The organism is Hungatella sp. L36, from assembly GCF_014288035.1.
Window position 1 is genome coordinate 922,363 of the sequence record NZ_JACOPC010000001.1, and the last position, 57,671, is coordinate 980,033.

At 51.1% G+C, this 57,671-nt stretch carries 51 protein-coding genes, 1 other RNA gene and 1 pseudogene (2 of these 53 only partly in view); 43 read left to right on the forward strand and 10 right to left on the reverse strand.

From position 1 onward, the window contains the following. Positions 1-515 carry the start of a GntR family transcriptional regulator gene (locus H8S80_RS03990; protein ID WP_243010325.1) on the reverse strand. It extends 1,000 nt beyond the left edge of the window, so the window shows 515 of its 1,515 coding nt (coding positions 1-515); it begins with the start codon at positions 513-515; the stop codon falls past the left edge of the window. Between the two features lie 178 nt (positions 516-693). Here H8S80_RS03990 and H8S80_RS03995 point away from each other — a divergent pair, with 178 nt between their 5' ends. Together H8S80_RS03995 and H8S80_RS04000 are read left to right on the forward strand one after the other, a co-directional pair. Next, complete coding sequence (locus H8S80_RS03995; RefSeq protein WP_187049036.1) at positions 694-3,132, forward strand: hybrid sensor histidine kinase/response regulator; 2,439 nt, start codon at positions 694-696, stop codon at positions 3,130-3,132. Between the two features lie 97 nt (positions 3,133-3,229). Continuing rightward, entirely contained in the window at positions 3,230-4,918 is a 1,689-nt protein-coding gene (locus H8S80_RS04000; RefSeq protein WP_117630306.1) for a two-component system response regulator, read from the forward strand. Here H8S80_RS04000 and H8S80_RS04005 read toward each other — a convergent pair. Then, positions 4,882-5,364 (reverse strand): GNAT family N-acetyltransferase, encoded by a 483-nt coding sequence (locus tag H8S80_RS04005; RefSeq protein ID WP_117630307.1) that lies wholly within the window; start codon positions 5,362-5,364, stop codon positions 4,882-4,884. The two genes, H8S80_RS04000 and H8S80_RS04005, sit on opposite strands and share 37 nt — an antisense overlap. A gap of 146 nt (positions 5,365-5,510) precedes the next feature. Between H8S80_RS04005 and H8S80_RS04010 the strand changes: the two genes are divergently transcribed. From H8S80_RS04010 to H8S80_RS04065, 12 genes are all read left to right on the forward strand, one after another. Next, positions 5,511-6,455 carry a LysR family transcriptional regulator gene (locus H8S80_RS04010; RefSeq protein WP_117630308.1) on the forward strand — a complete coding sequence of 315 codons (945 nt, stop codon included), beginning with the start codon at positions 5,511-5,513 and terminating at the stop codon, positions 6,453-6,455. Between the two features lie 44 nt (positions 6,456-6,499). Further along, positions 6,500-6,778: a type II toxin-antitoxin system HicB family antitoxin gene (locus H8S80_RS04015; protein ID WP_029466087.1), complete on the forward strand. Its 279-nt coding sequence runs from the start codon at positions 6,500-6,502 to the stop codon at positions 6,776-6,778. A gap of 197 nt (positions 6,779-6,975) precedes the next feature. Continuing rightward, positions 6,976-8,184 carry a COG1470 family protein gene (locus H8S80_RS04020; RefSeq protein ID WP_025529359.1) on the forward strand — a complete coding sequence of 403 codons (1,209 nt, stop codon included), beginning with the start codon at positions 6,976-6,978 and terminating at the stop codon, positions 8,182-8,184. 36 nt (positions 8,185-8,220) lie between these two features. Continuing rightward, entirely contained in the window at positions 8,221-9,258 is a 1,038-nt protein-coding gene (locus tag H8S80_RS04025; protein WP_025529360.1) for an ABC transporter ATP-binding protein, read from the forward strand. Further along, entirely contained in the window at positions 9,185-10,225 is a 1,041-nt protein-coding gene (locus H8S80_RS04030) for an ABC transporter permease (protein WP_038256639.1), read from the forward strand. Before H8S80_RS04025 ends, H8S80_RS04030 begins: the two co-directional genes overlap by 74 nt. A gap of 116 nt (positions 10,226-10,341) precedes the next feature. After that, positions 10,342-11,031, forward strand: a complete 690-nt coding sequence (locus H8S80_RS04035) for a response regulator transcription factor (protein ID WP_025529362.1) — start codon at positions 10,342-10,344, stop codon at positions 11,029-11,031. Continuing rightward, a complete protein-coding gene (locus H8S80_RS04040; protein ID WP_117630309.1) occupies positions 11,028-12,245 on the forward strand; it encodes a sensor histidine kinase in 1,218 nt (405 codons plus the stop codon). Before H8S80_RS04035 ends, H8S80_RS04040 begins: the two co-directional genes overlap by 4 nt. A gap of 273 nt (positions 12,246-12,518) precedes the next feature. Further along, positions 12,519-14,168, forward strand: a complete 1,650-nt coding sequence (locus tag H8S80_RS04045; RefSeq protein WP_243006262.1) for an ABC transporter substrate-binding protein — start codon at positions 12,519-12,521, stop codon at positions 14,166-14,168. 6 nt (positions 14,169-14,174) lie between these two features. Then, the gene (locus tag H8S80_RS04050) at positions 14,175-15,140 is read left to right on the forward strand and encodes an ABC transporter permease (protein WP_117630310.1); all 966 of its coding nucleotides are present in this window, start codon (positions 14,175-14,177) and stop codon (positions 15,138-15,140) included. Further along, positions 15,137-15,940 carry an ABC transporter permease gene (locus H8S80_RS04055; RefSeq protein WP_117630311.1) on the forward strand — a complete coding sequence of 268 codons (804 nt, stop codon included), beginning with the start codon at positions 15,137-15,139 and terminating at the stop codon, positions 15,938-15,940. Before H8S80_RS04050 ends, H8S80_RS04055 begins: the two co-directional genes overlap by 4 nt. A gap of 63 nt (positions 15,941-16,003) precedes the next feature. Further along, positions 16,004-17,659, forward strand: coding sequence for an ABC transporter ATP-binding protein (locus H8S80_RS04060; RefSeq protein ID WP_117630312.1), 1,656 nt, complete (start codon positions 16,004-16,006; stop codon positions 17,657-17,659). Next, complete coding sequence (locus tag H8S80_RS04065) at positions 17,660-18,199, forward strand: FmdE family protein (protein ID WP_002600187.1); 540 nt, start codon at positions 17,660-17,662, stop codon at positions 18,197-18,199. A 68-nt stretch (positions 18,200-18,267) separates the two neighbouring features. On the opposite strand, the gene H8S80_RS04070 is transcribed toward H8S80_RS04065, so the two are convergent. The 3 genes from H8S80_RS04070 to H8S80_RS04080 form a co-directional block, all read right to left on the reverse strand. Further along, a complete protein-coding gene (locus tag H8S80_RS04070) occupies positions 18,268-18,804 on the reverse strand; it encodes an ECF transporter S component (protein ID WP_002600186.1) in 537 nt (178 codons plus the stop codon). Between the two features lie 86 nt (positions 18,805-18,890). Beyond that, positions 18,891-19,481: a class I SAM-dependent methyltransferase gene (locus tag H8S80_RS04075; protein ID WP_117630313.1), complete on the reverse strand. Its 591-nt coding sequence runs from the start codon at positions 19,479-19,481 to the stop codon at positions 18,891-18,893. 231 nt (positions 19,482-19,712) lie between these two features. Further along, positions 19,713-20,555, reverse strand: a complete 843-nt coding sequence (locus H8S80_RS04080) for a DegV family protein (RefSeq protein ID WP_025529366.1) — start codon at positions 20,553-20,555, stop codon at positions 19,713-19,715. Between the two features lie 332 nt (positions 20,556-20,887). Between H8S80_RS04080 and H8S80_RS04085 the strand changes: the two genes are divergently transcribed. Beyond that, complete coding sequence (locus tag H8S80_RS04085) at positions 20,888-22,537, forward strand: zinc ribbon domain-containing protein (RefSeq protein ID WP_117630314.1); 1,650 nt, start codon at positions 20,888-20,890, stop codon at positions 22,535-22,537. Positions 22,538-22,572: 35 nt separating this feature from the next. Here the strand turns inward: H8S80_RS04085 and H8S80_RS04090 are convergent, their stop codons facing one another. Then, positions 22,573-23,370, reverse strand: a complete 798-nt coding sequence (locus H8S80_RS04090) for an AraC family transcriptional regulator (protein WP_002600182.1) — start codon at positions 23,368-23,370, stop codon at positions 22,573-22,575. Positions 23,371-23,562: 192 nt separating this feature from the next. On the opposite strand from H8S80_RS04090, the gene arfA reads away from it, so the two are divergent. The 7 genes from arfA to H8S80_RS04125 all read left to right on the forward strand — a co-directional run bounded on the left by arfA (position 23,563) and on the right by H8S80_RS04125 (position 34,842). Further along, positions 23,563-25,080, forward strand: a complete 1,518-nt coding sequence (arfA, locus tag H8S80_RS04095) for an arabinosylfuranosidase ArfA (protein ID WP_002600181.1) — start codon at positions 23,563-23,565, stop codon at positions 25,078-25,080. A 274-nt stretch (positions 25,081-25,354) separates the two neighbouring features. Continuing rightward, entirely contained in the window at positions 25,355-26,383 is a 1,029-nt protein-coding gene (locus tag H8S80_RS04100) for a LacI family DNA-binding transcriptional regulator (protein ID WP_025529369.1), read from the forward strand. A 214-nt stretch (positions 26,384-26,597) separates the two neighbouring features. Continuing rightward, entirely contained in the window at positions 26,598-28,112 is a 1,515-nt protein-coding gene (locus tag H8S80_RS04105; protein WP_117630315.1) for a sulfatase, read from the forward strand. After that, positions 28,109-29,596, forward strand: coding sequence for a sulfatase family protein (locus tag H8S80_RS04110; RefSeq protein ID WP_117630316.1), 1,488 nt, complete (start codon positions 28,109-28,111; stop codon positions 29,594-29,596). The genes H8S80_RS04105 and H8S80_RS04110 overlap by 4 nt, the downstream gene beginning before the upstream one ends. 14 nt (positions 29,597-29,610) lie before the next feature. Beyond that, positions 29,611-30,963 (forward strand): MFS transporter, encoded by a 1,353-nt coding sequence (locus tag H8S80_RS04115; protein WP_002600177.1) that lies wholly within the window; start codon positions 29,611-29,613, stop codon positions 30,961-30,963. 5 nt (positions 30,964-30,968) lie between these two features. Further along, positions 30,969-33,320 (forward strand): glycoside hydrolase family 3 C-terminal domain-containing protein, encoded by a 2,352-nt coding sequence (locus H8S80_RS04120; RefSeq protein ID WP_117630317.1) that lies wholly within the window; start codon positions 30,969-30,971, stop codon positions 33,318-33,320. A gap of 412 nt (positions 33,321-33,732) precedes the next feature. Beyond that, positions 33,733-34,842, forward strand: coding sequence for an anaerobic sulfatase maturase (locus tag H8S80_RS04125; protein WP_002600175.1), 1,110 nt, complete (start codon positions 33,733-33,735; stop codon positions 34,840-34,842). 258 nt (positions 34,843-35,100) lie between these two features. Here the strand turns inward: H8S80_RS04125 and H8S80_RS04130 are convergent, their stop codons facing one another. Then, positions 35,101-35,895: a YdcF family protein gene (locus H8S80_RS04130; protein WP_117630318.1), complete on the reverse strand. Its 795-nt coding sequence runs from the start codon at positions 35,893-35,895 to the stop codon at positions 35,101-35,103. 208 nt (positions 35,896-36,103) lie between these two features. On the opposite strand from H8S80_RS04130, the gene H8S80_RS04135 reads away from it, so the two are divergent. The 14 genes from H8S80_RS04135 (at position 36,104) to H8S80_RS04200 (ending at position 49,267) form a co-directional block, all read left to right on the forward strand. Beyond that, the gene (locus tag H8S80_RS04135; protein WP_117630319.1) at positions 36,104-36,937 is read left to right on the forward strand and encodes a sialate O-acetylesterase; all 834 of its coding nucleotides are present in this window, start codon (positions 36,104-36,106) and stop codon (positions 36,935-36,937) included. 148 nt (positions 36,938-37,085) lie between these two features. Further along, positions 37,086-38,195, forward strand: coding sequence for an FG-GAP repeat domain-containing protein (locus tag H8S80_RS04140; RefSeq protein ID WP_117630320.1), 1,110 nt, complete (start codon positions 37,086-37,088; stop codon positions 38,193-38,195). Further along, positions 38,192-38,863, forward strand: coding sequence for a response regulator transcription factor (locus tag H8S80_RS04145; protein WP_002600171.1), 672 nt, complete (start codon positions 38,192-38,194; stop codon positions 38,861-38,863). The genes H8S80_RS04140 and H8S80_RS04145 overlap by 4 nt, the downstream gene beginning before the upstream one ends. Beyond that, positions 38,860-40,308: a sensor histidine kinase gene (locus H8S80_RS04150; protein ID WP_025529371.1), complete on the forward strand. Its 1,449-nt coding sequence runs from the start codon at positions 38,860-38,862 to the stop codon at positions 40,306-40,308. Before H8S80_RS04145 ends, H8S80_RS04150 begins: the two co-directional genes overlap by 4 nt. Further along, positions 40,305-41,135: a hypothetical protein gene (locus H8S80_RS04155; RefSeq protein ID WP_117630321.1), complete on the forward strand. Its 831-nt coding sequence runs from the start codon at positions 40,305-40,307 to the stop codon at positions 41,133-41,135. The genes H8S80_RS04150 and H8S80_RS04155 overlap by 4 nt, the downstream gene beginning before the upstream one ends. Before the next feature lie 235 nt (positions 41,136-41,370). Further along, on the forward strand, positions 41,371-42,861 hold the full coding sequence (locus H8S80_RS04160; RefSeq protein WP_117630506.1) for an N-acetylmuramoyl-L-alanine amidase: 1,491 nt from the start codon (positions 41,371-41,373) through the stop codon (positions 42,859-42,861). A gap of 198 nt (positions 42,862-43,059) precedes the next feature. Beyond that, the gene (locus tag H8S80_RS04165) at positions 43,060-44,418 is read left to right on the forward strand and encodes an MATE family efflux transporter (RefSeq protein WP_002600167.1); all 1,359 of its coding nucleotides are present in this window, start codon (positions 43,060-43,062) and stop codon (positions 44,416-44,418) included. A gap of 43 nt (positions 44,419-44,461) precedes the next feature. After that, entirely contained in the window at positions 44,462-45,403 is a 942-nt protein-coding gene (locus H8S80_RS04170; RefSeq protein WP_117630507.1) for a tRNA dihydrouridine synthase, read from the forward strand. 61 nt (positions 45,404-45,464) lie between these two features. Beyond that, positions 45,465-46,856, forward strand: coding sequence for an esterase/lipase family protein (locus H8S80_RS04175; RefSeq protein ID WP_117630322.1), 1,392 nt, complete (start codon positions 45,465-45,467; stop codon positions 46,854-46,856). A gap of 96 nt (positions 46,857-46,952) precedes the next feature. Then, positions 46,953-47,295, forward strand: a transfer-messenger RNA (tmRNA) gene (gene ssrA / locus H8S80_RS04180). Between the two features lie 319 nt (positions 47,296-47,614). Next, a complete protein-coding gene (locus H8S80_RS04185) occupies positions 47,615-48,004 on the forward strand; it encodes a hypothetical protein (RefSeq protein WP_117630323.1) in 390 nt (129 codons plus the stop codon). Beyond that, positions 47,991-48,209 carry a YdbC family protein gene (locus H8S80_RS04190; RefSeq protein ID WP_002600163.1) on the forward strand — a complete coding sequence of 73 codons (219 nt, stop codon included), beginning with the start codon at positions 47,991-47,993 and terminating at the stop codon, positions 48,207-48,209. The genes H8S80_RS04185 and H8S80_RS04190 overlap by 14 nt, the downstream gene beginning before the upstream one ends. 89 nt (positions 48,210-48,298) lie before the next feature. After that, the gene (locus H8S80_RS04195) at positions 48,299-48,706 is read left to right on the forward strand and encodes an ACT domain-containing protein (protein WP_002600162.1); all 408 of its coding nucleotides are present in this window, start codon (positions 48,299-48,301) and stop codon (positions 48,704-48,706) included. A gap of 18 nt (positions 48,707-48,724) precedes the next feature. Next, positions 48,725-49,267 (forward strand): GNAT family N-acetyltransferase, encoded by a 543-nt coding sequence (locus H8S80_RS04200; RefSeq protein WP_117630324.1) that lies wholly within the window; start codon positions 48,725-48,727, stop codon positions 49,265-49,267. A gap of 111 nt (positions 49,268-49,378) precedes the next feature. Here the strand turns inward: H8S80_RS04200 and H8S80_RS04205 are convergent, their stop codons facing one another. Beyond that, positions 49,379-50,167 (reverse strand): SDR family NAD(P)-dependent oxidoreductase, encoded by a 789-nt coding sequence (locus H8S80_RS04205; RefSeq protein ID WP_117630325.1) that lies wholly within the window; start codon positions 50,165-50,167, stop codon positions 49,379-49,381. A gap of 68 nt (positions 50,168-50,235) precedes the next feature. Then, positions 50,236-50,820: a TetR/AcrR family transcriptional regulator gene (locus H8S80_RS04210; protein WP_243007807.1), complete on the reverse strand. Its 585-nt coding sequence runs from the start codon at positions 50,818-50,820 to the stop codon at positions 50,236-50,238. 199 nt (positions 50,821-51,019) lie between these two features. Between H8S80_RS04210 and codB the strand changes: the two genes are divergently transcribed. Together codB and codA are read left to right on the forward strand one after the other, a co-directional pair. Continuing rightward, positions 51,020-52,273, forward strand: a complete 1,254-nt coding sequence (gene codB, locus H8S80_RS04215) for a cytosine permease (protein WP_117630327.1) — start codon at positions 51,020-51,022, stop codon at positions 52,271-52,273. A gap of 15 nt (positions 52,274-52,288) precedes the next feature. Next, the gene (gene codA, locus H8S80_RS04220) at positions 52,289-53,524 is read left to right on the forward strand and encodes a cytosine deaminase (RefSeq protein ID WP_029466101.1); all 1,236 of its coding nucleotides are present in this window, start codon (positions 52,289-52,291) and stop codon (positions 53,522-53,524) included. A gap of 65 nt (positions 53,525-53,589) precedes the next feature. Here the strand turns inward: codA and H8S80_RS04225 are convergent, their stop codons facing one another. After that, complete coding sequence (locus tag H8S80_RS04225) at positions 53,590-53,736, reverse strand: DUF6019 family protein (protein ID WP_002600156.1); 147 nt, start codon at positions 53,734-53,736, stop codon at positions 53,590-53,592. Positions 53,737-54,121: 385 nt separating this feature from the next. Here H8S80_RS04225 and H8S80_RS04230 point away from each other — a divergent pair, with 385 nt between their 5' ends. The 5 genes and pseudogenes from H8S80_RS04230 to H8S80_RS04250 form a co-directional block, all read left to right on the forward strand. Further along, positions 54,122-54,343, forward strand: a complete 222-nt coding sequence (locus H8S80_RS04230; protein WP_002600155.1) for a hypothetical protein — start codon at positions 54,122-54,124, stop codon at positions 54,341-54,343. A 130-nt stretch (positions 54,344-54,473) separates the two neighbouring features. Next, positions 54,474-54,620, forward strand: a complete 147-nt coding sequence (locus tag H8S80_RS04235) for a hypothetical protein (RefSeq protein ID WP_002600154.1) — start codon at positions 54,474-54,476, stop codon at positions 54,618-54,620. Positions 54,621-54,837: 217 nt separating this feature from the next. Further along, positions 54,838-55,341: a MarR family winged helix-turn-helix transcriptional regulator gene (locus H8S80_RS04240; protein ID WP_002600153.1), complete on the forward strand. Its 504-nt coding sequence runs from the start codon at positions 54,838-54,840 to the stop codon at positions 55,339-55,341. 1 nt (position 55,342) lies between these two features. Next, positions 55,343-57,082, forward strand: a pseudogene (locus H8S80_RS04245) (ABC transporter ATP-binding protein). After that, positions 57,082-57,671: the beginning of an ABC transporter ATP-binding protein gene (locus tag H8S80_RS04250; RefSeq protein ID WP_117630328.1), read on the forward strand. The gene runs 1,285 nt beyond the window's last position; the window shows 590 of its 1,875 coding nt (coding positions 1-590); the start codon lies at positions 57,082-57,084; its stop codon lies beyond the right edge, outside the window. The pseudogene H8S80_RS04245 and the gene H8S80_RS04250 overlap by 1 nt, the downstream one beginning before the upstream one ends.

Genomic DNA, 57,671 nt, shown 5'->3' on the forward strand with positions numbered 1-57,671 from the left:
GGTTCCAGCCTGGCAAAGGGGAACCCCTGATACAGGTTCGTTTCCCAATAGAGGTTTAAAGCCAGCGGATTCTCTATTTTCTGGAGGACACAGCAGTAGAAATGGACCAGGTCGTCGGCCTCCGCCCTATCTTCCAGATGGGAAAGCAGAGCCAGATCTTCCTCGTCCATCCGTTTCAGCCCCTCCACCAGCATGGGGATAAACACCAGCTCAGCAGAGGAGTAGAGATCGTAAAAATCTGCCCACCGCTCGGAAAAATAGTTCAGGATGAAGTCCACAGCCCCCTGCCTTGTCTGCTGAAAGATGACGGTGGTAACCGTGCCGTTATGCATGGAGATATAGCCTTCTGCGCGCAGACGCCGCAGGGCGGCCTTCACGGTCTGGGCAGAGACATTGAATTCACGGCAGAGGATATCGATAGAAGGGAGTGTATTCCCGTATTTGTAATAGAGAGAGTGAAAACGTACAAGAAAGTATTCGTATATCAGGTTCGAGTATTGATTATCATTGACCAACTGTTTTTTACCTCCCATAGTGCAGTGTGTTTTCTGTTATTTTATCATTCCGCGGCCGATAATACCAGATGTCCGTTGAGTTTTAGGACATTTTATGCTAAGATGAAAGGAACTAATATGAACAAGGCTGCCGGCGATTGCTTATGAATTACGAAGACGGCCAGGGAGGAATCTGGTAATGACAGAACAGGAAAAAGAGAGCGCTGCCGGGAGCAGCAGCCAGGATATACTGGCCGCCGGCTATGAATACAACACGCTGATGCATCTGCTGAAGGTCAGCGTGAGCAAGCACCTGCTGGATGAACATTTTACACTGATCTGGGCCAACGAGTTCTATTATGATCTGATCGGATGGCCCAAGGAGGAATATGAAAAAGCATATCATAACAGGCCCGACCTGTATTATCAGAGTGATCCGTCGCTGTGGACAGAGCTTACGGAGACGGTACTGGCCGCATTAAACGCTGGGGAAGGCGGGTATCAGCTGGTCACCCGGATGCGCAGGAGGAACGGTGATTTCGTCTGGGTACAGTTATCGACTCAGTTTGCCAGGGAGTACATAAACGGCTATCAGGTGGCATATTCGGTCATGACCAATATTGACAATCTGGTAAAGATACAGAAAGAGCAGTCCGTGACATACGAGAGCCTGCCGGGATTTGTAGCAAAATACCGCATTGACCCTGACATGAACTTAACACTCCTTTCCGCCAATGCACGCTTCATGGAGTATTTCGGTGAAGAGGGGGAGAGCAGTCCCCTGTACCAGCGCAATATCGACGTCAATATGGAGATCATTTTAAAGTATGGGGAGGAGATTCGGAAAGGCGCTCCTGTACATTTTGTCATATCCGTTAAAGCCCGGTCCGGTCAGAATATGTATCTTCAGGTCAATGCCACCTGCGTCGACTGGCAGAATGGCAGCCCGGTCTATCTTGCTATCTTTATCGATATCACCGACGTGACGGAGCTGCGGGAGATGCAGAAGAAGCTGACGGAGCAGGCGGAAGCCTTAAAGGATGCCCTGGCGGTGGCGGAACATGCGAATCAGGCGAAGACGGATTTCCTTTCCCGGATGAGCCATGAGATCCGCACGCCCATGAACGCCATCCTCGGGATGACCACCATTGCGGCGGCTTACATCGACGACCAGAAGCGGGTGGAGGACTGCCTCGAAAAGATCGGCTATTCCTCCAAGCATCTGATGGCACTGATTAACGACGTCCTGGATATGTCCAAAATCTCCGAGGGAAAGGTCAGGATTGCCCAGGAGACCTTTAATCTGGAAAATGTGGTAGAGTCCATCTCCTCCATTATATATCCGCAGGCGGATGCCAAAGGACTGATATTTACCGTACCATTGATTGACTTATCAGAGACAGTCATGATTGGTGATTCCCTGAGACTGAATCAGATTTTGCTGAATCTGCTGTCCAATGCCCTGAAATTCACGCCTGCAGGCGGAACGATCCGCCTTGAGATCCGTCAGCTCCAGAGGACGGAGGACAGGATGCGCCTTCGTTTTACCGTCAGTGATACGGGAACGGGCATGAGCGGAAAGTTTCTGGACCGCCTGTTTGTTCCCTTCGAGCAGGAGAATTTAGGCGCCGGCCAGACACTCGGAGGCACCGGACTGGGAATGCCGATTACAAAGAACCTGGTCACTCTGATGGGCGGTACCATCACCGTGAAGAGTGAGGTGGGAAAAGGAACCGTGTTTACCGTTGAACTGGATTTTCAAACGCCGCCGGATAAAGACAGGGTGATCCCGCAGAAACAGCACGAACTGGAATCGCTTAAGGTGCTGATCGCGGATGACGACAGGGACAGCTGCATTCATGCGTCGCTGATGCTGAAGAAGATGGGTATTCTGTCTGACTGGGTACTGACCGGACAGGAGTGTGTGAACCGGATTCGTGAATCCCACCAAAGCGGTACGGACTACGACGTGTGCCTCGCAGATTTGAAAATGCCGGATATCGACGGCGTTGAGGTGGCCCGCAGGGTGAGGGCGGAGGTAGGGCCGGAAACAACCATCATTATTATAACGGCCTACGACTGGACGAATGTGGAAGTGCGCGCGCGGGAAGCGGGTGTGGATATGTTCCTGACCAAGCCGGTCTTTGCCTCCACACTTTATAATGCCCTTCTGTCCGTAACCGGAATTGACAGAGCGGTCCGCGTTCCCGCCGAGAAGAACCACCGCCCCGAACTGGCGGGCCATCACGTGCTGCTGGCGGAGGATAATGATTTAAACCGTGAGATAGCGGTGGAGCTGCTGCAGATGATCGGAATCACGGTGGACTGGGCGGAAAACGGCAGGGCAGCCCTGGACAAATTCCTGGCAGACGGGGACACCTACGATCTGATCCTGATGGACGTGCAGATGCCGGTGATGGACGGATACCAGGCAACGGCTGCGATCCGCAGCTCCGGGCATGAGAGAGCCGGGACGATACCGATTATCGCCATGACGGCGGACGCCTTTCATGAAGATATTGTAAAGGCGGAGACGGCGGGGATGAACGGACATCTGGCAAAGCCGATTGATCCGGAGCTGCTGTATGAGACCGTGGCAGAATATTTGACATGTGTTGCAGAAGATCACTTGTGCTGAGCAGTCTCTTTTGGTATAATAAACTGGACCGGTCATGGACAGAGCAGCCGGTGTACCTTTCTGTCCATGGCAGCCCGAAGAAAAGAGGAAATAATACATGCCCGCAAATAAGACTATTCTGGTCGTGGAAGATAATGAAATCAATCGTTTGATGTTAAGTGAGCTGCTCTCTCTGGAATATACGGTTCTGGAAGCGGAAAACGGGCAGCAGGCCCTCGATGTTCTGGAGAAAAGAAAGGATGAGATTTCCCTGATTCTGCTGGACATCACCATGCCTGTGATGGATGGATATACGTTCCTGTCGATTGCGAAGGCCGATCCGGCCCTGGCCTCCATCCCTGTGATTGTCACGACGCAGAGCGACAGCGAGGCGGATGAGGTGGCGGCCCTGTCTCATGGGGCCACCGATTACGTGGCAAAACCATATAAGCCCCAGATTATCCGGCACCGGGTGGCGAGCATCATCCATCTACGGGAAACCGCTGCTATGATCAATCAGTTTCAGTACGACCGGCTTACCAGCCTCTACAGCAAGGAATTCTTCTATCAGCGCGTGAGGGAAACTCTCCGCCAGAATCCGGGGAGGAACTATTATATCATCTGCTCCGATATTGAGAATTTCAAGCTGATTAACGATGTATTCGGTGTGGCCGCCGGAGACCGGCTGTTGTGTGGGATTGCGGATATGTACCGGAGACAGGTGGGAGAACGCGGGATCTGCGGGCGCCTGAGCGCGGACCAGTTCGCGTGCCTGCTGGAATTTGACCAGGAGTTTACGGCGGAGATGTTTATCCGGTCCAGTGATGAGATCAATAAACTTCAGAATGCTAAAAATGTCGCGGTGAAATGGGGTATTTATTCCGTCGAGAGCCAGACGGTGACGGTGGATCAGATGTGCGACCGCGCCCTTCTGGCCGCGCGCAGTATCAAGGGCCAGTACGGAATCTATTTTGCCGCCTACGATGATAAGCTTCGGGATGAACTGCTGCGGCAGCAGGCCATCATAGACAGCATGGAGACGGCTCTGGAAGAAGGCCAGTTTTTAGTCTATCTGCAGCCGAAATACAGGATCTGTGATGAGACCATGGCCGGAGCCGAGGCGCTGGTGCGCTGGAAGCATCCGGAATGGGGATTCCAGTCGCCGGCGGAATTTATTCCATTGTTTGAAAAGAACGGATTTATCACAAAACTGGATCAGTATGTGTGGGATAAGACCTGCTGTTATCTGCGCAGATGGGACGATGAGGGCTACCCGCCCGTGCCTGTCTCCGTGAACGTATCCCGTGCGGATATCTATCACGCGGATATTGCGGATATCATGGTGCGCACCGTCAGTAAATACGGCCTGACGCCTTCCCGGCTCCATCTTGAGATTACGGAAAGCGCCTACACGGAGGACCCGGGACAGATCATCGAGACGGTCAGCCATCTGCGGGAACTGGGCTTTGTCATCGAAATGGACGATTTCGGAAGCGGCTATTCGTCCCTGAATATGCTGAATCAGATGCCGATCGATATCCTGAAGCTGGATATGACATTTATCCGGAGTGAGACGGCGAAACCTGCGGATCAGGGCGTGCTGCAGTTTATTATGGAGCTTGCCCGCCGGATGCACTTAAGCGTGGTGGCAGAGGGCGTGGAGACAAAGGAACAGCTGGATCGTCTCGGCGAGACCGGATGCGACTATGTGCAGGGCTATTATTTTGCCAGGCCTATGCCCGCGGGAGATTTTGAAAGGCTGATGAGGGATCAGATTTCCAGCCGGAAAAAATCACTGTCCTCATAAGGAAAGTCATAAACCACCGGTACGTCCGCTCTCTCTATTTTCGTAAACCCGGCCCTTTCATAAAATTTATGGGCACGGTCCGTATTTTTCGGCGTATCCAGAATCAGCTGCTTCACGCCGTGGGTTCTCGCATAATCCAGAAGAGTTCCGTAAAGCTGTCTGCCCAGGTGGCAGGGGGCGCCCCGGTAGGGCTCATAGACAAAGAATTTTTTCAAAACAGCGGTTCCATCGCCAAACTTCATCAGGCCGATGCTGCCCGCTGTTTTTCCGTTATCCTTTGCCACCCAGAAGTTACCGCCGCCGTCCATATACTTTTCCGGAATACGGCGCAGCTCCGGCTGATCGTCTACCGACACAGACGGGCGGGTTCCATCGTTCTGGCAGTGCAGGACAAGGCGTATCACCTCTTCCCTGTCTTTATCGGAATAGGTTCTGATTTCTATCATAATATCTTACCTCCCTAAAATGATCTGTAAATTCTTGACGTTCCACCTTCTCTATACTATAATAGCGGAAAAAGAAGCTTCGGTCTAATAGATAATAAGAAACTGATAATTCGATATTACTGAACTATTTTGGAAAGGCGCACCATATGGAGCTGAAATACTTAACCACCTTCAAAACCATTCTCGAGACCGGCAGTTTTCAAAAAGCGGCGGAGCGGCTGAATTACGCCCAGTCCACCATCACCCTGCAGATGCAGCTGCTGGAGCAGGAACTGTCTGTCAAGCTGTTTGAAAAAATCGGACGGAGGATGGAGCTGACTCAGGCCGGGGAAGGGCTGCTGCCTTATATCGACGCGGTTTTGGAGGCCGTCCGGCAGATGGAAAATTACGGAAAGTGCGGCCATCTGCTGGCTGGCACCCTGAGAATCGCCATGCCGGAGACGCTGCTGTCGTATCAGATGCACCAGGTCTTAAGTGCGTTTCGCAAACTGGCCCCAGATGTAAAGCTGTCTCTCCGGACGCCCAACTGCTACGAGATACGTGAGCAGATCATCAGCGGCATCGTGGATCTTGGGGTGCATTACGATATCGGCGGTTACGGTGCCTCCCTCGTTGTCGAGAAGCTGCGTGACTACCAGCTGGTTTTAGCAGGCAGCATGGAACTGAAGCAGGAAGCGTGTGATTTCATAACGAAGGGCCAGAGAAAGGATATCTGCCTGCTGACCATGGACAAAAACAGCTTATACCACAGACAGTTTGAGGAATACTTGAGAAAATCAGACATCACCCTGAACGGAGAGATGGAGCTTGTCAGTACGGAAGCCATAAAACGAAGTGTCGCCGGGAATCTGGGCGTCGCCTACCTGCCGCGTTTTACGGTGGAGGAGGAGCTGCGGTGCGGGCTGATCCGGGAGCTTCCCGTTTCCATAGAGAATAACAGGATCACCACGGTATGCACCTATCATAAAAATAAGTGGGTTACGCCGGCAATCGATCTGTTTATCAACCTGCTGAGAGAACAGGCGGCAGCCGGCGGCGTGTACAGTGACGAAGAAGCTTCTGATAAAAATCTGTACAATGGGGCAGAATAAGTATATAATAATACTGTTTATCATATATGCTGGAGGAATTGATTATGACATTTACTTACCCTGCTGTTTTTACGCCCCATAGGGACGATAAGGGATATCATGTGGAATTTCCGGACTTAAAGTGCTGTGAGGCGGACGGACCGGATCTGGAAGATGCTGTGGAGAATGCGAGAGAGGCGGCTTATAACTGGCTCTATCTGGAGGTGGAAGAGGGAACCTACGAGTTTCCAAACCAGACGCATCCGACAGACATAAAGCTGGAAGAGGGAGCCTTCCTGAAATACATTATGGTCACCATAAAGCTCCTGCCCGATAACGATTAATGCGGTCCGACAGCCCGGGAACCTGGCCGGGAGGCTTATAAAAGAGACGGCGGCAGAACGTTGCATGAAAAACGTTCTGCCGCCGTCTCTTTGTTTCACAGTATTTTCAAACTTATTAAAGGTTCATTAAAGGTTTCTTCGATATGATCTTCTTAAGAAAAATACGGATGCCGAAGACGCATCAAAAGGAGGATATTATGGAGGAAGCAATTGTAAGCAAACGAAACGAAAAAAGAAGGGTATGGGCTTTTCTGGCTGTTTTTCTGGCGGCGGCGCTTTTCCTGTTCCTGAATGTACATACGGCGTATGCGGCCGAGGGCCTGAAGCTGAGCACCGATTATCCCGGAATATCCGTTAAGCCCGGGGATAACTTAAATATCCCGGTCACACTGGATAATTACACCGGCTCCGGTCTGGATGCAGATGTTAAAGTGTCCGCCATGCCCGACGGCTGGGAGGGATACCTCCAGGGCGGTAATTACCAGGTAAGCCGCATCCATGTAAAGAACGGCGAGGCCGGAGCAGAAATGACGCTTCATGTAACCGTACCAAAGGAACTAACAGAGGGAACCTACGTAGTCGAGGTAGGCGCCTCCTCGGCAAGCGGCCTCTCCGACACACTGTCCATCTCCTTCCTTGTCAATGAGATGAAGGCGGGAAAGGGAAGCTTTACCTCGGAGTATCCGCAGCAGGAAGGAACCACCGGAACCAACTTCAGCTTCAGCACCACGCTGATTAACAACGGACTGAAGAGCCAGTCCTACAGCCTCTCTTCCAACGCGCCGGCAGGCTGGAACGTGAGCTTCACCCCAACGGGAGAGACCACAAAGGTGGCGGCGATCGAGGTGGAATCCAGCACCAGCAAGGGCATGACCGTGTCCGTCACACCGCCGGAGGGAATCGCCGCCGGGGAATACGATATTTCATGCAGCGCGGTTTCCGCGGAGGAGACTCTCAGCACGGATTTAAAGGTGGTGATCACCGGCAGCTACGGCCTGAAGGTGGGAACGCCGGATGGGCGGCTGAGCTTTGACGCCTATGCGGGAAAAGAATCGGACGTAACCTTGAATGTGACGAATACAGGCAATGTGGATTTACAGGACGTATCCTTAAATTCCTCCCTGCCATCCGGATGGACCGTAACCTATAACCTGGAAAACAACGTGATCCCGTCCATTCCCGCCGGTTCCACGACGGAAGTCATCGCCCACGTAAAACCGGGCTCTGAGGCCATCACCGGAGACTATGTGAATACCTTTACGGCAAAATGTGAGCAGGCGGAATCCAGCGCGGATTTCCGTGTGTCCGTGAAGACCAGCACTATCTGGGGCATCGTGGCGGTCGTAATCATCCTGTGTACCGCAGGCGGACTGGGCTACGTGTTCCGTAAATACGGCAGAAGATAGCCGAAAGGGCTGTCACGCCGGAAAGGGGTCATTGTTATGGACATTGCTGCAAATTATGAAGATGAAATGATGATAAAAACGGACCATTTAACCAAGGCTTACGGGGAAAAGAAGGCGGTCAGCGACCTGTCGCTGTCCATTCGCAGGGGAGAGGTATTCGGGCTTCTGGGGCCCAATGGGGCCGGAAAGACGACCACGACCCTGATGCTCTTAGGTCTGACGGAGCCGACGGCCGGGAGCGCCTCGATCGATGGTAAGGACTGCACCAGACAGGCCATCGAGGTGAAACGGATGGTAGGATATTTACCGGATAACGTGGGCTTCTATTCCGATATGACCGGCCGGGAGAACCTCAGGTTTACGGGGCAGTTAAACGGGCTGCCGAAGAAGGTGATCGAAGACCGGATCGGAGATCTGCTGGAGAAAGTCGGCATGACCGGGGCTGCGGACCAGAAGACGGGAACGTATTCCCGGGGCATGAAGCAGCGTCTGGGGATCGCGGATGTACTGATGAAGGACCCCAAGGTGGTGATCATGGATGAACCGACGCTGGGAATCGATCCGGAGGGGATGAGAGAACTCATGTTTTTAATCCGGAGCCTGGCGGAGGAGGATGGCCGGACCATTCTGATCTCGTCGCATCAGCTCTACCAGATTCAGCAGGTGTGCGACCGCGTGGGCCTGTTTGTAGAGGGGCAGCTGATCGCCTGCGGAAGGATCGACGATCTGGCCGGGCAGATGCGCCGGGAGGGACATTATGTGCTGGAGGCCGCGGCTATCCCGGACGACAGGGGCTTTAAAGAGCTTCTGGAGCACTTGGGAAATGTGGAGGAAATAGAGCGAAGCGGGGATTTCTATGTGATCTATTCCAGCTCGGACTTAAGCCGTGAACTGAACCGAAAGGCGCTGGAGGGCGGCTACAGCCTGTGCCATTTGAGGCAGAGGGGAAATGATCTGGATGAGATCTACCGCACGTATTTTGAGAAAGGAGAGAAGGGAAATGGCAGTCTCAATCAAAGGAAAAGTAAAGGCTTCCTTTCTTTCGGCAGGGAACAGCGCCAGGGAGAGGAGTGACGGTGCGGGCGGAGGCGTCCGTTCGGGAATGAGCGGCATGGGCGCCTTATACCGCAAGGAGATGTCGGACCATATTCACAGCAAACGGTTCCTGATCGTGCTGCTCTTAATCCTTTTAACCAGCTGTGCCAGCATTTACGGAGCGCTTTCCAGCCTCTCCTCGGAGACGGCGTCTGACTCCGGCTACATCTTTTTAAAACTGTTTACATTGAGCGGGAATTCCATTCCTTCGTTCACCTCGTTTATTGCGCTTTTAGGCCCCTTTGTCGGGCTGGCGCTTGGCTTTGACGCCATCAACAGCGAGCGCTCGGAAGGAACCTTAAACCGCCTTGTGGCCCAGCCGATTTACCGGGATGCGGTCATTAACGGCAAGTTTCTGGCCGGAGCCACCATCATCTTTCTGATGGTATTCTCCATGGGACTGATCGCAGGAGCGGTGGGGCTGCTGGCCACGGGAATCCCGCCATCGGGGGAGGAACTGGGACGGGTGCTCGTCCTGCTGTTCTTTACTTCCGTCTATATCTGTTTTTGGCTGGCGCTCTCTATCCTGTTCTCCGTGCTGTGCCGCCATGCGGCCACGTCGGCTATGGTGGTGATTGCGCTGTGGATCTTTTTCGCCCTGTTTATGACGCTGGTCGTCAGCATCGCAGCCAACGTACTTTACCCCATGGGGCAGACGGCGACCGCATCGCAGATTCTGGCCAATTATAACTGCCAGATGAATTTGAACCGGCTCTCCCCGTACTATCTGTACAGTGAGGCGGTATCGACCATCATGAATCCGCAGGTGCGCTCCACCAACATCATACTTCCGCAGCAGCTGTCGGGCGCTATAAATGGATACCTGTCCCTGGGACAGAGTCTGCTGCTGGTATGGCCGCACCTGACGGGCCTGCTGGCATTGACCGCCGTAGTCTTTGCCGTCTCCTATATCAGCTTTATGAGAAAGGAAATCCGGGGACGGTAGGGCGATAAATCGCTGTTTTGTGAATTATCTGTAAAATCCATCGGTGTTCTCTTGCATTCTCCGTAGAATTGAGAGAGAATACAGATGGATTTTTCTGTTATAAGGAGATGAAAAAAATGCGTGTACTGATCGTGGAAGACAACCGGCGGCTGGCGGAATCCATCCGTGACATCCTGAAACACTGGTATGACTGTGATATCTGCGGGGACGGGAATACAGGATACTTTTTGCTCACGGACGGCGGTTATGACGCGGCCGTGCTGGACCTGATGCTGCCGGGAATGGACGGGATCACACTGCTTAAGAAGGCCCGAAAGAGCGGCTGTTCCGTTCCCGTGCTGATTCTTACTGCAAAGAGCGAGATCGACGACCGGGTGCTGGGGCTGGAGAGCGGAGCCGATTATTACCTGACAAAGCCCTTTGACATGCAGGAGCTGCTGGCCGTGATGAAGACGATATTACGGCGCCGGGGAGAGGTGATCCCGGAATGCCTGAGCCTGGGCAACATATCGCTGAACCAGGCGGACTATACGTTAAATGGGCCGGAAAAAAGCATCCGGCTGGGTAAGAAGGAGTATGACCTCCTCCGGATCCTTTTCGTGAACCGCGACATGGTAGTTTCCAAGGAGACGCTCCTTTCGAAGATCTGGGGCAGCGACGGCGAGGCGGTCGATAACAATGTGGAGATATACATCTCATTTCTGAGAAAGAAGCTGGAGTTTTTGAATGCGGATGTGGTGATTGTGACCATCCGCAGACTGGGATACCGGATCATGGAGAAGAATGGAGGAGGCGGACGGGAATGAAGGAGATAAGCAGGCTTCGGATGAAATTTATCTGCTATAACATGCTGATCGTGACGGCGGTCATCGGGATTACCTTCTGTGCGGTGGCATTTGTCATGGAGAAACGGGTCAGCGCGCAGGGAAGGCTGGCGCTGGCGAAGGTGGTGTCGCAGGAGGAGCATCCCTTGATCTTCACCACCCGTTCGCCTGCGCAGACGCCGTATTTCTCCGTTATGGTGGGGGAGGATGGCATGGTGACGCCGTGGGAAGGCGGCTATGAAGCATTTCCGGGACAGGAATTCTTAGAGGAAATGGCGTTTTTGGGAATGGCCGGCGAGGAGGACATGGGGCTTCTGGAGGGCTACCATCTCCGGTATCTGCGGGTCAGCCGCCCCACCGGATATATGATCGCGTTTGCCGACACCTCCTATGAGGACACCCTGCGAAACGGTGTTATGCAGTACGGAGGCCTGGCCTGCGCCGGTATCTGGATCGGTTTCCTGGTGCTGTCCTACTTCTTTTCCCGATGGGCCGTCAAGCCGGTGGAAGAGTCCATACGGATGCAGAAGCAGTTTGTGGCCGACGCCTCCCATGAACTGAAGACGCCTCTGACGGTGATTACGGCTAACACCGAGCTGCTTCAGGAACAGTATACAGGCATATCCACCGAGGCGGATAAATGGCTGGAGCACATCCTTCAGGAATGCAGGGAGATGCGTTTCCTGGTGGAGAGTCTGCTCCTGCTTGCCAAAAATGACGCCCTCACGCCGAAGAAGGGTACCTTCCATCTCTTCAGCCTAAGCGATCTGGTGATGGAAAAGGTGCTGACCTTTGAACCGGTTTTCTATCAGGAGGAAAAGCAGCTGGAGTATCAGCTGGATGAGGAGGTGCAGATGCTGGGCGATCCGGATCAGGTGGGACAGCTGATCAAGGCGCTTTTAGACAACGCGGTGAAATACTCCCTTCCCAAAGGGAAAACCGTGGTGAGGCTGGAGGCGGCAGGCAGAAAACGGGCAAAGCTCTGGGTGAACAGCCAGGGAGAACCCATACCGGAAGAGAAACGTTCCCTGATCTTCCGGCGTTTCTACAGAGGAGACAGCGCCAGAAGCAGCTGCAGCGGCTACGGCCTGGGACTGGCTATCGCCGCGGAGACGGCTGGAAAACACAGAGCAAAGATTGGAATGGAATACCGGGATGGAATGAACTGTTTCTATTTGACCGTGAGAAGAAGATGAGAGAGGAGGGAAATCCGCCTCTCTCTTTTTAGGCAAACGATTGTGTAAAAAATCTGGAAAGTTTGACTAATCTATGATAAACTATTCCTAACGTCATCATGAAGATGAAGCTTAATACCATGAAGGATATCGCACCGCTTTGCAGGTGCCTGCTTTCGTGGCTTTTTTTATGTCAGGCGGAACGGTCCGGTGAGACGGGCCTTTCATCATAATCGCCGCAGTAAAGACAGCTGGGAAGGGTACAAATACAGGAGAGATAAGATGGAGGAAGCAATGAGATCAAGAAAATTAGTGAGCTTTATGTTTGGAGCCATGATGGCGATGGCCGCAGTAACCGGCTGCGGAAAGCAGGGGACGCCGGCGGCGGGGACGTCGGTACAGGCGTCAGAATCAGTGAATCATACAGAACAGGCTGCTGAGGCGGAGAACGGGGATACGGAAGGCCGGACGAAACAGGGCCATCTGGTGGAGACGCTCAAGCTGGCGGGAGGGACGGACTGGGGAGCTCCCAGCCCTTATTTAAACGCATCCCGCGGCCCGGGAAGCGCCAAGATGAATCTGGTGTTTGCAAGCCTGATCGACGAAGATGAGACGGGAGATATTCCATGGCTTGCCCAGTCCTGGGAAATGAACGGCAGTGACTATACGTTTACCCTGTTTCCCGATACAAAATTCCACGACGGTACGCCTCTGACGACAGAGGATGTCGCCTTTACCATAGACTATTTCAGGGAACACCCGCCGGTATCCAACTCGCTGGGAGCGGGAGACAGCTTCCTGATCGACCATTACACCGTTGTGGACGACCGCACGATTACCATCACGGTAAAAGAGGCCGCTGCGGATACGCTGAGCAGCATCGGTTCGTTTGTGATTATTCCCAGACACGTGTGGGAGAAGGTGGAAGATCCGAACACCTACACGGGCGACGGATATTTGACGGGCAGCGGAGCATACCGGTGTACCGCCTATGACGGGGCCACCGGAAGCTATGAATTCACCGCGTTCGATGACTTCAAGGGCGGAAAACCGGCAGCCGACCGCGTGCTGTTTGTTCCTGTCAGCGATCCCCTTCTGGCATTTGAAAATCACGAGATCGACATCACCGGCATGCCGGCTGATTTAAAGGATAAATACTTAAGCGATCCGGGGATCGGTGTGGTGGAAAAAGCCAATGACATGGGTTACAAGCTCCTGATTAATTTTGAAAAATGTCCCGGTTTTCTCGATCTGGACCAGAGAAAGGCTGTGTATGCGGCCCTGGACCGTCAGGCGGTCGTGGACAAGGTATTCCGCGGAGCCGGAAGCGTGGGAAGCGCGGGATACGTTCCGCAGGGAAGCCTTTATTACAACGATCACGTTGTGGCCTACCCATACGATCCGGAAAAAGCGAAGTCCGCACTGGAGAGTAAAAACTATGAAGTGACCCTTCTGGCGGCCGACAGCGGCTCCGATGTGGATATAGCAGAGCTTATCAAACAGGATTTGGAGGCGGCCGGTGTAAAAGTGACGGTTGCAGCCTACGATTCGGCTTCCCGTGATGAGATGGTCCATGCGGGAAACTATGAATTTGCGCTGGTAGGCAATGGCGGCTGGGGCAATAATCCGCCGAAATATATGAGAACCATTTTCTCCGACCGTTCGAAGAATAAGGGAGGTAATCCGCACAGCATGGGACCGATCGGCTACAGCAGCGATGAGATCACGAAGCTGGCCGAGGACCAGATGAAGGAAGTGGATTTCGAGGCCCGCAGACAGATGTTTCAGGATCTGGAGTATCTGGTCAGCGAGGAAGTCCCGCTGATCGTCATTGCAAATCAGTCCTCCTACTCCATGTACCGCAAGGATTATTACGACGGCTGGATGAAGACGTACGCGTATCAGCAGACGGAACAGACCCGTCTGTCCTACATGGAAAGATAAACGTTTATGAGAAAACGAATCACACTATTTATCTGTACCTTTCTGGTGATTTACCTGTTTGACTTTTTCATTCCACGCCTGATGCCGGGAGATCCGCTTCTGTATACCTCATCGGTTTCCGGCGAGGACATGGATACCGAGTATTCGAAAGAGCAGCTGGATCAGATGAGGGCGTATTACGGCCTGGATCGGCCGCTCGCTGAGCAGTTGGCACAGACAGTCAGGAAAAATCTGACCGGAGATCTTGGATTGAGCATCCATTACAAAAAGCCGGTGACTACTGTGCTTAAGGAACGCCTGCCCTGGAGCCTTTCTGTCATGGGCGTGTCGTTAATTCTGAGCCTGGTGACCGGTACGGCGCTGGCGCTGTTTGGAATGCAGAAAAAAAGGTTCGACCGGGCGGCCTTTCGGATATTATCTGCCCTTACGGAGGTGCCCGCCTATTTGGTCGGGCTGCTGCTCTTATTTCTGGTGGCGGCAAAGGTTTCATGGCTGCCTCTGTCGGGCGGGGCGACGGCATTTGCCAGATACGAGACGGGCGGGGAGAAGGCGTGGGATCTGATCTCCCATGGCTTTCTGCCGGTGCTGTCCCTCGTTATTGTGATGTTTCCCGGATTTTACTTCACGGCGAGAGCCAGCTTCCTGGAGGTGATGTCGAAACCGTATCTCATGAATGCCAGGGCCAAGGGGCTGAAAGCGGGAAGAATCCGATGGAGCTACATATTCAGAAACGGTATGACGCCGATTGTGGTTCGTTTTTTCCTGAATGTCGGAACCGCGGTTGGCGGTACACTGCTGATCGAAAATGTATTTGCTTATCCGGGGCTGGGGCTGGTGATGCGGGAAGCCGTGCGGTACAGGGACTATACGATGATACAGGGATTTTTTCTGCTGTCAACGGTTCTGGTGCTCACCAGCCTGTTTCTGGCGGACGTGCTGAACGCAGGGATTGACCGGGAGGAATTGAGATGAAACGAATCAGAAGGTATTTCATCCTCCTGCTTCTTCTGGCGGCTGTCTGCCTGTATGGCCTGACACTGTACCCCCACAGCCCGGTTAAGTCTTCCGGCGCCTCCCTGGAAGCGCCGTCGGCCATCCACTTTCTGGGAACGGACAACCTGGGAATCGATATTTTTGCCCAGCTGTCAAAGGGATTTTATCTGAGCATGATGACGGGAGTGACAGCGGCCGCCTGCTCCTTTGCCGCAGGCGGACTGTTCGGCGTATGCGCGGGATACTGCGGAAAAAGGACTGATGCGGTCCTCTCCTTTATTACCAATGTGTTTCTGTCTGTTCCGCAGCTTCCGGTTATGATTGTGATCGGAGCGTTCTGGGGACAGAGTATCTGGAATATCATTCTGATCGTCTCGGCCTTCTCCTGGGCATCCATTGCAAAACAGGTGCGCGCCAAGGTGATGTCCGTAAAGAACAGGAAATACGTGGTGCTGGCAAAGAGCTACGGCGCCAGTCCGTGGTATATTGTGAGAAAGCATATGCTGGGTGAAATACTTCCGCTGCTCTTAGTCAATGCGGCTGCAGTTACCGGCAGGACCATCATCCAGGAGTCTTCCCTGGCGTATCTGGGGCTGTCCGATCCCCTTGCGAAGTCCTGGGGGCTGATGATACAGAATGCATCCTCCTTTACGGGAATCTATTTCACCAATTACTGGACGTGGTGGCTGATCCCGCCGGTGGCAATGCTGGTGCTCACAATTCTCTGCTTAAGGCTGTTGTCACAGGCTCTGGAGGAGTGGCTGCTGCGGGAGGAATGAGACGGAAAATGAGAAATTAACAGGAACAGAGCAGCAAAAACATAAATATAAAATGAGGGAAATATGAGTGAAGTTCTGAATGAAATTCTGAATGTACAAGGTCTGTCTGTGGAATATCCCGGATTTACGCTGGGCCCATGCTCTTTTTCCATGAAGAGAGGGGAGATTCTGGCGGCAGCCGGAGAGTCGGGAAGCGGCAAGACGACGCTGGCCCGGGCGCTGTCCCGTCTGCTGGAGGAGGACGCGGCTGTGGCGGGTGAGGTGGTCATAGCCGGCAGTTCCCTGTATGAGAAGAAAGAGGAGGAAGTGCGCCGGATTCGGATGGAACTGTTTTCCATCGTCTTTCAGAATTCGGGAGAATGGCTGAATCCCTCCATGAGGCTGAGAGAGCAGCTCCGGGAAACGCTGATTAAAAAATATCCGGCCAGAGAGCACCGGGAGCGCATGAAAACACTGATGGAAATGGTGGGGCTGGAGGAAACGGACTTAGAGCGCTACCCGGACCAGCTATCCGGAGGGATGGCGCAGAAGTTTTTACTGGCCAATGCTATGGCACTGACACCGGAAATGGTGATTTTAGATGAGCCGACAAGTTCCATGGATGCCAATTCCAGAAAAGCGTTTATCGATCTGATCCGCAGGATTAACCGGGAACACGGGACTGCATTTCTGATCATCACCCATGATCTGCGCCTGGCCAGGGAGCTGAGCAGCAGGATTATGATCCTGTACGGAGGCATGGTGGAAGAGGCGGGACTGACGGAAAAGGTTCTGGAGCGGCCGAAGCATCCCTACACCCAGGGGCTCTTAAGGGCCTCCATGGATTTAAATCTCCTGAAGGATATCTGGGGGATCAGGCCGGCAGAGGAAGAGGGGCTGGGAGGCTGTCCGTTTTTCGGAAGATGCTGTCAGAGACTGGATATCTGCCGGACGAAAAGGCCTTCTCTCACGGAAAACGGCGGTGGCTGGCAGGTAGCCTGCAACCGGGGCGGCATTGTAACGCTGATGGAGGCGCAGCACATCGGTAAGCGGTATGGGAAGCAGGACGTACTGCGGGACGCCAGTCTGGAGATAGAACACGGAGAGTTTATCTCCCTGGTAGGAAAATCAGGCGTTGGGAAGACGACGCTTTCCAGAATACTCGGCGGATATATGGATGAATTTGAAGGAAATGTGCTGTATGACGGTAAAACCGCCGACTATAAACAGCTTCATAAGAGCAGTCATGGTGTCCAGATGGTATTTCAGGACAGCAATGAATCCGTGAATCCCTCCATGACTGTCCGGGAAGCGGTAAGCGAGCCTTTATTTCTGTCCGGCCAGGCTGACGCAGATACGGTGAAGGACCGGATCGAACAGGCGCTTCGTGATGTGGGACTGCCGTCTGAGGCGTATTTCCTCAATACCAGAGTGAAGAAGCTGTCCGGAGGGCAGAAACAGAGAATCTGTATCGCAAGGGCGCTGACCATGGAACCGGCGCTGATGATTGCGGACGAGCCCACTTCCATGCTGGATCCGTCGAGCAAGGCCAATGTGCTGCGTTTTCTGAAGGGGCTTCAGAACAGCAGAGGATTCAGCATACTGATGGTGACTCACGATTTAACCTGCGCGGCGAAGGTATCAGACCGCATTTATCTGTTAAAGAATGGAAGACTGCAGCCGTTTGTCCCTGTTGCGGACCGGATTGAGTGCAGTATTTATCAAATGGAGGAATTTTAAATGAAAGCAGAAGAGAAGAAAGAATTATGGGAACAGTGTGCAAAATTTCATGGTCACGTGTGCGGCGGACTGACAATCGGATATAAAGCGGCCTTATACGCAATGGAGCTTTTGGAACTGGGATTTTCCGAGGACGAGGAAGTGGTATGTATTTCCGAGAATGACGCCTGCGGCGTGGACGCTATCCAGGTTGTGCTGGGATGCAGCATTGGAAAGGGGAATCTGCTGTTTCATATGAGGGGAAAGCAGGCGTTTTCCTTTTATAACCGGAAAACAGGGAAGTCCGTCCGACTGGTGTTAAGAGAACGTCCGGATTTTGCGTCGAAGGAAGAGTCTTTTGCGTATCTTCAGAAGAGGGAACCGGAAGACTTATTTGACGTGAAAGAGGCTGTCTGCCATATTCCGGAAAGGGCCAGGCTGTTCCGGTCCTGTCCCTGCGACTGCTGCAAAGAGACCACCGCGGAACACATGATGCGGCTTCAGGACGGAAAGAAGCTTTGCCTGGACTGCTGGAAAGAGTATGACAGGTTCCGGGTCTAGAACAGAAAAATACAATGCCATGACAACAGGCCATACCGGTAATCTGGCGCCTGCTGTCATGGCATTTTTTATGCTGTCACTCGTCTCGTAGAAAAGAATCCGGCTTTCTGCAGTGCGACGACCATGACCGGTATGAGAATCAGCTGGATGACGATCCCCGGCAGCGCGGTAATGAAAGAACCGGTAACCCAGACCTGAAGCGAGTACTGGCCTGCGCGGAAGATCAATCCGTTCAAAAGTCCGCTTACAATTCTTCCCGACACCATAGCGGCAATTAAAGAGAGATAGATACTGGCCAGCGGTTTCTTAACCGGCAGCTTTTGAATCAGCAGGCCGGAAATCAGTCCATAGACTGCAAGCTCCGCTGTCATGCCCGGCAGGATGGCCATGGGCGGCATGCCGGTGACAAAGCTTGAAATCAAAGGAGCCAGAATGCCGCAGAGCAGACCGTATAACGGGCCGCAGAGCAGACCGCATAAGAGTACCGGAATATGCATGGGCAGAAAAATGCTTCCGGCATTCGGAATACTGTGAAATGCAATGGGCAGCACGACTCCGAGAGCCACGCAGGCCCCGGAAATAGTAAGTTTTACTGTCTGATTCATAAAAATACCTCCTCAAAATAAAAAAGCACGAAGATCTAAACTTATTCATTAAGTTTACGATGTCTTCGTGACATGAATTTCGTGTTTTATTTTCTTGTTAATTTCATGTAATACAGCCGATCACTGTCTTCCCAGTCTGTAAGTGAAAAATACTTGCCATATGGCTCATACTCTTCCAGGGGGGATTTCAGAGGGATTGAAATCATCTCGCAGGCGCCGCTGTCATGATGAATCTGATTGATGAAATCTTTTCCGCTGCTGTGCGCGATCACGACGGTTCCATCTGCGGGAAGCAGATGAGAAAGCTTTTTTGCCAGAGCCGTTTTGTCTAAAAGATGGGGATATGCATTAAAGATAAATACAGCGTCGGGAACCGGTAAGTCAGCAGTGAGAATATCATCACAGAGAAAGGAAATGCGGCTGTCATACTCCCAGCGCAGGCGGTTAAGCCGTATCATCTCGTCAGACAAATCCAGCTCCAGAAGCCGGCTTGGATTCGTGCTTAAGAGATGAGGAACCATGACACCCTTTCCGCACCCTGCATCAAGGATGATACGATTTTCGGAAAGCGCGGAACGGCGGACGATCTCATCACGGACAGGGACCAATTCATCCTCATCCATCCAGTCCGGCGCAAGTCGGTTAAAGAAATTCCTTATTACATTACGGTTATTCAATTTTTCACCTCCTTTGTTTCGATATAAGAAACTGTCTTCTCTTGGAGGAAACAACTTGTCTTCGTGACAATCATTGCTCTAAGTATAAAGAAGCAGATGGGGATTGTCAATGAAAATGGAAGATTATGTATAAAGATAATTGCTGAGAGCAGGAGAATAAAAAAATCCCCGGTTCTTGGCTTGAGACCGGGAATTTTTATTTGTCTGCTTATATTCAATCTTATGTGTGTTTTATAATTTAAGCGCGCCAATCCCAACCAATCCGGGACCGGTATGCACGGCCAGAGAGGCAGTTATGGCCTTTTCCATGATCAGCGTTCCCTGGGGAATACCGGCGAGCAGTTTCGGCCGCAGTTCTTCAGCCGCTTCTTTTCCGTCACCGTTTAAGAGGGCGGTGAGGCAGGGGCCGTCGCCCGCGAAGGCCTTTACTTCCGCCAGAAGTCTGGAAAGTCCCTGTCTGGAACCCCGGATTTTGGCGACTGTATAGTAGACACCTTCTTCATTACAGGAGATAATCGGCTTTAAATTCAGCATGCTGCCTACGACTGAGGTGACAAGCCCGATCCGGCCGCCTTTGCGCAGATAGGTCAGTGTATCCATGTAATAAAATATCTTGCATTCCTTCACTTTCTTCGGCAGTGCCTCGGTCAGCTCATCATAACTCATGCCTTCCTCCAGCTTCATAGCCGCCCATAGCGCCAGAATTCCCGCGCCGAAGGAGACACTTCTGGTATCCAGAACAAAGGAAGTCAGTTCCTGTTCTTCACCGAGCACGTGGCTGACCGTATTATACGTACCGCTAAGGCCGCTGGAAATGGAAAATGCCAGCACATGAGTATAGCCCTCCGCTTTCATTTCCTCCACCATATTTTTAACGTCCTGTGGACTTGGCGTGGAGGTAGAGGGGATCTCCTTTGGAAATCTCTGATAAATCGTTTCCGGAAAAATATCAACTCCGTCAACGTAATCCTTCTCCGGGTAAATAATGTGAAGGGGCATAACCTTCATATGATATTTTTGAACCAGCTCGTCAGAAACGTCACAGCCGGAATCAATCAAAATAGCAGTCTTCATATTGGAACCTCCATATGTAGTAATCAAAACTATATAATCCAGTATCTCATAAGAACGCCGCTGTGTCAATAAAATCTTCCTGTTTTTCTGCATTTCTGTCCATATAATTCTCTAATTTGCAAGAGAAACTTAATACTTCCCCGTCAGTGAATATAGTATACTTAATATCAATGCCGGGCAGACATGCCTGTTCATTCATTTGGCGGCTGCCGCGGCGGCGAATATTCCGCCGCTTATGGTGAAATATGATTTTATTACTTACGGTAAGACAGGACTTTATTATGATAGAAGCATTCAGATTACACATGGAATAATACGAAAGGATTGATGGTATGATCTGCCCGAAATGTGGACATGAAACATCAGGAAACTACTGCAATAACTGCGGAGAACCGCTGAGCACCGGTTATTTAATGGAATCGGCTGAGGAATATGAGATAAGAAAACGGCTGTCAGAGGAGTTGGCGGGCCTGGAAGAACAGGCCGCCGCAAGCACACCGCCGGTTATGGAAGGACAAAAGAGCCGGGGGGATTGGACGGTTAAGAGCGAGCGATCAGAGGAAAAGCTTTTAACGGAAGAATGGTTAAACACAGAGGAACCGCCATTTATAAAAGAACGAATGGAAAGTGATGGCGAGGCGTATGTGGACGATGGAACGAATGCGGACAATAGAATGTATATGGGCAATGGTTCATATTTGGATAACCGGTATGATACAGATGATCCGGAATTTTTGGCTGGACAGTCATATGGAGACGACCAATCCTACGCAGATGATCGAGTATATGCGGACGACCAGCCTTTTACAGACGACCAGTCACTCACAGAATCCCAGTCTTTCAATCCGGCGAAATCAATCATCGGAGCACTGGCCCTCCTAAAGAGTCGTCATTTTACAGAAGCCTCTTCAAATGCAGAAGATCAGCAGTCCTATGAGAACCAGACTGATGATACCAACCTCTTAAACAACCGGGGCAGGCGTAATTCTCTTAACGATACAGAGACAGACGACAACGAAAGCTATCAGCCGAGGAACAGAAAGTCGGAAAAACAGAAGCCCAAAGAGAAAACACCAAAGCCTAAAAAGTCCAAAGAAGGCTCTGAGGGACGAAAAGCAGAATCGAAAGGTGAGCGAAAAGAGCAGCAGAAAAAGGAAGCCCGAATGAAAAAGCTGGAGGGCGAGGTAGAACGCCTGCGCAGCAGCCAGGAGAACGGCAGTCAAGAGAATGACAGTCGGGAAAAGGTACGGCCGGTTTCACGCGGAATGGCAGGGCGAAAAGCACAGAGAGAAGAGAGCTGGGACTGGGACGGCGGGGAACGCAGTAGTTCGGCATACAGCGGGCTGCCCCGGGGAAAGAACCAGAGAAGCCGATCTATGCGCGGTAATGCAGACTCCAGGGTAAGCCGCGATTTCGACATACCGGATTCAGAAACCCGTATAATCGAAAAGACAGACAAGGACGGCGTCAGTTTTGGCGATGTGGTGGTAAAAAGCATGGTGACAGCCACTGTAATCATCTCCAGAGTGATGCAGCTGGCCTCCTTTCTCCTGATGGCGGGTATGGTGTTCCTTATGGCACAGTCATTCTGGGAACACGGCCAGGCGCTGGGGGATATCCGGTTCATGGCGGCGGAGTCCAACTACGGAATGGCTCTCTACGTCGGCTTTGCAGGAATCACGCTGTTTATGGGGCTCATCTGGTGTCTCTGGATTCCCTCAAAAACGGGAGCGGGAGGCGGCATGCGCATGAAGAAATACGATACGGGAAGAGGCTTTGTGCCGTTTCTTCTCTGCATGGCGGCAGTCGTGGCGGCGGCAGTGGTCCTGCCGGAGATACCGGCTGAAGCCGAGGCGTGGAGAGGGATGGCAAAAGGCGCAGCCGCGGCCATGGAGGCCGTGAATTCCCATCGTGATATTCTATTTCTCGGCAGCACTGCCGGAGCGGTTCTTTCTCTGGTGAGAAAGCTGCTCCGGGTCTGAGCCGTTTCGCCGCAGCACTCTTAAATATACGAATTCTATGGCAAACAATTTTCTTTCCATCTGCGGGCGTACTCCTTAGGAGAACACCCGCATTCTTTTTTAAAATACCGGGAAAAGTGGGTGATATCGGAAAATCCACATTGCCGGGCCGCCAGATTAATCGGAAGCGCCTCATTTGTGAGCAGATTCTTGGCTTTTTCCAGGCGGACGGAGAGAAGGTCTGCATGAGGGGTACTCTGGAAAAATTTCTGGTAACAGGCAAAAAACTGACTCTTCTCCAGGTTTGCCCTGCGGCACAGATCTTCTGTCGTCCAGGGCTTTTCATAGTTACGGAGCATATCGAGACGGAGACTTAAGAAGATCTCATACAGCTCCCGGTTCTCCACAATGTCAGTATTCTCTCCGGCCATGGCCCGGGCTATGGCAATAAACATCTCATTCAGCAGAAAATATTCTTTTTCCTCCGCAAATGGGCGGGATGCGATCCGTTCTTCCTGAAGCTCTCTGATGTACTCATCGATTTCATCGGGATTTCCAGGATAAAAAATGGAGTTTAACGGAATTTTAAAGCGTTCGATGAGCGTATCGGAGCACGAAAAATGGATATAACTGTTCCGGAATTTTTGAACAGCCTCATAGTGCTGCATGGTCTGAGGCGTATACAGGATGCAGGCATTTTCCCGGGCCAGTGTGAGTTCTTTATTCAAGTAGAATTTCATCGGAGTTTTCAGCAGCAGGAATAAGTGGTCACCGCTGCCTCCCGGTCGGTAAATCCTGTCTTTTGGCGGATTCTGCCGGTTGTATTCACAGAAATGTATTTCAAAATTGAGCATGGCCCTTCCTCCTGATTCTGATTCCCTTACATCTGCCGTCTGGTCGTTTCGTTTCATTCTTTATAGGATGATAACAGTATAAACATAATCGGAGAAAAAATCAAATGCTTCGGAGAAAAGTCACTGGTTTTTTCTCCTGGACCTGATAAGATATGAGTAAAGAATATACAGTTAAAAAAGGAGAATGACAGAATGAAAAAAGCAGAAATTATCATTGATAAGTATTTCCTGACAGGCAGTGTTGATAAGAGAATATATGGTTCCTTCATTGAACATCTGGGACGTGCCGTTTACGGCGGTATCTACCAGGAAGGGCTTGCCTCCTCCGACGAACAGGGCTTCAGAAAAGATACTCTGGAACTGGTAAAAGAGCTGGAGGTGCCGATTGTGCGCTATCCGGGCGGCAATTTCGTATCGGGCTTTCACTGGGAAGACAGCGTAGGACCGAAGGCACTAAGACCTGCAAGAACCGATCTGGCATGGAGAGTGATTGAGACAAATCAGTTCGGACTGAATGAATTCGCAGACTGGTCCAAGAAGGCCGGGAGTGAGATGATGATGGCAGTCAACTTAGGAACGAGAGGTCCGGAGGACGCGAAAAATCTGCTGGAATACTGTAATTTTGAGGGCGGCACCTATTACAGTGATTTGAGAAAATCTCACGGCTACGCAAAACCTCATGATATCAAGCTGTGGTGCCTGGGCAACGAGATGGACGGAAAATGGCAGATGGGTCATAAGACAGCGGGAGAGTACGGAAGAATCGCTTCAGAGACGGCCCGTATGATGAAGTGGCTCGATCCGGAGATTGAGACAGTGGCCTGCGGCAGCTCCAGCCTGACCATGCCTACGTTTGGAGACTGGGAGTACCAGGTTTTAGACGAATGCTATGACGAAGTGGATTATTTATCCCTGCATCAGTATTACGGAAACCGCAGCGACGACACGGCAGATTTTCTTGCCTGCTCCAAGGGAATGGATGACTTTATCTCGGGAGTCGTATCAATCTGTGACGCGGTGAAGGCTAAAAAGCACGGCGGAAAGAACATCAATTTATCCTTTGACGAGTGGAACGTGTGGTATCACAGCAACGAGCAGGACAAGGAAATCAAGGCGTGGGATCAGGCGCCTCACCAGCTGGAGGATGTCTATAACTTTGAAGACGCGCTTCTGGTAGGAAGCATGCTGATCACCATGCTGAGACATGCGGACAGAGTGAAGGTCGCCTGCCTGGCCCAGCTGGTCAATGTAATCGCACCGATCATGACATCGGATACAGGCGCCTGGCGTCAGACCATATTCTATCCATATATGCACGCCAGCGTCTATGGGAAAGGCACCGTTCTGATGACTCAGATCAAGGCCCCGGTATATGAGAGCCGGACCTATGGCACCGTATCCACCCTGGACTGTGTATGCATCTGGGATGAGGAGGCGGAGGCCGTAACGATTTTCGCGGTTAATAAAGATCTGGAGGACGATGCAGAAGTCTCCTGTGATTTCCGTCAGTTTGAAGGGTATCAGGTGGAGGAACATATCGTTCTGACCCATGACGATATGAAAGCAGTCAACACAGAAGCAGCGCCGGATACGGTGAGCCCGATCCATTCAGAAGCTTCTAAACTGGAGAACGGTATTTTCTCCACTGTTTTCGGCAAACACAGCTGGAACGTAGTACGTTTGGTAAAGAAGCACGAAACAGTGAAATAATAACAGAATTATGAAACAGTGAGATAATAACAGCACGAACAGAAGGAGCCGGAGACCCATTTGCCGGTTCCTTTCTGCATGCATGGAAGAGAAAAACAAGGGGCGATAGTCGAAAAAAGTGAGTCAAGTAATTTGTAGAATATGCACAAATAAAAAATACTTTTTTGTAGAAAAATCATATTGTGTACAATTTCTCTTTTTGTTATTATAAGTCCAGGAACTTTGAAAACGCTTTCAAAAATGAATGCAAAACATGACAGCATTGAGGTAAAACATGACAGCATCGATTTACGACGTAGCAAAGCGGGCGGGAGTTTCTATCTCAACCGTTTCCAGGATTTTGAATAACAGCGCCAACGTAAGTGATAAGAAGGTACAGGCCGTAAAAGAGGCGATGGAATATTACCAGTATGAACCGAATCAGTTCGGAAGAGGACTGGTGAAGCAGAGGTCCAATATGATAGGAGTCTATACTCCATTTCACTCCGGATCGGTGTTCGAATCCTCCTACACTCTGGAATTGTTAAAGGGAATCGAGAGGGTTCTGACAAGACATAATTACAGTATGGTATTGATCAGTGAGTCGGAGGAATACTCAAACCGGGTGAAGGGGAGTCCGCGTTTCATGGAGTATGTCAGGCAGAGAAGGATTGACGGTCTTCTCTTAAGCGGGCTAAACGGCAAATCCATGGATGAAGAGGCGCTGAAACAAATCCTGGATGAAGAGTATCCCGTGGTATACATAGGGAAAAAGTTTCACAAGAAGGGAATTAATGTTTACGCTCAGTACGAAAGCTATATGCATCAGATGATTGAAACGCTGTATGCAGACGGGCACCGGAAGATCGTCCTCTATTTTTACACGACTCATGAGAATTATCTGGCCGGCATTGTAAAAAAGGCAAAAGAAGAGCTGGAAGAACTGGAACTGATTCCGATCGCGCTCTCACATATGACGGATATCCGGCCGGACCTTATTGCAGATTTCAGAAAGTATGTAATAGGCGGCGGCTGTACCGCTATCTGTTCGCCGGGCATTGAGACGACCCAGATTATATTGAGTGTGTGCGGAGAGCTGCGGCTTTCTGTGCCGGAGACCGTGTCGATCCTGTCCGTTGAACATAAGAGTGGCGAAGGGCGGCGGTTGTTTCCCCAGATTTCAGCGTTCTTTGTACCCGCGAAGGATATGGGCAGCGGAGCGGCAGAGCTTCTGCTGGACATGATAGAAGACCGCCCGCTGGAGGAGACCTCCAGGGAATATGAAACAAAGTTTTTTGACAGAGAATCAATAAGGCAGCTTTAAAGAGCAGCCTTTTGATCGCTCTTTTTTGAAAGCGTTTTCTGAAAGCGTTTTCAAAACAATGATGGATGTACAGCACGCCACAAAGGTATTCGGTTATGCGGTATGACGGGTGCTTGCACCAATTCGCAAGGCGAATTGAAAACCTTCATCAGAAAAAGAGCGGATAAAAGAGTACAGCAGATACAGAAAAATAAGATAAGACAGGAGGAGTATCATGAAGGCAATTATGGTGATGTATGATTCCCTGAGACGCGATTTACTGGAATCATACGGTTGTGACTGGACGAAGACGCCGAATTTCAAAAGGCTGGCGGATTTAAGCGTTCAATTTGAAAATTGTTATGTGGGAAGCATGCCATGTATGCCGGCGAGAAGAGAGCTGCACACAGGCAGAATCAACTTTTTCCACAGAAGCTGGGGGCCGATGGAGCCGTTCGACGACTCGATGCCGGAGATTCTGAAAAATGGAGGTGTCTACACCCATCTCGTCAGCGACCATCAGCACTACTGGGAGGATGGGGGCTGTACCTACCACAACCGGTATTCATCCTGGGAGATTTCCAGGGGGCAGGAGGGTGATCTGTGGAAAGCGGATTTGTCATACCGCTATGACCGCGGCACCGTATTTAAGAACAAGGAGGTCATGCTGAGTTATCCGCCTTACAGACGAATGATGGCTCAGGACGCGGTCAACCGCAGCTATATGGATACAGAAGAGAAGACCTCCCAGGCGGTTACATTTCACCAGGGGCTGGAATTCATCGAGAAGAACCACGGGGAGGACAACTGGTTCCTGCAGATCGAGACCTTCGATCCCCATGAACCGTTCTATTCACTGAAGGAGGACAAAGCGCTCTATCCCCATACCTTTCTGGGAGATGCGGCAGAGGAAGCCGACTGGCCGCCTTACGCGGCAGTGGCGGAAGATGAGAATACGGTTCAGCACGTTCGTTACGAATACGCGGCGCTGCTTTCCAAGTGCGACCGGTACCTGGGAAAGGTTCTGGATATGATGGACCAATACCGCCTGTGGGACGATACCATGCTTATCGTCAATACGGATCACGGCTTTCTGCTGGGAGAGCACGGATGGTGGGGAAAGACCAGCATGCCGATCTACGAAGAGATTTCCCATACACCGCTGTATATTTACGATCCCCGCAGAAAGGAGTGCGCCGGAATCCGCAGAAAGGCGATCGTACAGACCATCGATCTGGCGCCGACGCTGTTAGAATTTTTTGGAATGGAAATACCGGAGGACATGGAAGGAAAGCCGCTTGCCGGCGTAATGGATTCGGATGAACCTATCCGGAAATACGCGGTGTTCGGATACCATGGAAGTCAGGTGGATGTGACAGACGGCCGGTATGTGTACATGCATGCGGCGGAGCATCCCGAGATTCCTGCCTGTGAGTACACGCTGATGCCTACCCATATGCGGTATATGTTCCGCCCGGAGGAACTGGCGGGGATGGAACTGGCGGAGCCATTTTCCTTCACGAAGGGCTGCAGGGTTATGAAGATCGAGAGTAAGGACCATATGGGAGACACGACGTCATTCGGTTCTCTGCTGTTCGACTTAAAAGAGGACCCGGATCAGGAACATTCCCTGGAGGACGAGGCCGTGCGCGCACAGATGAAGGCTTATATCCGGGAATATATGGAGAAAAATGACGCTCCGAAAGAGCTCTTTTGCCGTCTGGGTTTCGAGGAAGAGAGGCCGGTATGAAAAAACGCCCGAACATAGTGATTATCAATCCGGATCAGATGCGGGCGGATTCCATGTTCCATCTGGGAAATCCGGCGGCGGTTACGCCCAATCTGGATGAATTGGCAAAAGAGGGGGTATCCTTCGCACATGCATTCTGCCAGAATCCGGTGTGCACCCCCTCGCGGTGCAGCTTTATGAGCGGCTGGTATCCCCATGTCGCAGGACACCGTACCATGAATCACATGATGCATGAGCACGAGCCGGTTCTCTTAAAGCGTCTGAAGGAGCACGGGTACCATGTCTGGATGAACCAGCGAAATGACTTGCTGCCGGCACAGAATCCAGAGTATTATAAAAGCTATTGTGATACTTATTTTACTGTCGGAAATGATCGGAAGCCGGATGCACTGCCCAGGGAGTCATTCCGGGGTGAACCGGGAGGAAAGAATTTCTATTCCTTTTACCGGGGCAGGCTGCCGGAGCATAAAGACCTGGATCAGGTCTGGACGGAGGGCGCGGCGGAATTTATCCGGGACTATGAGGAGGAACGGCCATTCTGCATCTTTCTGCCCCTGATGCTTCCCCACCCGACCTATCAGATCAGCGAGCCGTATTTCAGCCGTATTGACCGGAAGAAGCTGCCGGAACGGATTCTGCCTCCGGAGGGATATAGGGGAAAATCCAGAATGCAGAGAGAACTTGCGGTACTGCAGAACATGAAGGACTGGAGCGAAGAGGAGTACGATGAGCTGCGGTCGGTTTACTTAGGGATGTGCAGCAAGGTGGATGACTTGACGGGTCAGATCGTCCGTGCATTGAAGGAAAAAGGCATCTACGATGATACTGCCGTCTTCTTTTTCAGCGATCACGGAGATTATACCGGAGATTACGGTCTGGTGGAGAAGGTTCAGAACTGTTTTGAGGACTGCCTGACCAATGTCCCGTTTCTTGTGAAGCTGCCCGCCGCGATGCAGAAACGCCATGGCGTCAGTCAGGAAATGACGGAGCTGGTTGATTTCTACGCAACTGCGGAGGCGGTGGCAGAGCTGCCCGCCGAACACACACATTTTGGAAAATCCCTGATTCCTTATATGGAACAGCGGGAAGAGGCGCTTCGCCAGGCGGTGTTCTGTGAGGGCGGTTTCCGAAAGGGAGAAGACCACTGCAAGGAGACCGGGGGCCAGGCCGTACCGGATCCGGGCGGCCAGTACTATCCGAGGCAGTTTTTACAGGCCTCCGATGAGATGTACAACGGAAAAGCCACGATGTGCCGTACAGGGGATTACAAATATATCAGAAGACTCTATGAGGAAGACGAATTCTACGATTTGAGACTGGACTCGAAGGAGACCAAAAACCGCATCGGATGCCCTGAATATGCGCCCATAATCGCGGAAATGAAGGAAAAGCTTTTGGAATTTTACCAGGATACGTGTGACGTCGTTCCATTTCAAAAAGACACCAGAATGGAAAAGGATTTTACACGAAACATTTATTTATAAAGGAGAAGAAACGTATGGAAACGAAGTATGCAAAAGCAAAGTTTTTGGATGTGTTCAAATATTCATTTGGGGGACTGGGGTCAAACCTCGCATTCTTTCTTGTAATGTCTTATCTTACATTCTTTTATACCGATATCTTCGGAATCAGCTCCATGGTGGTTTCAGGCCTCATGCTGATATCCAGATTTATCGACGCATTTACCGATCCGATTATGGGAATGATGGGTGACCACACCCGCTCGAAAATGGGAAAATACAGGCCATGGATTATCTGGGGAGCTCCGGTCCTTGGATTCCTTATCTTCCTTCTTTTCACTGCGCCGGACTTATCACCGAATATGAAAGTGGTCTACGTCTATGTGGTCTACATCGCATATTCTCTGGCCTCAACCGTAGTAAATATCCCGTATCATTCCCTGACGCCGGTTATGTCTCAGGATCCGTATCAGAGAACGGTTATCGTTTCATGGAAGCAGGGCATGGGAACCGTATCCCAGTTTATTATCACCATCATGGCACTTCCGCTGGTAGAAGCATTTGGCGGCGGAAAACAGGGATGGGCCATATATGGCGCACTCATCGGTATTCTGACGACTGCCGCATTCTGGATCTGCGCATGGGGCGGAAAGAAGTACGATGTCTGTGATATGGAAAAAGAACGCGTTCCGATGAACATGGCAAAAGATTTGAAGCTGCTGGTGAAAAACAAACCCATGCTGATGCTCATGATCGCCTTCGGTACGGACGTACTGGCCAACGCGACCTACAGCGCCGTAAATATGTATTACTTTAAGTATGTGTTAAACCGGGTAGATCTGGTTCCCAAGGTTGCCTCCGCCATTCTGTTTGCCGGGATCATTCTCCTTCCGCTGCTTCCCGCACTCTCCAAAGTGTTTGGGAAAAAACGCCTGTACTGGTTCGGAAGCCTGTTCTCGATTGTACCGCTGGTGGTCATGTGGCTGAAGCCTACGGCATCGGTTACGATTCTTATGAGCATGATGGCTGTATTCGGATTCATTTCCCGTATTCCAAGCAACCTTGGATGGGCGATGCTTCCGGAGTGTTCTGATTACGGCGAGTGGAAATTCGGTCAGAGAGCAGATGGCCTGATGTCCTCCTCCCTGACATTTATCAACAAGTTTGGCATGGCGATCGGCGGATTTATCGCCAGCTTCTTCCTGGGACTGGTCGGCTTTGTAGCAAATCAGGAGCAGACTCCGCAGGTATTAAATATGATCGTGTTCCTGCGTTTCGGAATGCCGGTACTCGGTTATATAGCATCCCTGATTTCCATGGCATTCTATGAGATTACCAATGAGAAATACTCCCAGATCCGCACGGAACTGGACGAGAGAAAGAAGGGTTGAAAACTATGACAAATGGAATCAAAGATCATATAAAAGTTCTGGTAAAATCCATGACTCTGGAAGAAAAGGCGCTTCTGTGCTCCGGAAAGAATTTCTGGCAGCTGGAAGGTATTGAACGTCTGGATATTCCCTCCATCATGGTAACCGACGGCCCTCACGGTCTGCGCAAGCAGGCCGGTGAGGCGGATCACCTGGGGCTGAACCAGAGCGTAAAGGCCACCTGTTTTCCGCCTGCGGTTACCTCGGCCAGCAGCTGGGATGAAGCTGCTCTGTATGAAATGGGGCAGGCCATCGGAGAGGAGTGTGTTCAGGAGGAGGTTGCGGTTATTTTAGGACCGGGAACCAACATCAAGCGTTCTCCGCTCTGCGGCCGTAATTTTGAGTATTTCAGCGAAGACCCGTATCTGGCCGGCGAGATGGCAGCTGCCTGGATTAACGGTGTTCAGAGCCAGGGAATCGGAACGTCTCTCAAGCATTTTGCAGCCAACAATCAGGAAAAGGCCAGGCTTGTCAGCAATTCGGTGGTGGACGAGCGGGCGCTCAGAGAAATCTATCTGGCCCCGTTTGAAAAGGCGGTAAAACAGGCGCAGCCGTGGACCGTGATGTGTTCCTATAACCGGATTAACGATGTGTACTCCTGTGAAAATGAGTGGCTGCTGACGGAGGTTCTTCGGAAAGAGTGGGGCTTTGAGGGGCTGGTCATGACTGACTGGGGCGCCATGAATGACAGGGTGAAAGCACTGAAAGCCGGCCTTGAGCTTGAAATGCCAGGACCGGATCCCCATAATGATAAGAAAATTGCCGATGCAGTGAGAAATGGAGAGCTGGATGAAGCGGTATTAGACCGCGCGGCAGAGCGTCTCCTTACCATGATCAGGAAAGCCTGTGAGGTCCGCAAAAAAGAGTACGACGCGGCGGCACACCATAAGCTTGCAAGGCGGATTGCGGCAGAATCCGCAGTACTGCTCAAAAATGACGGAATGCTTCCGCTCAAGAAAGACGGTTCCTATGCGGTGATCGGCGCATTTGCCGAAGCGCCCAGATATCAGGGCGCCGGAAGCTCAAAGATCAATCCCCATCAGGTCGATTGTGTGCTGGATTCTCTCCGCGAAAATGGCATTGCATTTGAATATGCACCTGGTTATGAGCTGGAACATGATACCATCAATCAGACGCTGATGGAAGAGGCAGCCGCCTGTGCCAAGGGGCGGGATGGTGTCATCGTATTTGCCGGACTGCCGGATTCCTATGAGAGTGAGGGCTTTGACCGGACGCATTTGAATATGCCGGAGTCCCATACAGCGCTGATCGAGGCGGTAGCTGCGGTAAATCCCCATGTAACGGTCGTTCTCCTCTGCGGCTCCGTCGTCCTAATGCCATGGAGAGAGCGGGTGGAGAGTATTTTACTCGCCTGTCTGGGCGGAGAGGCGGCGGGAAGCGCCTGCGCAGATGTGCTGACCGGAGCGGTGAATCCTTCCGGCCGCCTGGCGGAGACGTTTCCGCTTTCACTGGAAGATACCCCGTGTTATGAGCATTTCGCAGGAGAAGGAAAGGACGTGGAATACCGCGAAAGTATTTTTGTCGGCTACCGTTACTACGACTGGGCTGAAAAACCGGTAGCCTATCCATTTGGATACGGACTGTCGTATACGACCTTCTCTTACGATACCATGGACCTTATATGGGATGAAGAGGCAGAGATGGGCGAGGCCAGAATTACAGTGACCAATACGGGTAAAACCGCCGGCGGTGAAGTGGTTCAGCTCTATATCGGCAAAAAACAGTCGGCTGTGATGCGAGCTGTCAGAGAACTGAAGGGCTTTAAAAAAGTGTTCCTGCAGCCGGGAGAATCGCAGGAAGTGGTAATCGGCCTGGACAAGAGAAGTTTTTCCATTTACGATACGGACCTCTTCGGCTGGGCAGTTGAAGCGGGCACGTATCAGATCTATGCGGCGTCCTCCTGCCGTGAGTTAAGACTCAGCAAGGAGCTGAACCTTCAGGGGATGCAGCTTTCCGGCATACCCGGATATGATGTCAGCGAAGTCGTAAAGGACGGCCGTTTCTCGGCAGACAGAGAGCAGTTTAAGCGCCTGTTTAAGGGAGAACTCCCCTTAACGCCGGCCGCCAGCAGAATTACACTGAATACAACCGTAAAAGAAGCTTTGGCAAGCGAAAAAGGAAAAGCCCTGCTGGGCGGTCTTGTCGAGGGATACTCGGCCCAGTATGCAGGCGAAGACGACATCAGCCGCATGATGCTGTCCATGCTTTTTGACATGCCTCTGCGGAGCCTGGCGATGTTTGGGGCGGTAAAGATTGAGACGCTGGAAGAGATTGTGGAGGAGATTGAGAGAGGGTAACTGAACTGCTTCTCCCCGGCGGCCCTGCTTCCCGTCCCGTCCCGTCTGGCTCATGCGGCCTTTCCAGTTCCGGTTTCGGGCATAAGCACTTCTAAACGTGCAGAATTTTTCTAAAAACCAGGGGAAATGCCCAAACTCGCTGCGCTCAGACAGGTGGTCATTTCCCCTGAACGAAAAATCCTGCGCGTTAAGAATTGCTAATACCCTGCAAAGTCACAGGAAAGGCCGCATGAGCCAGACGGGACGGGACGGGAAGCAGGGCCGCCGGGGAGACTGGAACACTTCCCCCAATTACCGGGCATGGCTTAAGTTTACTCTTGTACTTACGGTAAGAAACCATTATAATATTTATCAGTGTGTTTATGAAAATGGCCGCCGGCATGATTGCCGGTACGAAAGAGGGAGGGTGCTTATGCCGCCAATCAGTGTACTGATTAAACCATCGTCAGGAAATTGCAACCTGCGGTGTGAATACTGTTTTTATTATGATACGATGTCCAAACGGGAACAGGGGGCCTACGGGTTTATGTCGGTTGAGACATTAGAGGATGTGATCCGCCAGGTTCTGGCTTATTCGGAGGGAAGCTGCACGATTGCGTATCAGGGAGGCGAGCCGACGCTGAGCGGGCTTCCGTTTTTTGAAAAGTCCATCGAATTTCAGGAAAAATACAATGTCAACAACGTGAAGATTTTCAATGCAATCCAGACGAATGGTTCGCTTTTGGATAAGCAGTGGGCGGAATTCTTTGTGAGAAATCATTTCCTTGTGGGCGTATCCCTGGATGGAGGACCGAAGCAGCATGATTATTACCGGAAAACTCCCGCAGGAAAAGGCAGCTTTACCCGGATCATGGAAAATATTGAAATGCTTAAGAAGACCGGAGTGGACTTCAACATACTTTCCGTGGTGCATGCGAGAACCGCGCCTCATATCAAAAAAACGTATGAGTTCTACCGGAAAAATCAGTTAAATTACCTGCAGTTTATCGCCTGTCTCGATCCGCTCATGGAAGAACCGGGTGGCCGGGATTATTCGCTGACACCGGAGGCGTACGGAACGTTTCTGATCGATTTGTTCGAGCTGTGGTTCCGTGATCTGAAGGAGGGAAAACAGCCGTATATCCGGCAGTTTGAGAATTATATCGCGATTCTGCTGGGCCAGATGCCGGAATCCTGCGACATGCGCGGGACCTGCGGAATGCAGTACGTGGTAGAGGCGGATGGAACCGTGTATCCATGCGATTTCTATGTGCTGGACGAGTACCGTCTGGGGAATTTCCGGACGGATACGGTGGAGATGATAGATAAGAAGCGGGAAGAGATAAAATTTATCGAGAAATCCCTTCAGAAGGAGGAGGCGTGTGCAGACTGCCGATACGCAATGCTCTGCCGCGGCGGCTGCCGGAGAACCAGACAGGAGGATCACGGGAATCATCAGTACTTCTGTCAGTCGTATAAGATGTTCTTTGATGCCTGTCTGCCAAGTCTTGTGGAGATCGCAGAGAGGATTGGACGCGGATAAGGAATTCACCGTACCAGCCAGAAATCTGACACCGGACTGGAGTTGGAATTACTGCAGGAGTATATCTTTATAGCACTTGACATTTTTCAGGAAAGCACTTCATTTTGGGATTAATCCAGATAGAAAAAAGCAGGGTAGAATGACCGGCAGAATCATCACAAGCCGGTAATCCTATCCTGCTTTTCATTACGAGGCCAGTACCGGAGACCCGGGTGCGGGGACTGGCAAAGCCTGAAACAGGGCAGTGGTGAGCGGCCGCTAGTCCCGGGAGGCATACAGCGGATTGGCCTGCCGCACCATGCCGCGGCAGGTGTGCTGAAGCTCATCAAAAGCGGCGGCGACGCTGTCGGGAATGTCGACGTGCGCAATATAATTTTTGCCCAGGGGTCCGTATCCCTCCGGACCATCGGTGAGACGCGGGATTTCCCCCATGAGAAGCGTGAGATAACGGTCGATGTCCCACATGCCGAAGATTTCTGTATCATAGGCAGGCTTCCCGTCCTTCATGATGACATTTGCCTGGTAGACGGCATAATTTATGATGGTGACGTCATCCGAGACGTACTTGCGCAGTCCGGCTTCCATGCGGTGCTGCATGGTGGCATCCTGTGCCAGGATGATGGAACGGAAGGAAATCTGATTTTCCCGCAGCAGATCCAGAAGATACGTAATATTGTTGCCGCAGTTGGTGGAGCAGCATTCCAGAAGATCGGCCTCCAGCCCATAGCGTGCCTTCAGATAGGAAGCAAAGACCCTGGCTTCCGGCAGTCCTGCCGTCTCAATATCAGGGAATTCCTGATGGACCCGGATTCGCAGCGCTTCCGTGGTATGGCCGGCTCCGCCTGCAATGACGTACTTTTTCGCGGCATGGCTCTGCATCGCCTGGGCCAGTACATCGCCGCCGCACAGAATGCTGCCGCCAAACAGCACCATAACGTCTGCCTGATCGATTCCGTAAGTTTTCTTTAATTCTTCGGGAGACAGTTGGGAAACGTCTCTTTTTCCGCAAAATCCTCCTAAAATGTTAATGTATTCCACGATTCGTTCGTTCATAGACATCCTCCGTATGTGTACTTACAGGTTCATTATAAAACAGAAAGACAGCGTTGTGAACTACGGTAAAGCCAAAAACTGCTGAAATTTTATTCCAGTCATGGTATACTGGATACAACAGGACCGGTTACCGCCCTGATTTTTTTCGCTCACAATGCGAAAGATGCTTATAGGAAAAAATAATTTGTTGTAACGGAGGTAGTAATCCATGAAATCATTTCTGTTAATCGGTCAGTCAAACATGGCAGGGCGCGGCTTCGTTCATGAAGTGCCCTCAATCTATAATGAAAGAATCGAGATGCTGCGCAACGGAAGATGGCAGATGATGACTGAGCCGATAAACTATGACCGGCCGGTTGCAGGCGTAAGCCTGGCGGCGTCCTTTGCAGAAGCCTGGTGCCGCATGAATCCGGATGAAAAGATAGGCCTGATTCCGTGTGCGGAAGGCGGAAGCTCCATCGATGAATGGGAGACAGAGGGCGTGCTGTTCCGCCACGCGGTCAGCGAAGCAAAATTTGCGGTGGAGAACAGTGAACTGGCGGGAATCCTGTGGCATCAGGGAGAAAGCGACAGTGACAGCGGAAAATATAAGATGTATTACGAAAAACTGTACAGGCTTGTGACGGATTTAAGAGAGGCACTGAATGCTGCCGACATTCCGTTTATCATAGGAGGACTCGGGGATTATCTGGGAAAAACCGCATTCGGTGCAGGAGGCATCGAGTATGAACGGATCAATCAGGAGCTGCAGCGGTTTGCTGAGGAGAATCCGTGCTGTTACTTTGTCACGGCAAAAGGGCTTACGGCAAATCCGGACGGAATCCATATCAATGCCGTTTCACAGAGAAAGTTTGGCTTGCGGTACTTTGAGGCTTATAGTGAGCGGAAGCATATCGAACAGCCGCTGGCTGAGGAAGACAGGCTCGTGGACCGGTGTCACAACCGGGATAATACAACGGCGGAAAAGAGATATCTGGCACTTGAAGGTTTTACTTCGGGGAAAATATCATACGAAGAGTTCAGGAAGGCTTTTGTGAGTTAGGTGAAGCCAGGTGATAGTGAACCACCCAATCATCAAAAATGTCCGGTGGGCGGCTCTTGCTTTTTTGCTTTCGCCATTCCATTTTCCCGCTATGTCTGATAAAATATCAATGTACACGAATGACGTCTGAGTCCGAAGAAAAAGGCAGGTGATCCCTTTGAAATACAGAAAATTATTTGTCCGCACCGCGGCAGGCCTTCTGTGCTTGTCCCTGTTTTCCGCGGCCTGTCCCGGCCGCTTTCCCGTGCAGGCGGAGGAGGAGCAAAGTGCGCTTTACGCCTACAATGCCTATCAGAAACGCCTTGAAGGTGTGAAGAAAGAGGCGGATATCGCCGCAAGCGGTTTCGATATTATTGAGAACCAGGTATTTACCATGACGGTAAAAGCATTTGGGGATGTCTCCATGATTCCTGCCATTGACCGGACGTATCACCGCCTCGTCCTGTTTTTTGCAGATGAAAACGGAAACACGGTCTATCAGACGGATCAGCTGGAGACAAACAATCAGGTCAGAGGGGAGCTTAATCAGCTCAATCAGGGGATTTCCGCCGTCTCTTTTCAGGATTTAGACGGAGACGGAAAGACAGATATTCTGCTGATTACTTCCTGTGAAAAGGAAGATTCCGCCGCAGGCAGGGCATATAAGGTTGGAGATGTGCTGTTTCAGAATGAAACTGGTTTTTACCGCGACTGGCGCCTCTCCGACAAGATTAACCGGTTTGGAATGAACAAGAGTATCCGGTTTATCGCCTCTTTCTTAGAGGATGGATATTCAACTGAATTCCTGTATACAGCCGCTACGCTGGATGAATTAAAGGAACATGGATTCAAGGTGGTATCCGAGCAGAGTTACTGGCGCAAGTTCGAGAAGCTGGGGAACCTTCTGGTGGTTCCGGGAACGTACCGGATGGCGGAGTATACCGTATTTATGGTCTATCTCGTCAATGAGCAGGGCTACATCGTATGGAGCTTTCAGCCTATGGGCGACTATGAAAATCTGTATGCGCTGAAGGGAGTCGCCTGCCGAGACATTGACGGTGACGGGATGAAGGATCTGGCGGTTCTGGCGCGGTACAGCTATGAGGGAAAAGACGGTGAGACGATCCTGGAAAATGATTATTCCATCTATTACCAGAAGACGGGCGGATTCTATCCGGAAACAGAATTTAAGAAACAGTACCAGAGTAAAGACGACAGCACGATGGAGGAACTGGTGGAAAAGGCCAGGGCTTATTGGGGGTGGAGACAGGAATCATGATAAAAATACTGATAGTGGACGACGAGAAACCGATTTGCGATCTGATCGATTTGAACCTGTCGGAGGCCGGATACCACTGCACGGCGGTTCAGGATGGGGCGGAGGCGCTCAGAATCATAGAAAATGAGAAATTTGACCTCATTTTACTGGATATCATGCTGCCGGGGATTGACGGCTTCGACATCATGGAATACATACGCCCCATGGAGATACCCGTTATTTTCATTACCGCAAAATATGAGGTGAGAGACCGGGTGAAGGGGCTTAAGCTGGGGGCCGATGATTATCTGGTGAAGCCCTTTGATGTGGTCGAGCTGGTGGCCAGAGTGGAAGCGGTTCTGCGCAGATACAATAAGACGGAGAGGCGTTTGTCTGCGGGCGACGTGGTGGTCGATGTGGAGGCGAGGACCGTTATGAAGGGCGGAATGCCGGTGGAGCTGACCAATAAGGAATTTTTGCTCCTGGTCCTCTTTTTGCGGAACCGGAATGTGGCGCTGTTTCGGGAAACGCTGTATGAGAAGGTGTGGGAGGGCGAATACTCCGGCGACAGCCGTACGCTGGATTTGCATGTACAGCGTCTGCGGAAGAAGCTGAACTGGGAAAACGGCGAATTTCCACGGCTGGTGGCCGTATATAAGGTGGGGTACCGGCTTGAGGTAGGGCGATGAAATTTTCACTGAAACTGCTTTTATGGACCATGATTGTCATGGCGGCTGCATTTGGATTCAGCGGGTTTTATTTCGTTAATTACGTGTTTGAACGTGCCCTGGACCGGGAAGCCGGGCAGGCGCTTGATGAGAGCAGCATTCTGAAGTTTGCATTTGAGACGGCCGCGCTCAATGTCCCGGCCAAATATGATGTGCTGCAGGAAGACACGACGCGTCAGATCGCCTCCAACTTAGAGGCAGGCGGGCAGGACACGGGACGTATGCTGCGGATTTCCGATGATCAGAAACAGGTGCTTTACGCAGCAGACGGCTTCACGGCCGATGACGGGCTGCTTCTCGCACTTGACGAAAATACGAAGACCTACCGGGTGATCCGGCTGGACGACAGCTATTATATTCAGACGGCCGCCCGGGTGGAGGCGCTGGATAAGAGGCTTTATTTAGAGACGATGAGAGACGTCACCGAGGTGTTTCATGACCGGGCTACGGGCTTTGTGGTTTACCGGAGGGTGACGGTCGTTATTCTGCTTCTGGGAACGGTTCTCATGCATTTCATTTCTTCCTGGCTGACAAGGCCGATCCGGCTGCTGACGCGGGCCACAAAACGGATGGCGGCGGGCGACTACGACTATCGCGCCAGGCTCGTAAGCGACGACGAGCTGGGGCAGCTGACGGCGGACTTCAACCGTATGGCCAACGCGCTGGAAGATAATATCATCAAGCTGGAAGAAGAGATCCGGGCGAGGGAAGATTTCGTGGGTGCCTTTGCCCATGAGCTTAAGACGCCGCTCACCGCGATCATTGGTTATGCGGATATGCTGCGGTCTCACCGGCTGGATGAGGAGAAGAGTTTTATGTGCGCCAATTACATTTACACGGAAGGACGGCGTCTGGAGACGATGTCGCTTCGGCTGTTAGACATCATTGTGACGAAACGCCAGGAGATCGAGCTTCAGATGGTCTCTGCGGAATCGCTGTTTTTCTACCTGTATGATATGTACGCGGCGAAGAAAAATATGGATTTTCATTTTACTTACGATGAAGGGATGATCCGGTGTGACGCAAGCCTGATAAAATCCGTGCTCATCAATCTTCTGGACAACGCCTGCAAGGCATCAGAGCCAGGCAGCCGCATCGATGTGGATGGGTATGCCGTTTCGGAGGGCTACCGCTTTTCCGTTAAGGATCACGGTGTCGGGATTCCGGAGGAGGAAGTTTACAAGATAACGAAGGCATTTTACATGGTGGATAAATCCCGTTCCAGGAGCAGAAACGGAGCCGGCCTGGGGCTGGCTCTCTGTGAGGAGATACTGCTTCTGCATCACAGCAGGCTGGAAATCGAGAGCGAGCCGGGAAAAGGCTCCTGCTTCAGCTTTGTCCTCCCGTGGGAAGACGGCGCTCCTGCCGCCTGGCGGAGCGACGGCGAAGGAGGTGGCGAAGTATGAAAAAAACAGCTGTAAATTTCTTGCTGCTTCTGTTTGCCGCCCTGGTCATGGCTCTGGCCATCTGGGGGCCGGAAGCCATATCCGGATACCGCGACAAATCGGTTTTGAATGAGATTCACGTAAAAGATGGGGAGGGAGAAGGCGAGGGATACCGATACTCCTTAAGCCGCAGTGATAAGCTGTTTATCCTGGCGGAGGCTTTAAACAGCCAGACGCTTCCTGAGAGCGAACCGTATGCCGGGGAGAGGCAGGAGGCTTCCGGTGAAGCCTACGGAGAGACGGCGGGAACGTATGCGTTTATCGTCAATCACAGAGGACCGTCCGATCGTGAGATCAAAGAGGAGGAGCTGTTTGGGGTCGTAAACGAGGGCCTTGAAACGCTGAAAGAACTGGGAATTCTTCCTGATTCCGTGAGAGAAGCCGATCGTTCCGCCTACGACGCTGTCCTCTATTCTGCGATCGACGTGCTGGAGCCTCGGAATAACGTGGCAGTGTGGAAGGTCAGCCTTTCCAACATTCAGAAAAACAACGACCGGGGAAACCGCCTGATCGATGCCTATATCGACGCGGATGATGGAAAACTATATGAGTTTTATGTCCGGACGGAACGCACCTGGGCTGACATGGATCCGGATGAGATCGCCGGGAAGTGGAGCGGATATTTGGGACTGGAAGCTCCGCAGCCCTATGAGGGAAACAATCCGCTGATGGAAATGACGCCGTATTTTAAGAAGTACGTGTTTCCCGGAACCGGAAAAGGAAATACGACTGCGACGGTCGGTTATTACGACGGTATCCAGGAATTATTTGTAAAAATATCGAGATGATGCAACTATGATGCAAAAATGATGATCTTTTGATGCAGCTCCTGTGTAATCTGGAATCAATGAATATTGAGACGGATGACACAGGAGCTTTTGTGCAGCAGAAAGGGACATTTTAATGTGCCGCTGCCTGCGGCAGGTGTTTGACTGCACAAAAGCCTTCCGGATCGGTTTCGCAGGGCGTGCAGACGGCAGAAATGAATTTTCAAACATGCCCTGGCGAGGGAGGAGCTGTACAATGAGATACGAACGAGAAACCCGTTGCAGAAAAAACGGGAGAAACACGAGAAGAAGATGGCTGGAGGATTGTGCTGCGGCAGCGGCTGGCGGAATTGCGGCTGTGTTTCTGTTTACGGCAATGGAGACGATGGGGATGTTTCCGGGAGGTGATGCGGCGGTGAGCCCGGTGGCGGCTGAGGCGCAGGCGGCGACCGGGAGCCAGACGGCGTCGGAAATCAGAAAATTGGCAGAGTACCAGTTGGAGGCAGCAGGCAAAAATGATAGAAGCGGCACATGGCAGGAAACTGGCGTACAGAGCCGGACGGAGAAACAAACAGTTTTCCAGACCACAGAAAGCGACCCGGAACATCCGCTTATTATAGTAGATCCGGGCCACGGAGGGACCGATGAGGGCTGTTACGCAGACGGGGTACTGGAAAAGGACATCAATCTGGAAATCGCAAAGAAGCTTCGGGAGGAGCTGGTGGAATCGGGCTACAGGGTGATTCTGACCCGGGAAACTGATATCTATATGACGAAGGAGCAGCGGGCGGAAGCGGCGAACCGCTATGGCGCCGATGCCTTTGTGAGCATTCATCAGAATACGTATGAAGAGGAAGAGCCAACCGGAATCGAGACGTGGTACGACGGAACGGACCCCTCCCGTGACAGCAGGCGGCTGGCTCTCCTGATTCATGAGGAAACGGTGAAGCGTACTGGAGCCAAGGAGAGGGAACTGAGGGGCGACGCGGGTTTTGTGGTGACAGGCTGGACGAAGATGCCTGCGTGCCTGATCGAGACCGGCTTCCTGTCCAGCCCGGAGGAACGCGGAAAGCTTACCCAGGCGGAATATCAGGAGAAGCTGGCGGAGGGCATCGCGGGAGGGATCGACGCCTTTTTCCACCCCAAAACCATGTATTTAACCTTTGATGACGGGCCTTCTGCGGAAAATACCGCCGCCGTTCTGGATGTGCTGAAAGCCCGGAACATAAAGGCGACATTTTTCCTGGTAGGCGAAAACGTCAGGAAAAATCCGGAGGTGGCAAAGCGGATCGCAGCAGAAGGCCATACCATTGGAATCCACTGCAACCGCCATGATTACGAGCAGATTTATCAAAGCACAGCCAGCTATCTTGAAGATTTCAACGAGGCCTACAAAACTGTGCTTGAAGTGACCGGAGTGAGAGTAACGCTCTTTCGTTTTCCGGGCGGAAGCATTAATGCATACAATAAACCGGTATATCAGGATATTATCAAAGAGATGACGGCCAGAGGCTTCATTTATTTCGACTGGAATGCCAGCCTGGAAGATGCATTAAAGAAATCCGAGCCGGAAGAACTGATTGCGAACGCCCGGGAGACGGCGCTGGGAAGAAAACACGTGGTGATGCTGGCCCATGACATTGTCCACAGCACGGCACTCTGTTTGAACGATCTGATCGATCAGTTCCCGGAATACCGGATGGAACCCCTGACACCGGAGGTGGCCCCGGTACAGTTTCACCCATAAAGGTGTTTGAAATCCACTGTATTCCGCAAAATACCGTCGCCCATGCAGCCGTCATGAGCGGCGGTATTTTTGCGTTTGCTTCGCTCTCCGGCCGGACACTTTCCGGAATCGGATTGCACTTTTTGCCTTGACAGGTTATAATCATTCTGGAAATATACGGTATTGATAAAAGGAAAAAGAAATCAGGAGAAAATTAAAATGGCCAAAATTAGGACAATGACGGAGGGGCATCCGCTGAAGCTTATTTTCGCGTTTTCACTGCCTCTGATGTTTGGCAATGTATTTCAGCAGTTTTATACCGTGGTGGACACCATGGTGGTTGGTCAGGCGCTGGGCGTCGGCGCGTTGGCTGCGCTCGGGGCCGCGGACTGGCTGAACTGGATGGTGTTGGGGATGATTCAGGGCATATCCCAGGGATTTGCCATACTGATGGCCTACGAATTCGGGGCTGGTGATTACAGAAAGCTTCGGCAGGTAATTGCAAATTCGGCGATTCTGGCCTGTCTTGGATCCGTGGTCATGTTAGCTCTCATGCAGGCGGCCGCGCGGCCGGTCCTGCTGCTTTTGAATACGCCGGATGAAATCATCGGGCGGAGTCTTTTGTATTTAAGGATCATGTTCTGGGGAATTCCCATTGTGATGGCATATAATGTTCTGGCCTCCATCCTTCGGGCCATGGGAGACGGGAAAACACCGCTCCACGCTATGGTGGTGGCCTCCGCAGTCAACATCGGCCTGGACCTGCTGTTTGTACTCGTCTTTCACTGGGGGATCGGCGGTGCGGCCGCGGCCACGCTGATCGCGCAGGCCTGCTCCAGTTTATACTGTTTAAGGAGCCTGTTAAAGGTGTCGATTCTTTCATTTGAAAAGAAGGATTTTCACCTGGAACCGTATCTTTGCAGAAAGCTGATGACCCTGGGAATTCCCATGGCATTCCAGAATGGAATCATCGCTGTGGGCGGTATGATTGTGCAGTCGGTGGTCAATGGATTCGGAGTTCTCTTCATCGCAGGATTTACGGCGACCAACAAGCTGTATGGACTGCTGGAGATCGCCGCGACCTCCTATGGCTATGCCATGACTACTTATGTGGGCCAGAATCTGGGCGCCGGAAAGATCAGGCGCATCAGGCAGGGGATGAAATCAGGGCTTCTCTTAGCCATGCTCACCTCGGCTGTGATCGCGGCCGTGATGCTGGTCTTCGGGCAGGCGATTCTCGGGTGCTTCATCACGGGAACACCGGAAGAGGCGGCCAGGACCATGGAAATCGCCTACCATTATCTGGCGATCATGAGCGTCTGTCTCCCTATCCTTTACCTGCTTCACGTGGTTCGTTCATCCATCCAGGGAATGGGAGATACGGTTCTGCCCATGCTGTCCGGCGTGGTGGAATTTTTAATGAGAACGGGAGCTGCGCTGTTTCTTCCGCTGGCTATGGGGCAGGAGGGCATTTTTTATGCAGAGATCCTGGCCTGGATCGGCGCGGATGTGGTGCTGGTCGTCAGCTATTTTGCGAGAATAAAAGGATTGAAAGGCGGAGACGAGTCTGGTGATTGAAAAGAGAGAAGATCATAAGGAGCCATGCTGCTGTTTTGCCCCGATGGAGGGGATTACAGGCTATGTATACCGGAGCGCCCACCATGCGCTGTTTCCCCATGTGGACCGGTATTTTACTCCATTTTTACAGCCGAACCAGAACCACCGCTTCGCTTCGAGAGAGCGAAATGATGTGCTTCCGGAACATAACAAAGGAATTACCCTGATTCCTCAGATTCTTACAAACCGTGCGGAGGACTTTATCTGGATGGCGGGCGAGCTTGAGGCGCTGGGGTATGACGAGGTGAATTTGAATCTGGGATGTCCGTCCGGAACGGTGGTTACTAAATATAAGGGAGCCGGTTTTCTGGCGAAAAAGGAAGAGCTGGATTCGTTTCTCGACGAGGTGTGTGCGGGAATCCATATCCGCCTTTCCGTGAAAACAAGGCTGGGAATGGCATCGCCGGATGAATTTGAGGAACTGCTTGAGATTTACAATAAATATCCCTTAAAAGAATTGATAATCCATCCGCGGGTGCGAAGTGATTTCTATAAGAATACGCCCGACCGCGCCGCATTTCAAAAGGCTCTGAAAGCCAGCAGAAATGAGGTATGGTACAATGGAGACATCTTCACTCCCGGGGACTGGGAGGAGTTCCACGCCGGATTTCCGGAGGTGGACTGCATCATGCTGGGCCGGGGCCTGATCGCAAATCCCGGACTGGCCGGTGAGATCAAGGGATTCAGATTCCCGGACAAAGGCCGGATTAAGGAATTTCACGATATGATTTACCAGGGCTACCGGGAGACCATATCCGGCGACCGGAACGTCCTGTTTAAGATGAAGGAACTCTGGTTTTACCTGCTGTTTCTTTTTCCAGGATCAGAAAAATACGGAAAGAAGATTCGCAAGGCGGAGCGGGCCGCGGAGTATGAAGCTGCCGTCGCCTCGCTGTTTTGGGATCTGGATATTCAAGAGGGACGCGGATACGGAGCAGAACGTTAAAGAGCAGGTGTCAGGGGGCATCATCGGCGGATAACAGAAGAAGACAGAGGGGAGTAAACTCATGAAGGCAAAAAGATTATTAAGGAAGCTGTATCTGGCGCTTATGATTGCGGCGGTATCGAATCTTCCGCTGCTTGTGTACGGCTTATTTACCGGACGCCTCATGGAAGGGACGATTCGGCCGCAGCCCGCAGCGGCAGTTGTTGGGGCCATTCTCTTAAGCATTTGCTGGCTCTATTTTAATATAAGACCGTACCATGACAAGAATCATGCTAAGCTGCGTCTCGTTATTATGCGCGGCGGACGGACTCTTGGATTTGCGGCGATTTATGGAATTCTGGCACAGTGCCTGATTGCATTTGTCCTATATCCCCGCCTGCTCCGCGGCAGCGCAGAGGCGGCGGAATGGCCGGCGGGAGTCCTGATCGGCAATATGATATTTGCGGCAGCGGCTCTTCTGGTTCTTCTGTGGAACGGAATTCTGAGGATGTATCTTACGTCGGCGCGTCTCCGCGTGAGAATGCGGGTCCTGATGCTGCTGGCCATGTGGATTCCGATTGTCAATCTGGCTGTGCTGCTCCATGCCATGAGACTGGTGCGGGCGGAGTATGATTTTGCCTGCTACAAGGAGTCCGTCCGGTCGACCCGCGTGGAGTCCGATCTCTGCCGGACGAAGTATCCGCTCATCATGGTGCACGGAGTCGGCTTCCGCGACCTTCGTTACTTTAACTACTGGGGAAGAATTCCCCGGGAACTGTCTCGGTTAGGGGCCACTGTCTATTATGGCAATCAGGAGGCGCTGGGGACCATCACCTATAACGCAGAGGACATTCGAAAAAAGATCCTGGAGGTGGTGAAGGAGACGGGCTGTGAAAAGGTCAACATTATTGCACACTCCAAGGGCGGTCTGGATGCGCGTTACGCCATCAGCAAGCTGGGGATGGCGCCATACACGGCATCGCTTACCACGGTCAGCACCCCGCATCACGGATGCCGGTTCGTCGACTATGCAGTCCGCTTACCGGAAGGCTTATACCGTCTGGTTGCCAAATGCTTTGACCGGACATTTTCCCGATTTGGGGATAAGAACCCGGATTTCTATACCGCCACTCATCAGTTTTCCACAGAGTCCAGCAGGGCATTTAATGAAACGGTTCCCGACGCGTCCGGTGTTTACTATCAGAGCTATGCTTCAAAGATGCGTGACTGTTTCAGCGATCCGCTGCTGTGGATTCCCTACTGCCTCATAAAGCCTCTGGAAGGGGACAATGACGGCCTGGTAAGCACGGAGTCCGCCCGCTGGGGAGAGTTCCGTACCGTGTTTGCCAGCAGCAGCCACCGCGGGATATCCCACGGGGATATGATCGACTTGAAACGGGAAGATTATAAGGGCTTCGATGTGGTGGAATGCTACGTCCAGATCGTCTCAGAGCTGGTAAAAAAAGGATTTTAAAATTAGCAGTTCCAAAATCCGGAATCTTGGGCAGCACTCTTGACAGCGTTCCCGTTTCGTGCTAGTATAAGGATACCTCAAAAGAGGCACCAGTCCGGGGTAGTACTGGTTTCGACAGGGGTCATGCAGCTGGTGAAGCTATCCGCATGCGATGCGTTAAATGGCAAACTTAAATATAAACGCTAACAATAACGAATTAGCACTGGCAGCTTAATGCTGCTTGTCGGCCTTAGGGCACTCACACCTTAAGAATCCGGCATCGACGATGTGAGAAACGACTTATGCAAAGCTTTGAGCATATGGGCGTATGATGAAGCTACTGAACTCACCAGGGTGTCAGTTTTCGGGTGACAGAGGGAATGTAAAATAACTGACTATGATAGTAGAAGAACAGGGAATTGGTTTTTGGACACGGGTTCAAATCCCGTCTACTCCACTCAAAAGGCTCAGTATTTACTGGGCCTTTTCTTTTTTATGTAACAGGAAAGTGCTCCTGTTACACAAAAAAGCCCTCCTGGCAGGAGGCGCACTCCGCGCTAAGGAAGTATGGCCGCTAAAGCAGCCGCGCTCCGGCGCGCGACTCCGGCTCGCCGGACTCTTTATTCTATGGGTATACCGTGTTCCCATATTCTGCGGTTCACAGTCCGGATAAGGGATGAACGGCTGATCCGGTGATTGACAGATCATAAAAAGGCTGATATTCTGAAAGCACGCGGCTGATACTCAGGACGACCGGACAGCATACAGAGGTGATTAATATGAAATTTATGGGATTTACCATAGAAAGCAGGGAAGAACAGAGAAAACGGGAAGAGGAAGCCCTGCACCATTATTTCCGTTACGGTGCGAAGCACAGAAACAAGGTGGGAAGGCTCCTGGAAGAACTGATTCCGGGCGAGAAGCGGGAACACCTGATTATGTATTACCTGCAGATCAAAGACGCCATGGAAAAGGGCGGGACACAGGATTTTGATGAGGCAGTAAAACGGATTAATCCCAAAAACCGGATTATTTCTGTCAATAAAACGATCCATCAGTACTATAAAGCGGTCATGGAGGCAGATGCCGATATAAAAGAGGATCTGGAACTTCCGACTGCGGAGGAAATAAAGAAACGGGAAAGAGGAGCAGAGAATGGCGGATATTAAGTATGATATTGTAAAAGAGTTTGGCGTTCTGTCCGAGAATGCCAAAGGCTGGAGAAAAGAAGTGAATCTGATCAGCTGGAACGGCGGTGCCCCGAAGTATGACATCCGTGACTGGGCGCCGGATCACGAAAAGATGGGAAAGGGAACGACGCTGTCCGAAGAGGAGATGAAAATTCTGAAAGAGATTCTGGGAGAGCTTCTATAACAGAGGTGGTTTCAGAATGGACAGGTTTATGGTATAATCTGTTAATCAGCGAGCCATAAGGCGAAAGTAAACAATCAGGAGGATAAGTTATGCTGAAGCAATTATCGATTTACGCAGAGAATAGAAAAGGCACATTTAAGCACGTCACCGGAATTCTTGAGGAGGAGAACATCAATATTCTTGGTTCCGTAACCAATGACAGTGCAGAGTATGGAATTATCCGTATGGTTGTATCTGCTCCGGACAAGGCGGTAACGGCACTTGAGAAGGCGGACTATCTGTGCAAACTGACTGACGTGGTGGGCGTTGAGATGGCGGATGAAGTGGGAAACCTTCATCACCTTTTGATGGCTCTCTCGGAGAGCAACATCAATGTGGATTACGTTTACCTGTCATTTAACCGTGATTCCAACAAGCCGATCCTGATTTTTCATGCAGATGATATCCGGGCGGTCGAGGCGTGTCTGGCGGGAAAAGGTTTTACGGTAGTCTCTTAGGAATATGGGAGGATTACTATGAGAATAGAGGACGCAATCATCGATCTGGGCGATCATCAGCTGCTTCTTAGAAATGCCGGAGAAGAGGATGCCGAAATGCTGCTGGAATGCTTAAAAACAACGTGCGGCGAGACCAGGTTTCTTGTGAAAGAACCGGAAGAGATCGATTTAACGCTGGATGACGAGCGAAAATTCATACATAATCAGAATGAGTCGAAACAAAATATCATGCTTCTTGGATTTGTCGATGGAGAGTACGTCGGAAACTGTTCCCTGATGGGGATGGAACAGGGCAGATATCACCATCGCGTCAGCCTGGGGATCGCGCTGTATCAAAAGTATACCGGCTGCGGCATTGGAAAGGCGATGATCGGGAAGCTGATTGAAATTGCGAGAGAGCATCAATTTGAACAGATCGAGCTGGAAGTCGTAGCTGATAATCAAAGAGCGATAGCTCTCTATAAGAAGATGGGTTTTGAAATCTTCGGGACATTTCCGAACAATATGAAGTATAAGGATGGGACTTATGCAGACGCATATTGGATGATGAAACGATTATAACAGACAGGTTTGAGCTGTTTGAAAAATGCAGCAGAATAGAGAGTCTGGCTTGCCGGACTCTCTATTCTGTTTCAGAACATGCACCTGACCGTGGCCGTTTGCCGTGGCCGTTTATTTCTTGCCGGAGAAACTGCTGGAAAACCTGGCCGCCATCCGGTAAAACAGGTTCCTGGGTAAGAACCTGGCGAGAGTCCGTATCATCTTTGCACCGGTGTCGGGTACGGAGATGACCTTTTTCTTAGCGAAATCTTTCATGGCGTCGGCGACGATGGCGTCGGGATCGCGAAAACCGAATAATCCCTTCCTGCTCTTATCCATATGCATTTCAGCGCTTTCATGAAAATGTGAATCAATAAATCCGGGGCAGACGGCCTGTACCCTTATGTCCGTACCGGAGAGTTCCATATGTAAGCCTTCGGTAAAATTTATAATATAGAGCTTCGTGGACGAATAAAGAACATTGTGCGGGAGAACGGCAAAGGCGCCGTCCGATGAAATGTTAATGATGGCACCGGAATTCCTCCGTACCATGCCCTTTAGTACAAACTGGGTCAGCTTCGTCACACACCAGACCTGCAGATAAAGCATCTTTTCCACATCCGTTTCCGGGGTATCGACAAAGGCCGGTTTTAGCCCGAAGCCCGCGTTGTTCACCAAAATATCGATGGTTCGATCTCCGATTTGGGAGAGGAACCGATTGATCCCGTCTAAGCTGGACAGCTCTGCGATGATGACCTCCACGTTCACATGGAATTGATTTTGCAGGCTTTCCGCATTTTCCCTGATTATGTTTTCCCGCCGTCCGGTTATGATTAAATTGCATCCTTTGGAAGCAAAGTATCTGGCATAGCTGAGCCCAAGACCGCTGGTTGCGCCGGTGATTAATGCTGTTTTACTCATTGATAAGACTCCTCTCATTGAACAATGTTCACTCACTGCCCGAAATGCCTCACCTGTCAATATCTGTGCTATTGCAGCTTCAGCAGTCCGGTAATATAGCTTCTGGCCAATTCTGTTTTCCTTTCCGGAGACAGTTCGTCATCATTCAGAATCGGAAACAGGCCATAAAGTACAAATTTGGAAAAGGAAGCGGTATCGGCGACCGCCGCGGTTCCATTTTCATTCAGGCTGTCGAAAAAAGACTTTACATAAGGAAATAAATAATCACAGTTGGACAGAAACAGCAGGCTGTGGAAGGTTTTATTATCAGCCTGATGGAAAAATTCATGGTATTTCTCTTTGCCGTCGCGGTCCAGGAATAAGTCCGCAACGCAGTCCAGTAATCCGTCGATGTCCCCGCGGTATCTCTTTAAAGCCTGAACGATGGGGGCGCAGTAGTCCAGAACGTACTGGGAGACGGCGCTGTCAAATAATTCCTGCTTCGAATTAAAATACCGGTAACAGAGGCCGGGAACGACGCCGATCACTGCGGCAATATCTCGCATAGTCGTTTGTTCATATCCCTTTTCTGTAAATGCCCGCATGGCGGCGTCCATAATTTCCTGTTTTCGCTCCTCCGGCGGCTTGGAAATCCTTATTTTTTCTTCCTTCACGGTATCACCTCTCTTCTCTGAAATCATTGTAGCACTCGAGTGAACAAAAGTCAATGAACAATATTCACTGGATAAAAATAGATTTGATTGACATTCCATAAAAAGATTTGTATAGTAGTCTACGGAAAAGAACGCAATCCGATTGAATGATCAGATGCGCTCTGGAGACAATATTATAAATAAGAAGACGAGGTGCGCAATGACAAAGGAAAAGGCAACGGCAAAGGATACCGAATTTTCACTTACCGCCGTACCGCCTCAGCTGAAGCGTCAGGGGCTGTGGGCTGCAATGGTAGTGCTGGTGGGTTTCACATTTTTCACGCCCAGCATGACTGCGGGAGGAAATTTAGGAATCGGCATGAACGCAGCCGGATTTGTGGCGGCAATGCTGATCGGCAACATCTTTTTAGGGATTTACTGTGGTATATTGGGGTATATCGGGCAGAAGACGGGGCTGACGCTGGATTTACTGGCGCACCGATCTTTCGGTGAGGTCGGTTCCTTTCTCCCATCAGCCTTAATCAGCTTCACACAGATCGGATGGTTTGGCGTGGGTGTCGCCATGTTTGCGATCCCGGTATCGGAGCTGACTCATGTGCCGGTTGCGATTCTGATTATCATTACGGGCATCGTGATGACGCTTACCGCCTATTTCGGTATCAAGGCGCTGGCGGTTCTTGGATCCATTGCGGTTCCGCTCATTGCCATTCTGGGTATTTATTCTGTCAGCTGGGGTGTCAGGGAGGTTCACGGTTTTGCGAATGTCTTCGCACAGAACCCGGAGAATCCGATTTCGCTGGCGGCTGGCATTGCCATCGTGGTTGGATCTTTTATCTCGGGAGGAACGGCGACGCCAAACTTCACCAGATTTTCCAGGACGCCGAAGACTGCGGTCACGGCGACGGTGGTAGCTTTCTTCGTTGGAAATTCCATCATGATGATATTTGGAGCCGTTGGCGGCGCTGTTACGGGAGTTGCGGATATCTTTAATATTCTGATTTTACAGGGACTGGCGGTTCCGGCGATTATTACGCTGGGACTCAACATCTGGACGACCAACAATAACGCGCTTTACACAGCCGGCCTCGGAGTATCCAATATTACCAAGGTTCCCATGAAGCCCATGGTTTTAGCGGGAGGTCTGGTAGGAACGGCGACGGCTGTCTGGCTCTACTATAATTTCGTCGGTTTTTTAAATCTGCTGAGCGGGATGATCCCTCCTGTCGGCGCGGTGATCATTCTCCATTACTTCTTCCACAAAAAGGATTATATGGACGAGTCCTATCCGCATACAGCAGTGAATCCGGGCGGGATTTTGGCGGTGGCTGGCGGAGCGCTTGTAGGAATCTTTGTCCAGTGGGGGATTAAGCCGCTGAATTCTTTGCTGGTTGCGGCTGTGATTTTTGTGATCATCGACCGTATTTTTGGAAAACGTACATCCAGTACTAGATAGGAGAGGAGAACCGTTATGCTTATAAAACAGATCTTTATTGAAAATGGAAAAGAGGCTTCTGATATCCGCGTGTCTAACGGAGTATTTGAAGCGATAGCGCCTGCATTGGAACCGCTTCCGGGTGAGGAAGTGATCGACGGTACCGGGAAGTCTGCATTTCCGCCGTTTATCGAAAGCCACGTTCACTTAGATACCTGCTTAACGGCCGGGGACCCGGTGTGGAATATGTCGGGCACCCTGTTCGAGGGGATTGAGTGCTGGTCGAAGCGGAAGGAAAAGCTGAGCAGGCAGGACGTCAAGGAGCGCGCCCGGAGGGCGGTGCAGATGCAGGCGGCCAATGGCGTTCAGTACGTAAGAACCCATGTGGATGTGACAGACCCATCGCTGACAGCCATGGAAGCCATGCTGGAACTGAAGGAGGAATTGAGGGACTATGTGACCATTCAGATCGTCGCATTTCCTCAGGAGGGAATCTTAAGCTACCCGAATGGCAAAGAGCTGCTGGAAAATGCGGTGAAGATGGGAGCAGACTGTGTGGGTGCGATCCCCCATTTTGAATTTACCAGGGAATACGCCGTGGAGAGTGTAAATTACTGCATGGAACTGGCGGAGCGCTACGACCGCCTGGTGGATGTACACTGCGATGAGATCGATGACGAGCAGTCCAAGGGACTGGAGGTTCTGGCCTGCCGTGCTCTGGAAAGCGGATTAAAAGACCGGGTAACCGCCAGCCATACCACGGCCATGCACAGCTATAACAATGCCTACTGCAGCAAGCTGTTCCGCCTGCTTAAGATGAGCGACATTAACTTTGTCAGCAATCCTCTGGTAAACACCCATTTACAGGGAAGATTTGACAATTACCCGCGCCGCCGCGGCGTAACCCGGGTGAAGGAGCTGCTGGCCAACGGCAATAACGTTTCCATGGGCCACGACGATATCTTCGATCCCTGGTATCCCCTGGGCGACGGCAATATGATGAGCGTGGTCCACATGGGCCTTCACGTGTGCCAGATGATGGGATACGAGGAGATTTTAAACAGCTATAAGCTGATCACCCATAATGCGGCGCGGACGCTGAATCTGGGAGATACCTATGGAATCAAGGTGGGAAATCCGGCTGACTTTATTGTGCTGAACCAGACGGATTTCTATCAGGCGCTGAACAAACAGAGCGAGGTACTCTTAAGCTACCGGGAAGGCAGGCTGATCGCCAGTACAAAGCCGGCTGAGAAAAATGTGTTATTTTAGAGGCATAAGGAAAAGGACGATACCCGGTATGGGATCGTCCTTTTTTTTGAGATGGTGCCTTTCACTTACTGCTGATCCTTGTGGATCTCTTTGTAGGCTTCCAGAATTCCATTTTTAACGGCTTTTTTTATTAAATAATAACCCAGGACAAAGAAGACTACAGGTACGGCGATAATAACTATGACATAGATAATCCAAAAAGCAATACTCATCAATGCGGCCCTCCTTTTCGCTTACAATTTTATAGTATCATTGTAGGGGATGGACTGATGAAAAACAAGTAGCAAAAGTATTACGATTTAGGAAGTCTGCCGGAGACCTTCACAGAAGGCCAGCCGTAAAGATATTGTAATTGTTTGTAAGCTTCCGTATATGGAAAATGACTGTCCGGTATGGTATAGTCGAAAAAAAGAAGCAGGTATCATGAGAGAGGGGAATGCGATGATGTTATATTACCGGATGTATCTGTTCTAGGTGTGGAGCAAGTGTCCGTAACGGGCAAATATAAAACCCATGCCAGGGATAGAATTGGAAAGAGAGATTCAGAAAGAACTAGAAGAATGGGAGATGGAGTTATACTGCCGCAATAGGAAGCGGATGTATAAGACTGAAAAGAATTACCGGGATCCCAGAAAAGAAGTGATGGAAGATTACCGCCACCACAGAAAAACGAAGTGGTTTTACGACCATGAGTGCCGGTACGTGAAAAAGCAGACGTCTAAGAAACTTCGCAGGAAGCTGAAACGGGAAATCTTCAATGAAGCATATGATCACGTGATTCCTCATGATTACAAAACCTACGGCTGGATCACGTGGTGATGCCGGAGAGCCGGAGACTGTTTACGGTCTCCGGCTCTCTGACTGAAAATAAGTGGATGTGCCGAAAAAATGGTCATAACAGACGCATTTTTCGCATAAACTATAACAGAATGATATGGGAGGGAAAACCATGACAATTTATCCTGTTTGTACAAGCCTGATGAGATACCGTTTGTTTGTAAACTGTATGGAACGCTACTATCGCTATAAAATGAAGCGGCCCTGCTTCCTCATAATGCAGAACAGCAGGTGGACCGTGGTTACGCTGGAAATGTAACAGCAGCTTTATAATCTTACATATTTACATTTATGATCATGCATGGAGCGTGACAGGAAGGGGCCTTTTGGCCTCTTTTTTTTCTATATTTCACAGAAATTTCATAATTACCCTATTGTAATCCTTATTGAGAAAGAGTATAATACCTAATTATTAATTAGCTAACTATCACATAACTAATTATTCCCCATATGATGAGGAAGGGAGGCGGAAAAACATGAAATCTTGTGGCAGTGGGCCATGCCATGACAGCAAGTGGCTGGATTCTTCGGCTCATCACGTGCTGACGCAGTACATCAGAATTATGAAGCTGCACCGGAGCATTCTGGAGCAGCGGCTGAATAAGACAGGAGTCTACAGGAGCCAGCATCAGATTTTAACGACCCTGGCGGAACATTCCAACGCGTCCCAGAAGGAAATCGCGGAATATTTAAACGTCACCGCGGCAACCATAGCGGTGTCGGTGAAAAAACTGGAAAAGGGCGGTTATATCACGAGAATTGTGGACCAGGAAGACAACCGGTACAACAAGCTCTGTCTGACAGAGGAAGGGCTCGATGTCGTGGAACACAGCCGGCAGTTTTTTAAAAACGTGGAAAATCAGATGTTTCTGGGATTCACGGAGGAAGAGTTTCAGGCCATGGAAGGGTATCTGGAGCGCATTTATGCGAATTTGTCCGACATAACGACTAAGACAACGACAAAAAAGGAGGATTCATAACGTGAAGCGATACTGGAAATATATAAAGCCCTATTGGGGCTCATTTCTGCTGGCACCGCTTTTGATGCTGACAGAGGTATTTGGTGAGATCATGCTTCCAAAGCTGATGTCACTGATTATTAACAATGGTGTGGCAAACAGGGACACCAGCTATATCATAGCGGTGGGCGGCGTGATGGTGGTTACGGCCTTTGTTATGGCCGCGGGCGGAATCGGAGCGGCCTATTTCTCATCAAAGGCCTCCATCTGTTTCAGCTCCGATTTGAGAAAAGACGTATTTGACAAGGTACAGCAGTTTTCCTTTAAGAACATAGACGATTTCAGCAGCGGTTCCCTTGTAACCAGGCTGACCAATGATATTCAGCAGATTCAGAACGTGCTGATGATGAGCCTTCGTATGATGTTCCGCGCGCCCGGCATGCTGATCGGCGGCCTGATTATGGCGTACTTAATGAACCGCAGGCTTGTGACGATTCTTCTGGTCGTGATTCCGCTTCTGCTGATCGCGATTGCCATCATTTTGAAGACGGCGTTTCCGCGGTTCGAAGTGATGTAGAAGAAGATCGACCGGTTAAACTCCGGCGTTCAGGAAGCACTTACCAATGTGCGCGTCATCAAATCCTTTGTCCGGGAAGACTATGAGGAAGAAAAATTCCGCCGGACCAACGAAGACTTGAAGGAAGGCAGCCTGCGGGCCATGAAGATCGTAATTGCGACCATGCCTGTCATGATGCTGGCCATGAACGTGACGACGCTGGCCGTCGTCTGGTACGGCGGAAACTTAATTATCGGCGGCTCCATGCCAGTCGGTGATTTGACCGCATTTACCACATACATCGTTCAGATCCTGATGTCCCTCATGATGGTATCCATGGTGTTCTTACAGGCCTCCCGTGCCATGGCGTCGTTAAAGCGTGTCCGGGAAGTCCTGGATACGGAGATCGACTTAACGGATGAGCACGCGGCAAGAAAGGACGCCGTCGTGACGGAAGGCCGGATTGAATTTAGAGATGTCTGTTTCCAGTATGCGAAGGACACCGACGAGATGGTGCTGGATCATATTAATTTTACCGCCAATCCGGGAGAGACCATCGGTATCATCGGTTCCACGGGAAGCGGAAAGACGTCCCTCGTCCAGCTGATCCCCAGACTGTATGACGCGGACCGCGGCCAGGTGCTGGTGGACGGTATCGACGTCCGGGATTATTCCATCCGGAATTTAAGAGAAGGCGTCGGCATGGTTCTTCAGAAAAATGTCCTGTTCTCCGGAACGATTGCAGAAAACCTGCAGTGGGGCAGTGATGACGCGACCATGGAAGAGATCCGTGCAGTGGCCGAGAGTGCTCAGGCAGATGGATTCGTCACATCCTTTAAGGATGGATACGAGATGGATTTGGGCCAGGGCGGCGTCAACGTCTCCGGCGGCCAGAAGCAGAGGCTCTGTATTGCGCGCGCCCTGTTAAAGAAGCCGAAGATCCTGATTCTGGATGACAGCACATCGGCTGTCGATACAGCTACGGAGGCAAAGATCCGCGAGTGCTTCCAGACCACATTAAAAGATACGACAAAGTTTATTATCGCCCAGAGAATCGGTTCCGTAGAGAGTGCGGATAAGATTATTGTTCTGGATGACGGAAAGATCGTGGGAATGGGAACCCACGAAGAACTGATTAAATCCTGCGAAGCTTACCAGGAGATTTATTATTCACAGAGAGACCGGGAGAAGGAGGCGAGCGCGTAATGGATAATCAGAAACGGGTAGAGAGTTTAAAAAGGCGCTACGGCAGAAATGTAGCCCCGGCAAAAAGGCGCGGCCCCATGGGCGGTCCGGGCCACGGAAGACAGCACGGTAAGGGCGGAATGCCGAAAAACAGCAGGGAGACTATTAGACGGCTGCTGTCCTACTTAAATGGATATAAGCTTCACATGGGGCTGGCATTTTTCTGTGTCATCGTCAATACGGTGGCGACCTTAACCGGTTCCTATATGCTGAGACCAATTATCAATAAATATATCGCTCCCATGGATGGAAGCCGCGGAAGCGTTGGCGGTCTGGCTGCTTCCCTGGTATTCATGGCGGCCATCTACTTCGTCGGCGTAGTCGCAAACTACGCGCAGTCGAGGGTCATGCTGACTGTGGCACAGAACGCGCTGCAGAAGATCAGGGATGAGCTCTTTACAAAGATGCAGAAGCTGCCGGTGCGTTTTTACGATACGAACAACAACGGTGACTTAATGAGCCGTTTTACCAATGACGTGGATACCGTGGGACAGATGCTGAGCAGCACGCTTGTGCAGCTGTTCTCGGGCGCTTTAAGCATAGTCGGCAC

Bases quoted from the DNA above. Each gene is read 5' to 3' on its own strand.
- H8S80_RS03995 (WP_187049036.1), top strand. From the start codon at position 694: ATGACAGAACAGGAAAAAGAGAGCGCTGCCGGGAGCAGCAGCCAGGAT.
- H8S80_RS04000 (WP_117630306.1), top strand. From the start codon at position 3,230: ATGCCCGCAAATAAGACTATTCTGGTCGTGGAAGATAATGAAATCAAT.
- H8S80_RS04005 (WP_117630307.1), bottom strand. From the start codon at position 5,364: ATGATAGAAATCAGAACCTATTCCGATAAAGACAGGGAAGAGGTGATA.
- H8S80_RS04010 (WP_117630308.1), top strand. From the start codon at position 5,511: ATGGAGCTGAAATACTTAACCACCTTCAAAACCATTCTCGAGACCGGC.
- H8S80_RS04015 (WP_029466087.1), top strand. From the start codon at position 6,500: ATGACATTTACTTACCCTGCTGTTTTTACGCCCCATAGGGACGATAAG.
- H8S80_RS04020 (WP_025529359.1), top strand. From the start codon at position 6,976: ATGGAGGAAGCAATTGTAAGCAAACGAAACGAAAAAAGAAGGGTATGG.
- H8S80_RS04025 (WP_025529360.1), top strand. From the start codon at position 8,221: ATGGACATTGCTGCAAATTATGAAGATGAAATGATGATAAAAACGGAC.
- H8S80_RS04030 (WP_038256639.1), top strand. From the start codon at position 9,185: ATGGCAGTCTCAATCAAAGGAAAAGTAAAGGCTTCCTTTCTTTCGGCA.
- H8S80_RS04035 (WP_025529362.1), top strand. From the start codon at position 10,342: ATGCGTGTACTGATCGTGGAAGACAACCGGCGGCTGGCGGAATCCATC.
- H8S80_RS04040 (WP_117630309.1), top strand. From the start codon at position 11,028: ATGAAGGAGATAAGCAGGCTTCGGATGAAATTTATCTGCTATAACATG.
- H8S80_RS04045 (WP_243006262.1), top strand. From the start codon at position 12,519: ATGAGATCAAGAAAATTAGTGAGCTTTATGTTTGGAGCCATGATGGCG.
- H8S80_RS04050 (WP_117630310.1), top strand. From the start codon at position 14,175: ATGAGAAAACGAATCACACTATTTATCTGTACCTTTCTGGTGATTTAC.
- H8S80_RS04055 (WP_117630311.1), top strand. From the start codon at position 15,137: ATGAAACGAATCAGAAGGTATTTCATCCTCCTGCTTCTTCTGGCGGCT.
- H8S80_RS04060 (WP_117630312.1), top strand. From the start codon at position 16,004: ATGAGTGAAGTTCTGAATGAAATTCTGAATGTACAAGGTCTGTCTGTG.
- H8S80_RS04065 (WP_002600187.1), top strand. From the start codon at position 17,660: ATGAAAGCAGAAGAGAAGAAAGAATTATGGGAACAGTGTGCAAAATTT.
- H8S80_RS04070 (WP_002600186.1), bottom strand. From the start codon at position 18,804: ATGAATCAGACAGTAAAACTTACTATTTCCGGGGCCTGCGTGGCTCTC.
- H8S80_RS04080 (WP_025529366.1), bottom strand. From the start codon at position 20,555: ATGAAGACTGCTATTTTGATTGATTCCGGCTGTGACGTTTCTGACGAG.
- H8S80_RS04085 (WP_117630314.1), top strand. From the start codon at position 20,888: ATGATCTGCCCGAAATGTGGACATGAAACATCAGGAAACTACTGCAAT.
- H8S80_RS04090 (WP_002600182.1), bottom strand. From the start codon at position 23,370: ATGCTCAATTTTGAAATACATTTCTGTGAATACAACCGGCAGAATCCG.
- arfA (WP_002600181.1), top strand. From the start codon at position 23,563: ATGAAAAAAGCAGAAATTATCATTGATAAGTATTTCCTGACAGGCAGT.
- H8S80_RS04100 (WP_025529369.1), top strand. From the start codon at position 25,355: ATGACAGCATCGATTTACGACGTAGCAAAGCGGGCGGGAGTTTCTATC.
- H8S80_RS04105 (WP_117630315.1), top strand. From the start codon at position 26,598: ATGAAGGCAATTATGGTGATGTATGATTCCCTGAGACGCGATTTACTG.
- H8S80_RS04110 (WP_117630316.1), top strand. From the start codon at position 28,109: ATGAAAAAACGCCCGAACATAGTGATTATCAATCCGGATCAGATGCGG.
- H8S80_RS04115 (WP_002600177.1), top strand. From the start codon at position 29,611: ATGGAAACGAAGTATGCAAAAGCAAAGTTTTTGGATGTGTTCAAATAT.
- H8S80_RS04120 (WP_117630317.1), top strand. From the start codon at position 30,969: ATGACAAATGGAATCAAAGATCATATAAAAGTTCTGGTAAAATCCATG.
- H8S80_RS04125 (WP_002600175.1), top strand. From the start codon at position 33,733: ATGCCGCCAATCAGTGTACTGATTAAACCATCGTCAGGAAATTGCAAC.
- H8S80_RS04130 (WP_117630318.1), bottom strand. From the start codon at position 35,895: ATGAACGAACGAATCGTGGAATACATTAACATTTTAGGAGGATTTTGC.
- H8S80_RS04135 (WP_117630319.1), top strand. From the start codon at position 36,104: ATGAAATCATTTCTGTTAATCGGTCAGTCAAACATGGCAGGGCGCGGC.
- H8S80_RS04145 (WP_002600171.1), top strand. From the start codon at position 38,192: ATGATAAAAATACTGATAGTGGACGACGAGAAACCGATTTGCGATCTG.
- H8S80_RS04150 (WP_025529371.1), top strand. From the start codon at position 38,860: ATGAAATTTTCACTGAAACTGCTTTTATGGACCATGATTGTCATGGCG.
- H8S80_RS04155 (WP_117630321.1), top strand. From the start codon at position 40,305: ATGAAAAAAACAGCTGTAAATTTCTTGCTGCTTCTGTTTGCCGCCCTG.
- H8S80_RS04160 (WP_117630506.1), top strand. From the start codon at position 41,371: ATGAGATACGAACGAGAAACCCGTTGCAGAAAAAACGGGAGAAACACG.
- H8S80_RS04165 (WP_002600167.1), top strand. From the start codon at position 43,060: ATGGCCAAAATTAGGACAATGACGGAGGGGCATCCGCTGAAGCTTATT.
- H8S80_RS04170 (WP_117630507.1), top strand. From the start codon at position 44,462: ATGGAGGGGATTACAGGCTATGTATACCGGAGCGCCCACCATGCGCTG.
- H8S80_RS04175 (WP_117630322.1), top strand. From the start codon at position 45,465: ATGAAGGCAAAAAGATTATTAAGGAAGCTGTATCTGGCGCTTATGATT.
- H8S80_RS04185 (WP_117630323.1), top strand. From the start codon at position 47,615: ATGAAATTTATGGGATTTACCATAGAAAGCAGGGAAGAACAGAGAAAA.
- H8S80_RS04190 (WP_002600163.1), top strand. From the start codon at position 47,991: ATGGCGGATATTAAGTATGATATTGTAAAAGAGTTTGGCGTTCTGTCC.
- H8S80_RS04195 (WP_002600162.1), top strand. From the start codon at position 48,299: ATGCTGAAGCAATTATCGATTTACGCAGAGAATAGAAAAGGCACATTT.
- H8S80_RS04200 (WP_117630324.1), top strand. From the start codon at position 48,725: ATGAGAATAGAGGACGCAATCATCGATCTGGGCGATCATCAGCTGCTT.
- H8S80_RS04205 (WP_117630325.1), bottom strand. From the start codon at position 50,167: ATGAGTAAAACAGCATTAATCACCGGCGCAACCAGCGGTCTTGGGCTC.
- codB (WP_117630327.1), top strand. From the start codon at position 51,020: ATGACAAAGGAAAAGGCAACGGCAAAGGATACCGAATTTTCACTTACC.
- codA (WP_029466101.1), top strand. From the start codon at position 52,289: ATGCTTATAAAACAGATCTTTATTGAAAATGGAAAAGAGGCTTCTGAT.
- H8S80_RS04225 (WP_002600156.1), bottom strand. From the start codon at position 53,736: ATGAGTATTGCTTTTTGGATTATCTATGTCATAGTTATTATCGCCGTA.
- H8S80_RS04230 (WP_002600155.1), top strand. From the start codon at position 54,122: ATGTATAAGACTGAAAAGAATTACCGGGATCCCAGAAAAGAAGTGATG.
- H8S80_RS04235 (WP_002600154.1), top strand. From the start codon at position 54,474: ATGACAATTTATCCTGTTTGTACAAGCCTGATGAGATACCGTTTGTTT.
- H8S80_RS04240 (WP_002600153.1), top strand. From the start codon at position 54,838: ATGAAATCTTGTGGCAGTGGGCCATGCCATGACAGCAAGTGGCTGGAT.